General features: G+C 42.1%; 47 protein-coding genes. 5 read left to right on the top strand and 42 right to left on the bottom strand.

All coding sequences use genetic code 11. The features are described 5' to 3' along the window. Positions 1-474 precede the first annotated feature (474 nt). Positions 475-657, top strand: coding sequence for a hypothetical protein (locus tag KA713_09620; protein ID UXE68805.1), 183 nt, complete (start codon positions 475-477; stop codon positions 655-657). Between the two features lie 352 nt (positions 658-1,009). Here the strand turns inward: KA713_09620 and KA713_09625 are convergent, their stop codons facing one another. The 16 genes from KA713_09625 to KA713_09700 all read right to left on the bottom strand — a co-directional run bounded on the left by KA713_09625 (position 1,010) and on the right by KA713_09700 (position 22,975). Then, the gene (locus KA713_09625) at positions 1,010-2,197 is read right to left on the bottom strand and encodes a hypothetical protein (GenBank protein UXE68806.1); all 1,188 of its coding nucleotides are present in this window, start codon (positions 2,195-2,197) and stop codon (positions 1,010-1,012) included. A gap of 187 nt (positions 2,198-2,384) precedes the next feature. Continuing rightward, the gene (locus tag KA713_09630) at positions 2,385-3,950 is read right to left on the bottom strand and encodes a PQQ-binding-like beta-propeller repeat protein (protein ID UXE68807.1); all 1,566 of its coding nucleotides are present in this window, start codon (positions 3,948-3,950) and stop codon (positions 2,385-2,387) included. Positions 3,951-5,745: 1,795 nt separating this feature from the next. Then, positions 5,746-6,258, bottom strand: a complete 513-nt coding sequence (locus tag KA713_09635; protein UXE68808.1) for a hypothetical protein — start codon at positions 6,256-6,258, stop codon at positions 5,746-5,748. Between the two features lie 1,398 nt (positions 6,259-7,656). Beyond that, positions 7,657-8,328: a hypothetical protein gene (locus tag KA713_09640; protein UXE68809.1), complete on the bottom strand. Its 672-nt coding sequence runs from the start codon at positions 8,326-8,328 to the stop codon at positions 7,657-7,659. Positions 8,329-8,969: 641 nt separating this feature from the next. After that, positions 8,970-9,389, bottom strand: a complete 420-nt coding sequence (locus KA713_09645; protein ID UXE68810.1) for a hypothetical protein — start codon at positions 9,387-9,389, stop codon at positions 8,970-8,972. 1 nt (position 9,390) lies between these two features. Continuing rightward, on the bottom strand, positions 9,391-10,587 hold the full coding sequence (locus KA713_09650) for a hypothetical protein (protein ID UXE68811.1): 1,197 nt from the start codon (positions 10,585-10,587) through the stop codon (positions 9,391-9,393). After that, a complete protein-coding gene (locus KA713_09655; protein ID UXE68812.1) occupies positions 10,550-11,560 on the bottom strand; it encodes a hypothetical protein in 1,011 nt (336 codons plus the stop codon). Before KA713_09655 ends, KA713_09650 begins: the two co-directional genes overlap by 38 nt. 286 nt (positions 11,561-11,846) lie before the next feature. After that, positions 11,847-12,839, bottom strand: a complete 993-nt coding sequence (locus KA713_09660) for a restriction endonuclease subunit S (GenBank protein UXE68813.1) — start codon at positions 12,837-12,839, stop codon at positions 11,847-11,849. Beyond that, complete coding sequence (locus KA713_09665; protein ID UXE68814.1) at positions 12,836-13,855, bottom strand: DNA cytosine methyltransferase; 1,020 nt, start codon at positions 13,853-13,855, stop codon at positions 12,836-12,838. The genes KA713_09660 and KA713_09665 overlap by 4 nt, the downstream gene beginning before the upstream one ends. Positions 13,856-14,777: 922 nt before the next feature. Next, a complete protein-coding gene (locus KA713_09670; protein UXE69091.1) occupies positions 14,778-15,674 on the bottom strand; it encodes a DUF4349 domain-containing protein in 897 nt (298 codons plus the stop codon). 558 nt (positions 15,675-16,232) lie between these two features. Then, a complete protein-coding gene (locus tag KA713_09675) occupies positions 16,233-16,925 on the bottom strand; it encodes a hypothetical protein (GenBank protein ID UXE68815.1) in 693 nt (230 codons plus the stop codon). Between the two features lie 235 nt (positions 16,926-17,160). Further along, positions 17,161-17,775: a hypothetical protein gene (locus KA713_09680; protein UXE68816.1), complete on the bottom strand. Its 615-nt coding sequence runs from the start codon at positions 17,773-17,775 to the stop codon at positions 17,161-17,163. A gap of 1,318 nt (positions 17,776-19,093) precedes the next feature. Beyond that, positions 19,094-19,654 (bottom strand): hypothetical protein, encoded by a 561-nt coding sequence (locus tag KA713_09685; GenBank protein UXE68817.1) that lies wholly within the window; start codon positions 19,652-19,654, stop codon positions 19,094-19,096. Between the two features lie 1,355 nt (positions 19,655-21,009). Next, positions 21,010-21,216 carry a hypothetical protein gene (locus KA713_09690; protein ID UXE68818.1) on the bottom strand — a complete coding sequence of 69 codons (207 nt, stop codon included), beginning with the start codon at positions 21,214-21,216 and terminating at the stop codon, positions 21,010-21,012. A 669-nt stretch (positions 21,217-21,885) separates the two neighbouring features. Beyond that, positions 21,886-22,392, bottom strand: a complete 507-nt coding sequence (locus KA713_09695; protein UXE68819.1) for a lipocalin-like domain-containing protein — start codon at positions 22,390-22,392, stop codon at positions 21,886-21,888. Positions 22,393-22,603: 211 nt separating this feature from the next. Next, complete coding sequence (locus KA713_09700) at positions 22,604-22,975, bottom strand: hypothetical protein (protein ID UXE68820.1); 372 nt, start codon at positions 22,973-22,975, stop codon at positions 22,604-22,606. A gap of 205 nt (positions 22,976-23,180) precedes the next feature. Between KA713_09700 and KA713_09705 the strand changes: the two genes are divergently transcribed. Continuing rightward, positions 23,181-23,459 carry a helix-turn-helix transcriptional regulator gene (locus tag KA713_09705; GenBank protein ID UXE68821.1) on the top strand — a complete coding sequence of 93 codons (279 nt, stop codon included), beginning with the start codon at positions 23,181-23,183 and terminating at the stop codon, positions 23,457-23,459. After that, positions 23,456-24,211, top strand: a complete 756-nt coding sequence (locus KA713_09710) for a hypothetical protein (protein ID UXE68822.1) — start codon at positions 23,456-23,458, stop codon at positions 24,209-24,211. Before KA713_09705 ends, KA713_09710 begins: the two co-directional genes overlap by 4 nt. On the opposite strand, the gene KA713_09715 is transcribed toward KA713_09710, so the two are convergent. The 5 genes from KA713_09715 to KA713_09735 all read right to left on the bottom strand — a co-directional run bounded on the left by KA713_09715 (position 24,195) and on the right by KA713_09735 (position 29,679). Further along, positions 24,195-25,118, bottom strand: coding sequence for a DNA adenine methylase (locus KA713_09715; protein ID UXE68823.1), 924 nt, complete (start codon positions 25,116-25,118; stop codon positions 24,195-24,197). The two genes, KA713_09710 and KA713_09715, sit on opposite strands and share 17 nt — an antisense overlap. 264 nt (positions 25,119-25,382) lie before the next feature. Next, entirely contained in the window at positions 25,383-25,958 is a 576-nt protein-coding gene (locus KA713_09720) for a hypothetical protein (GenBank protein ID UXE68824.1), read from the bottom strand. A 281-nt stretch (positions 25,959-26,239) separates the two neighbouring features. Beyond that, entirely contained in the window at positions 26,240-28,609 is a 2,370-nt protein-coding gene (locus KA713_09725) for an ABC transporter permease (protein ID UXE68825.1), read from the bottom strand. A 365-nt stretch (positions 28,610-28,974) separates the two neighbouring features. Beyond that, complete coding sequence (locus tag KA713_09730) at positions 28,975-29,151, bottom strand: hypothetical protein (protein ID UXE68826.1); 177 nt, start codon at positions 29,149-29,151, stop codon at positions 28,975-28,977. A gap of 3 nt (positions 29,152-29,154) precedes the next feature. Continuing rightward, complete coding sequence (locus KA713_09735; protein ID UXE68827.1) at positions 29,155-29,679, bottom strand: hypothetical protein; 525 nt, start codon at positions 29,677-29,679, stop codon at positions 29,155-29,157. 602 nt (positions 29,680-30,281) lie between these two features. Between KA713_09735 and KA713_09740 the strand changes: the two genes are divergently transcribed. Beyond that, a complete protein-coding gene (locus tag KA713_09740; protein ID UXE68828.1) occupies positions 30,282-32,735 on the top strand; it encodes an ABC transporter permease in 2,454 nt (817 codons plus the stop codon). A gap of 503 nt (positions 32,736-33,238) precedes the next feature. Here KA713_09740 and KA713_09745 read toward each other — a convergent pair. The 3 genes from KA713_09745 to KA713_09755 form a co-directional block, all read right to left on the bottom strand. Continuing rightward, positions 33,239-35,653, bottom strand: coding sequence for an ABC transporter permease (locus tag KA713_09745; GenBank protein UXE68829.1), 2,415 nt, complete (start codon positions 35,651-35,653; stop codon positions 33,239-33,241). Positions 35,654-36,981: 1,328 nt separating this feature from the next. Further along, the gene (locus KA713_09750) at positions 36,982-37,467 is read right to left on the bottom strand and encodes a hypothetical protein (GenBank protein UXE68830.1); all 486 of its coding nucleotides are present in this window, start codon (positions 37,465-37,467) and stop codon (positions 36,982-36,984) included. A gap of 152 nt (positions 37,468-37,619) precedes the next feature. Beyond that, positions 37,620-38,264 carry a hypothetical protein gene (locus KA713_09755; GenBank protein UXE68831.1) on the bottom strand — a complete coding sequence of 215 codons (645 nt, stop codon included), beginning with the start codon at positions 38,262-38,264 and terminating at the stop codon, positions 37,620-37,622. 1,373 nt (positions 38,265-39,637) lie between these two features. Between KA713_09755 and KA713_09760 the strand changes: the two genes are divergently transcribed. Continuing rightward, a complete protein-coding gene (locus tag KA713_09760) occupies positions 39,638-40,444 on the top strand; it encodes a hypothetical protein (protein UXE68832.1) in 807 nt (268 codons plus the stop codon). 253 nt (positions 40,445-40,697) lie between these two features. Here the strand turns inward: KA713_09760 and KA713_09765 are convergent, their stop codons facing one another. From KA713_09765 to KA713_09850, 18 genes are all read right to left on the bottom strand, one after another. Then, the gene (locus tag KA713_09765; GenBank protein UXE68833.1) at positions 40,698-41,126 is read right to left on the bottom strand and encodes a hypothetical protein; all 429 of its coding nucleotides are present in this window, start codon (positions 41,124-41,126) and stop codon (positions 40,698-40,700) included. A 155-nt stretch (positions 41,127-41,281) separates the two neighbouring features. After that, positions 41,282-41,926 (bottom strand): hypothetical protein, encoded by a 645-nt coding sequence (locus KA713_09770; protein UXE68834.1) that lies wholly within the window; start codon positions 41,924-41,926, stop codon positions 41,282-41,284. Positions 41,927-42,415: 489 nt separating this feature from the next. Continuing rightward, entirely contained in the window at positions 42,416-42,943 is a 528-nt protein-coding gene (locus KA713_09775; GenBank protein UXE69092.1) for a serine hydrolase family protein, read from the bottom strand. A gap of 545 nt (positions 42,944-43,488) precedes the next feature. Then, on the bottom strand, positions 43,489-43,770 hold the full coding sequence (locus KA713_09780; GenBank protein ID UXE68835.1) for a hypothetical protein: 282 nt from the start codon (positions 43,768-43,770) through the stop codon (positions 43,489-43,491). After that, a complete protein-coding gene (locus KA713_09785; GenBank protein ID UXE68836.1) occupies positions 43,736-44,632 on the bottom strand; it encodes a serine hydrolase in 897 nt (298 codons plus the stop codon). The genes KA713_09780 and KA713_09785 overlap by 35 nt, the downstream gene beginning before the upstream one ends. Before the next feature lie 862 nt (positions 44,633-45,494). Further along, on the bottom strand, positions 45,495-45,707 hold the full coding sequence (locus KA713_09790) for a hypothetical protein (GenBank protein UXE68837.1): 213 nt from the start codon (positions 45,705-45,707) through the stop codon (positions 45,495-45,497). Between the two features lie 891 nt (positions 45,708-46,598). Beyond that, entirely contained in the window at positions 46,599-47,204 is a 606-nt protein-coding gene (locus KA713_09795; GenBank protein ID UXE68838.1) for a hypothetical protein, read from the bottom strand. Between the two features lie 1,177 nt (positions 47,205-48,381). Next, entirely contained in the window at positions 48,382-48,741 is a 360-nt protein-coding gene (locus tag KA713_09800; protein UXE68839.1) for a hypothetical protein, read from the bottom strand. A gap of 214 nt (positions 48,742-48,955) precedes the next feature. Continuing rightward, complete coding sequence (locus KA713_09805) at positions 48,956-49,612, bottom strand: DUF664 domain-containing protein (GenBank protein UXE68840.1); 657 nt, start codon at positions 49,610-49,612, stop codon at positions 48,956-48,958. 671 nt (positions 49,613-50,283) lie between these two features. Further along, on the bottom strand, positions 50,284-51,141 hold the full coding sequence (locus tag KA713_09810; GenBank protein UXE68841.1) for a hypothetical protein: 858 nt from the start codon (positions 51,139-51,141) through the stop codon (positions 50,284-50,286). A gap of 159 nt (positions 51,142-51,300) precedes the next feature. Then, positions 51,301-51,750: a hypothetical protein gene (locus tag KA713_09815; GenBank protein ID UXE68842.1), complete on the bottom strand. Its 450-nt coding sequence runs from the start codon at positions 51,748-51,750 to the stop codon at positions 51,301-51,303. After that, complete coding sequence (locus KA713_09820) at positions 51,747-51,950, bottom strand: hypothetical protein (protein UXE68843.1); 204 nt, start codon at positions 51,948-51,950, stop codon at positions 51,747-51,749. Before KA713_09820 ends, KA713_09815 begins: the two co-directional genes overlap by 4 nt. Positions 51,951-52,143: 193 nt before the next feature. Beyond that, positions 52,144-52,980, bottom strand: coding sequence for a hypothetical protein (locus KA713_09825; protein ID UXE68844.1), 837 nt, complete (start codon positions 52,978-52,980; stop codon positions 52,144-52,146). A gap of 166 nt (positions 52,981-53,146) precedes the next feature. Beyond that, a complete protein-coding gene (locus tag KA713_09830; GenBank protein ID UXE68845.1) occupies positions 53,147-53,527 on the bottom strand; it encodes a hypothetical protein in 381 nt (126 codons plus the stop codon). Between the two features lie 1,014 nt (positions 53,528-54,541). After that, complete coding sequence (locus KA713_09835) at positions 54,542-54,829, bottom strand: hypothetical protein (GenBank protein ID UXE68846.1); 288 nt, start codon at positions 54,827-54,829, stop codon at positions 54,542-54,544. A 175-nt stretch (positions 54,830-55,004) separates the two neighbouring features. Beyond that, positions 55,005-55,733 carry a hypothetical protein gene (locus tag KA713_09840; GenBank protein ID UXE68847.1) on the bottom strand — a complete coding sequence of 243 codons (729 nt, stop codon included), beginning with the start codon at positions 55,731-55,733 and terminating at the stop codon, positions 55,005-55,007. Between the two features lie 518 nt (positions 55,734-56,251). Further along, the gene (locus KA713_09845) at positions 56,252-56,563 is read right to left on the bottom strand and encodes a helix-turn-helix transcriptional regulator (GenBank protein UXE68848.1); all 312 of its coding nucleotides are present in this window, start codon (positions 56,561-56,563) and stop codon (positions 56,252-56,254) included. Continuing rightward, the gene (locus tag KA713_09850) at positions 56,541-56,891 is read right to left on the bottom strand and encodes a type II toxin-antitoxin system RelE/ParE family toxin (protein UXE68849.1); all 351 of its coding nucleotides are present in this window, start codon (positions 56,889-56,891) and stop codon (positions 56,541-56,543) included. The genes KA713_09845 and KA713_09850 overlap by 23 nt, the downstream gene beginning before the upstream one ends. Positions 56,892-57,671: the final 780 nt, after the last annotated feature.

A 57,671-nucleotide genomic window follows, 5' to 3' on the forward strand; every position in this document is an offset into this window, starting at 1 on the left:
CCCAGAAACTGTTCAGGGGCCGAAAAACCGTCCAACGTGGCGGGTGCGCCTACGTCCCTGTCCCGGAGCGGTGAGGCGTGGCGCGGTGAAGAAATTGTCGACCGCGTCACCGTCCCCACGCAATGGTGAACCAATTTGAAAAGCTGCAAAAGAAATAAGCAAAGGCGCGGGATGAATTTTGTTTTGCGGTCTCAAGATCCTGCGCGTTCGCGGGGCTTGCGCATAACGTGAGTGCTTATGCCGGGCTGGGTTAAACACCTGCGCCCTGTCCCACAGCACGAATATAAGTAGAAAGCACGAAACTTAATAACCCACAAAACCCCCGACTGGCATAAGCACATTGTTGGCAGCAGCGCATTTTCGTTCGTCAAACAGTCGAGCAAATGTCAAAGGCTTTTCCTCTCGGTGGCGGCAAAACTGTCCATGAAAAACGTCCACCGAAAATTGGCCAAACGTCAAGTATAAATTCCAGCATTGTCGCCCGAGAATACTTTATCCACCGTCAAACCGTCTGCGGGCAAAAAAAATGTTGAAGCCGTAAAGCTTTTTGTCGCTATGTCTATGGCAAAAAAACTGTCGGCAGAAAATAGTTTGTTGAATGCAAGCCGTCCGCTGGCAAAGGTGTTGGAAGAACACTCCGTCAAAAAAGTCGGCTGATAAAAAATGTTGTCATTGAAAATTTGTCCCAGTCGAACAATTTCTTGTCGACCGGTCGCTGGTAAAAAACCTGTCAAGGCGATGTGTCAAACGTCTGCTAAAAATTGTCGCGCAACAAAATTTTCGGAGGTAAACATTTTCAAAAACCTAGTCCGTCCACGTGCGCAAATCCGTCCCGCGCGCTGTCGGCCGTGGCGGGTAGTGCGTTGCTGCCAACGTTTGTGTTTGCGCAGTGGTGCGGTTTCGAAGCCACGTCCTGTCCCAGACACCAAAGCGTGGAACGAAGATAACACTTTGAGTAACACGTCACCGCACCATTGAGCAAACATTTTGTTGGCGGTAGTGCCTTACTTCATCTGCTTTTTTTAAGTTTAAATTCCACCTCCTCGTTGTCCCGCTTAACTTTCATATTTAAACTGTCAGCCTGATAAAGCATGTCTCTTATTTTGAAAAAACTATCGCATAAATTCGCGGTGTCAACCGATAATTTGTCCACGCTAACTAAAGTGTCATTCAGCTTTATACCGTTAATGTCACCACTCAATCCTTTATATAGTCTGCTTATGTAGATGTCCTTACCATTCATGTTCATATCTACTCCGAATGAATTGAATTGGTCAATTGGAGTTTCACTAAAAGGTGTTAATATCAATTCCTTTTCTTTGAAATTGAGTGTCACAATAAAATATCTAGCTAACTCTGAACCAATCAAATTATAATTGTTTGACTTAGAATAGAACGCAACTTGATTAGCTACACTTTGTCCCGCAATTTTAACAGTTTTCAAACGTGAAACATACATTGATTCCTTGTTCACCCCGTTTGCACCAATAGTCCCTTCACCATATGTTTCAATAGAATTGGCAAACTGATACTCATTGGCTGTCTTTTCTGTTAGTGAAATGAAACCACCATAACCAAAGTCTAACATAAACTTTTGATTGCGTCCATCAATTTCTACTTGAATAAAAGGATTTAGTACTCTGTCTAGCTCAACTTTGAGTTTAACTGAATTCTTGAGATTTGGCATTTTCTCTAAATTGTCAGCCAGTCGTATAATTTTGTTGTGATAGTCAATCTGCCAGACTGCTTGTTTGATAACTCCTTTTCCAAGAAGTCCACCGTTAGTATAGCACTTAATTACTGGAGCTTCATTAAAATCAAAGTTAAAAACTCCTACATCTGTAAACTGGACGTCACCAACCTTAAGTCTGGGTATTTTACTTAGAACTATTTCGGACTTAATTTGATTCGAACTACCAACGGAAACCTTCATTAGTTCAGGTAGCATATTCTTAGTCATGATGTCGGTTGTTACCGTATTGTATCCTCCAGTGTCAAATATGTAGTCGTATGTCTGTGAACCTATAGTAACAGGAATGATAAAGTAGCCACCTCTGTCAGTAAATGAGATTTCCTGATAAAAATCTGTCAAAACTACATTTGCAGCGTTAGCAATTTTAAGCTGCTCTTTTGGACTTTGTCCGAAGCTATAAACTGTCAGCGAAACAAAAATTGAGGTTAGCAGTCTTTTAGTCATCAAGTTCAATTATATCAATCTATTTTCTTGGTCGTCAGCGGGCATTACCGCCAACGTGAATATTTGCGATCGGGCGGGAATTTGGAACTGCGTCCTGTCCACGACACCAAACGCAATAAAGATACCAAAACTCTCAACTACACGTCAACCCCGCCTGGCGCAAATATATTGTTAGTGGCATGTGGCCTTATTCATCCTTTATTATTTTTCCCAAGTCGATTGCTATAAATCTATTGTCTTGTGTATTGTATAATGTCTTGTCAATTATAAAAGCTTTTGATGTCGCTTCAACTTCAGCAATTTTTTTTCCTTCGTTATTGACAATCAATGTGTTTTTTTCTTTTGCAATAAATTTATAGTCTGATGTCTGCTCGTAATAAAAACTCAAATCTTTGTAGTCAATAGTTTTTGTCACCTGCAAATTAATGTCAAGAGATAATATCTTGTCCTGACTTGTAAAAATGAATACTTTGGTTGTATCAGATTTACGAAGACTTGAAAGTTCACCATTTTCCAATGTTGTAAAAACCTGACTGCCTACAAAATATCTTAGTTCCCCAAAAGTGTCTTTTGGAAATTCACTTTCTAAAATCTCTATCCCCGTTTCCATCGAGTATTTTTTAATTCTGTTTTTAAAGACCAAAAAAATTTCCTTGTTGTGTGTCTCAAAATTTAAGATCGGGTCGTCTTTAACATTCATAACTGTGAAAAATATTTTTTTGCCAGTTTGTCTATCAAAAGCTGCAAAGAATGGCTTGCCAAAATCTAATCGTCTGTCGCCCATATACGCTACTCCTTTATTAACCATAAATATTATGTCGTCTTTTATTAAGATTGAGGATTTGCTAGCTATGTCATTTGCAAAAGGAAACTTCCAAATGATTTCCCCCGATTGCTTATCAATTTTCACAAGTTGTTCATTTGAAGCAAAATAAATATTGGAACTATCAGTTAATGTGTTTGATACTAAATCTCGCACTAAATTATGCCCCGTGGACATTACAAATGCGCCCGTCAATAAACCGACAGCAACTCCGGCTGCGTTTGCGGCAATCGTTCCTTTATAGTCCTTTTTACCTGTAATTGTGTTATAGTCCCAACCCTTTCCCGTTTTTATATTTATGGCGTGCAAACCTGCTGCGACAACTATCATTGTGGAGTCATTAATATAAAATACGTTATTCCAACTGTAGTCTCTATTCAAAGTTCTCTTCCAAATTATGTTACCATTTTTCAAATTTATTCCTTCAAGTTCATTAGTATAACCTGTTGAGTTTTTAAACTTATAGCCTACGCCAATATTGTCAATTGGATCAACGTAATAAATGTTATTTTTGACTTCCCAAAGTTCGTTTCCTGTCTTAATGTCCAGACAATAACTTTTATTCCCGACTGTATAAATCATTGTTTTGTTGAATTGTTGCAAACCGCTTTGCTGGTAAGCAATTTTTTTATTCCACAAAACTTTTTGATTCTTAATGTCATATTGAACAATGTGTCCTGTATTGTTAAGCCATTTTCCGTTTTTGCTTAATCCTCTTAATTGAGCGGTTAAAACTCCTGATGTTGTGTCAAGAAATATTTCGTGAATTCTGTCAGAAAAAACATACTCCACTCCATTGATAACGAAACTGTCAACAAGGCTTTTGCCTAACGTTTTCTCTGTGCTTAAAACTTGAATCTGATTTTTCTGACTAAATGCTGAGGTTGCAATCAAAAGCGAAAGTCCAAAAATTATTTTTTTTATTACCATATTCTTATCCTGTCGGTTTACTTCATGCGTGACTATCGGTTTGGGTGTCGTCCGCCATTGCCACTAACGATGAGGGTTGCCGAAGGTGGGATTAAAAACTTCGCTCTTTCCCCATAAGATAAAATTAATAGAAAGAGGAACGTTTTCCTAACGCACTAAGCCCCACTTTCGGCAACCCTATGTTGGGCGGTGTTGCAATTTCGAGTTCGCCTTTTATGGCCAAGTCATTGCGTATAAAAGAAAATTATGCGCACGTTACTTGGACTGCCGAAGTTCATTTCCCTGTTATTTACCCCCTTTTAACACGGCACACTTCGGCACGTTAGCCGTAATTAAACGTTTGTAATCGTTTGACATCTGGATACTGTCAAACCAAACGATTAACTTCGTCCCCAAGTCTTTGAAAGCGGGGTCACCCGTTTGAAAGTGCGAACTTTCACGGTCTCACCGCAAAGACTTGAAAAGAAATCCTAACGCCTTTCTTCCAACGTGCCTTCAGCGACTTTGTAAATAAATAGGGAAAACAGAACTTTGTAAAATGCGATCTCTGAAATCCGCACTCGCAATATAGCCCAACGGCTAAGTTTGTGACGGCTGCGGTCTTCGGAGCGCGTCCCTGTCGCACGTGGCAGAGCTAAATTAAGAAAAACAAACCGAATAACCGCAACGACCCCGCAGCTGGCATAAACTTTTTGTTATGCGAACAGCCCCAGAAACTGTTCAGGGGACGAAAAACCGTCCAACGTGGCGGGTGCGCCTGCGTCCCTGTCCCGGAGCGGTGAAGCGTGGCGCAGTGAAGAAATTGTCGACCGCGTCACCGTCCCCACGCAATGCTGAACCAATTTGAAAAGCTGCAAAAGAAATAAGCAAAGGCGCGGGATGAATTTTGTTTTGCAGATTCAAAATCCTGCGCGTTCGCGGGGCTTGCGCATAACGGCTAAGTTTGTGACGGCTGCGGTCTTCGGAGCGCGTCCCTGTCGCACGTGGCCGAGCTAAATTAAGAAAAACAAACCGAATAACCGCACCGCACCCGCAGCTGGCATAAACTTTTTGTTATGCGAACAGCCCCAGAAACTGTTCAGAGGCCGAAAAACCGTCCAACGTGGCTGGTGCGCCTGCGTCCCTGTCCCGGAGCGGTGAAGCGTGGCGCGGTGAAGAAATTGTCGACCGCGTCACCGTCCCCACGCAATGCTGAACCAATTTGAAAAGCTGCAAAAGAAATAAGCAAAGGCGCGGGATGAATTTCATTTTGCGGTTTCAAAATCCTGCGCGTTCGCGGGGCTTGCGCATAACGGCTAAGTTTGTGACGGCTGCGGTCTTCGGAGCGTGTCCCTGTCGCACGTGGCCGAGCTAAATTAAGAAAAACAAACCGAATAACCACAACCACCCCGCAGCTGGCATAAACTTTTTGTTATGCGAACAGCCCCAGAAACTTTTCAAGGGCCGAAAAACCGTCCAACGTTGCGGGTGCGCCTGCGTCCCTGTCCCGGAGCGGTGAAGCGTGGCGCGGTGAAGAAATTGTCGACCGCGTCACCGTCCCCACGCAATGGTGAACCAATTTGAAAAGCTGCAAAACAAATAAGCAAAGGCGCGGGATGAATTTCATTTTGCGGTTTCAAAATCCTGCGCGTCCGCGGGGCTTGCGCATAACGTTTGTGTTTGCGCAGTGGTGGGCTTTCGAAGCCGCCACTGTCCGCGTGGGCAAACGTTGAACGAAGATAACACTTATAGCTTGCACGTCACCCCACCATTGCGCAAACATTTTGTTGGCGGTAGTACCATCTCTGACTGTTTACTAATCTGCCAGTTCGTTGAGTCTTGGTTGAATGAACCAAACTCCAAGTGGAACCATCCATATTAGAAATGCCTCTACGGCATATTCGTTAATCTTTGCAAGTCGTCCCAATTCAATTGTTTTAAGTGTCTTAGCTGCGAATAACACAGAATAAACCATTAGTCCCAAATAGATTGGAACTCCGGTGAATACTAAGATTAAAAAGTCGTCACCACTCAAAAAATTTTCATTTTCTGTTAACCAGAAAATAAAAATTAAGAGTGTCAGCGCCAATAGAAATGCAACTCTAAATCTCCAAAGTCGGAAGTTGTGTCCAACGGGCAATAGCTTATAGAGTCCATTTGGAATTGTCCAAATCCAGCTAAACACTGTCGAAACAGTTATCATTCCTACTATTACGTCAGCGTACCCAGTTTGTCCGTGTCCAGAAACACCTAAGATGTCAGCCAAGATTGGTACTCCAATCGTCAACAAAAATAATTGCCAGTGTTTAAGTCGAAGAATAAATTTCATTTGTCCTATGTTTTCTCTGTCGAGGTATTACCGCCAACGGCTAAGTTTGTGACGGCTGCGGTCTTCGGAGCGCGTCCCTGTCGCACGTGGCAGAGCTAAATTAAGAAAAACAAACCGAATAACCGCAACGACCCCGCAGCTGGCATAAACTTTTTGTTATGCGAACAGCCCCAGAAACTGTTCAGGGGACGAAAAACCGTCCAACGTGGCGGGTGCGCCTGCGTCCCTGTCCCGGAGCGGTGAAGCGTGGCGCGGTGAAGAAATTGTCGACCGCGTCACCGTCCCCACGCAATGCTGAACCAATTTGAAAAGCTGCAAAACAAATAAACAAAGGCGAGGGGTGAATTTTGTTTTGCGGTCTCAAAATCCTGCGCGTTCGCGGGGCTTGCGCATAACGGCTAAGTTTGTGACGGCTGCGGTCTTCGGAGCGCGTCCCTGTCGCACGTGGCCGAGCTAAATTAAGAAAAACAAACCGAATAACCGCAACGACCCCGCAGCTGGCATAAACTTTTTGTTATGCGAACAGCCCCAGAAACTTTTCAGGGGCCGAAAAACCGTCCAACGTGCCGGGTGCGCCTACGTCTCTGTCCCGGAGCGGTGAAGCGTGGCGCGGTGAAGAAATTGTCTACCGCGTCACCGTCCCTACGCAATGGTGAACCAATTTGAAAAGCTGCAAAACAAATAAGCAAAGGCGCGGGATGAATTTTGTTTTGCGGTCTCAAAATCCTGCGCGTTCGCGGGGCTTGCGCATAACGATGAGGGTTGCCGAAGGTGGGATTAAAAACTTCGCTCTTTCCCCATAAGATAAAATTAATAGAAAGAGGAACGTTTTCCTAACGCACTTAGCCCCACTTTCGGCAACCCTATGTTGGGCGGTGTTGCAATTTCGAGTTCGCCTTTTATGGCCAAGTCATTGCGTATAAAAGAAAATTATGCGCACGTTACTTGGACTGCCGAAGTTCATTTCCCTGTTATTTACCCCCTTTTAACACGGCACACTTCGGCACGTTAGCCGTAATTAAACGTTTGTAATCGTTTGACATCTGGATACTGTCAAACCAAACGATTAACTTCGTCCCCAAGTCTTTGAAAGCGGGGTCACCCGTTTGAAAGTGCGAACTTTCACGGTCTCACCGCAAAGACTTGAAAAGAAATCCTAACGTCTTTCTTCCAACGTGCCTTCAGCGACTTTGTAAATAAATAGGGAAAACAGAACTTTGTAAAAGGCGATCTCTGAAATTCGCACTCGCAATATAGCCCAACGTAAATATTTGCGATCGGGCGGGAATTTGGAACTGCGTCCTGTCCCCAGCACCGAACGAAATAAAGATAACAAAACTTTGAACTACACGTCAACCCCGCCTGGCGCAAATATATTGTTACAAGCAGTGCTTTCTGTCACACGAATTTTGCGTCTCTCGTTAACTTACTTTTATCTAAGTCAAAGTAGTCACTGAACCATTCAGTTAATACTTCTTCAACCTCTCTTTTGTTAAATGTCTTTGGATTGCGTCTTGATTTCAAGTAATTCTCTCGAGTTATTTTTTTTGCAACTTGTCCAACAGTTTGCAGGTCAAGTTCGTTTCCAATTCGAATTGCGAGCCAATGTCCACTAACCGAAAACGAGAGTCCTAAAAGCCCGATTTGCCAATTAAAAAACAGTCCAACTACGGATGCAAGTAATAAAACAATAAGAGTGCCAGTCAACCAATGTGGCGGCCGCAAAATACTTAGTTTAAAACCTAAATACTTTTCTAACTTCATTGTCTTTTTGCGCCTGCTTTGGCGTGGCAACAGGTTGGCAAGAGCAAAGTCTGGAGTGATTGATTTATTGTCAATTTGAAGTGTCGATGAAATTGCGTCACGAAGTTTATAAAACGCCTGTTGGGTTGTGCAGTCGTCAGAATTGTCGAGATGAATTTTGCTTGCAATGTGGTCGCAAAGCTGTCCAAATGTCTTTATGTGAGCTAACTCGTCTCCAACGAATTTGATGTCAAACGAAGTCTCTACTTTTACAAGTAAATCCCCGATGTCTTCTGAGTCTATTTCATTTAGTTCGTAGTCTCTCATAGCATTGCTTGTAACGGTTAGGCTTGCAGAAGGCGGGCAATTAAAAACCTGCGCCTTCTCCCACGAGATAAAATAAATGAAACGCACTGAACTTTCCTAACGCACAGTCCGCCCGCTTTTCTGCAAGCCTGTGTTATGGCCAGTTTGCAACCGAGCTTAGGGTTTTAGTGTCGACCCTGAAAAAGGAAAAATGTCCACCGATAAGTTTTGCGAGCAAGTCGTCCAGCGCAAGAGTTTTGGTCGTCCGCCAGAAAGTGTCATTAAGAGTTGTCGCGCGAGAATGGGTCGTCCGATTGCAGATAATTCCGAGACGGGTCGTCAACGAGAAAAAGCGTCCGCAAGAAAAGGGTTTAAAAAGGTGTCTTTGATTTTTTAAATTTTCCGTCAGTCGTTTGAAGCAAAGTCCTCGGAAAGTTTATGAATTGTCAGCGAGCAGAAGTCAGTCGGCATTTGTCGTCACCGAAATTGGGGATGCACACTCGTCCCGCAAATTGGCCATAACGTTTTGCAGATTGGCGATGGGCGGGCTTTTTAGTACAAAAGTTAGTTCGGAGAACTGAACTTTCGGCTACCACAAAACTGTCAAGCGGAGACGGAACCCCGCCTATTGCCAATGTGCTGTTAGCACCAGTAAGTTCTTCCTATTTTATGTCGGATAAACTATAAGTAAACGATTCTATCTTTGAATTCACTTTGTCAATAGGTGATGAGTAAAAAACTGTTATGTGGTCGTATGTGAATTTAAAGTCTTTATTTAAAACCGTGTTATGTAATTTCTTTGCGATTGTAAAACTGGAAGTTTTCAAACTATCAATATTATTAAATGGCACTAAAGTTAGACTGTCAAAGGAAATAACATAAAACCCCTTGTCATTTGCGTTAATTCTTTCTGATTCGTTGCGAACATCAAGTTCTCTTGTTACCGAGCAATTACATTCCTTTGATAATAATAAAAAAAATTCAGCTTCTCTTTCTGTTAATGGAGGTTGCTTAGGTTTAGCCATGCAACCAAACAGTAGAAGGAAACCGAAGAGAGGAATAAATTTTATTTTGTTTTTCATTTTAGTATTGCAATGGCCCGATAAAATTATTTGGTGCGCTTGTTCCTTTGTAATCAGTCCCTCCTATGTTTAGAATATTAAATTGAGTTCCATTGCTATTACCTGTTGAATTATATGAGTTGCTTGGTCCTGTAAAAGTTCCAAATGGCGTTGACATTGTGTTACCCGTAATATTCATTTGAATATTTTTTAAATCACCTACCATTCCCCAAATATTGTTTATTTTGGTATCTATATGACTCAATTGCAAGTCATCTGATTTTCCTCTCGCAGTGCTTGCGATTCCATATCTATCAACGCCTGGTATCATATAATTTTCGCCAAAATTTTTATATAATAGCACACCATCATTTTCTAAATTAAATTGCATTGTCGGGGCTGAACTGGCAGTAAAGCCACTCGGGTCTGCTGGCGATAAATGAACAACTTGTTCAACTGCTATTTTTTGCTCTTGTAAGTATTTTATCATTCCTTCTGAGTAGGCTCCTCCCATACTATGAGAAACTATTTTTACTGTTTCACCTTCAACCATTCCTGCTGTGATTGTTGTCAAATTTGCTTTTGCATAGGCATAACCTGCGTCAAACCTTTCTGAACCTGTTGAATTCCATGCTCCTCTTCCATCAACAAAGCCAGTTTTTTTATCCCCAAAAAAAGTTTGAGCACCAGATATTAAGTCAGTTCCCCAATAACCTTGACCACCAACAGAACCTGCAAGTCCTGAAAGGCTACCTGTATTATAATAACCATTTACAAAAACAATTTTACGTCCATCGGGGTCAATTGCATTGATACAATTGTTTGCAACAAAAGCGTAAGGACTTATTGAGGGATATTCATTAGCTAACGGGTCAATGGAAAGCCAACGTAAAAGTTGGTCGGGCTGAATTTTTGTTCTACTTAAAATACTGTCATTTGAACCTAAAAATAAAATATATCCTTCATCAACATTAAACGCAATTGCCTTTGTTTTTGAACTTGGGTCATTGTTCGGAATGATAAAGAAGTCCTTTACTTTAGTTTCATAAACTACATTGGTTTTGTGTCCGAAAATCGCATAAGGATTATCGTTTTGAGCATTAGCAGCGAAGCTGCTAATTAATAATAATGATAAAAGAATTTTTGTTTTCATTTTGCTATGAAATTTAGTGTAAATATAATTATTTTTTAGTTGTTTGATTTTTTTTAGCTTTTTCATTGTCAACCGATTTTACCCACTCTTGATATACCTCTGTTGGCATATCTTTATGCCCTAAACTGTCTATTGTTCCAATTGTCTTTTTGTAAAGTGCAATGTTATTATTTATCAGTTCTTTGTTTGGATTTGCTTTTTTCTGTTCTGCCTCGATTTTGTCCCTAATGCAGTTAGCTTTCATCATTATTAGTGGAATACATTTAGGAAAATATTGTAATGCCGTATTTGCTGTTTGCAAAACAAAATCGTCATTGCCGAATTGAAATTCATAAGCACTTGCTAAATCAAACATTGTCATTGCAATGCTTTCTTTTTGAGAAAGTGGATTCATATAAATACCGCTTTTAATTGCTTCTACTGAAATTGCCATTTGTTTAATTATCCATTGGTCTCTCGGAAAACCACCGTTTGTAAGTTCTACGTTTGACCATTGCCCTTTTTCGTCTATGTGTTTTATGTAAACGTGGTTTGGTGCAAGCGCCAAACTTGCTTTTCCTCCAATTTCTTCGCAAAGTATTTTGTAATAATAAGGTAAAGAGTGGCAGTTGCCGCTTCTTGTTTTTATAAGTTTGGTTACAAACATTTTAGTCCAGTCTTTGTCGCCCATAAAATCGTCAAAGTCATAAGTGCAAGGCTTGAAATTGTTGATTGGTAAGCTGTCTGTCATATAGCTAAAAACCGCCCAGTTACCAGCGGTCTTATAGTTTTGAAGTCCACGTTGTTTGATTAGTTCTTTCAATTGTTGTCCAGTCGCTGTTATTCCGTTACAAAAGGTTAGATAGTTCAATTGTCCTTTGTGATAAGCGTTCTCGGTCAAAAAAACTGCTCGTTTAAAGTCAACTGGTTTCTGTCCTTTAAGCATTTGTAGCTGTTCGGTAAATGCTTGCTTGTAAATGGTCTTGGGGTCTGCCGTTTGTCCAAAGGTCAACAGTGTCCCGAAGCATAAAATTGTCAATGTTGTGATTAGTTTGTTCATTGCTGTGTCGTCTTTACTTATTGGTGCTAACGGTTTGGCGCTTGGCGAAGAAGCGGATTTCGAAGTACTAAACTGTCAACCCAGCACAAAAGTTGATACGAGGTAGAATGTTCAATTAACCACTGAACCCGCTTTTTTGCCAAACGCCTGTTATGCCTTCGTTGTTCTTTTCGGTCGTTAAGCTGTCTGTCTGCGGTGCGGTTGGGCAGGCATACTCTTTTGCAAGCTTTGGTCTGTGCGTTGGCTTGGGTGGCTTGCAAATGTGTATGACTGCGAAGGGTTGGCATTATACTAAATACTTTTTCAATATTTTCTCTTTCTGTTTTGGCGTCAAGTCTATTTGTTTAACGATGTCTGCCATTTTCTTTTCAATATTTTCAATTTGAGAAACAAGTTTTTTCTGCTCCGCAATTGTAGGAACTGGAATCTCAATTGGATTGAGGTTCATTACAGAAAGTCCTGGTTGGGCTGTACCAGTTGCATATTGATTTAAATTCATAAATACTAATTGATAATGCAACCAAATAGTATCTATATTTTCTTTCGGATAAGCAACTAATGCGTGTTCTGTGGCGTGAAATTTTCCTGAAACTAAATGTACATTACCACATAAAGCACCTTGTCTACCTACTAAAGAAAATTGTCCTTCGTTAGTAAAAGTTTCTGTGTAACCTCTTAATCCATTTCCTCCATAACAAGCATATAAATTGGGGTAATACTCGTTGATGATACTCTCTGCCTTTACAAAATTCCCTGCTTTTAATTCACAGACTTCGTCAAACCTTTTTGTTTTCCCTTTTATATTTTTAAAAGTTCTTTCAATTTCATTTTGTAGTTTTTCCAATTCCTCAACCGCTTTTTGGTCTTGCTTTTCTATTGCCTCAATTTCAGAAACTAATTTTTGCTGAATATTTAGCGGAGGAAAAGGAATTTTTAAGTTTCTTAATATTGATAAGGAAACAAATTTTCTGCTACTTCCTTTAATTTCAAAGTCAATTTGATTTTGAATGATTTCAAAATTCAATAGTTCTCTTAAAAATTTATTAAGATAATTAATGATGTCTCGTGTTTTTAAGAAATAGCTGTCTTTAACGCTTTTAACTTTCGACCAGTCTTTGGTAACGCCAGCAACAGCTAAAAATGCTAAAGCCATTTTCTCTAACCCGCGTTGAGATTTTGAGGCAATTGGAATTCCTGCTGCTTCTAAAATTTCAATGGCTTCATTAGTGATTTTTTGTACCTTCTTTGATTTTGTGCTTTTTAGAATGTATTGCTTCATAGTTCAAATAGTGTAAGCTCCTTGTTTAGTGAATTTGAATTAGCAATCTCTAGCGCTGAATGAAGCTCACCAAGTGAGTAACATTCCTTTATTGAATTCGCAATTTGAAATGCTAATAATGGAGGAACTGCATTACCTATTTGATTGAACTGACTTGTTTCATTTCCGTTAAATTCGAACCAATCAGGAAAACTTTGTAATCGAGCTGCTTCGCGTACAATTAATCTCCTTCTTCTTCCGTCTTCAAGTCTTACTCGTTGCATGTCTCCAGTTGCTCCAGCAAGATTTCTACATGTTAAAGTTCTTGCAGGTTTATTTGGGTAAATGTCTCGGGGATTTATACAGTCTGATGCCTTTTCATATTTGGCGACATACCTGTCCATTGATTCTGTTAAGAATTTACTTTCAGGAGGAGTGGTATACATTAAATCACCTATTGCCTCTCCGGCAGTAACTTTCTTATTCCTGTTCTTGGGGAAAGAAAACTTGGCTCTGTGTCCAACAACAAAAAGTCTTTCTCGATTTTGAGGAACTCCGAAGTCAACCGCATTCAAAAGTTTAAAGTCGATTAGATAACCGAGTTTTTTTAGTTCGTTCGTTATTAGTTCAAAATAGTCTTTATTTCTGTATAGCAGTCCTCTAACATTTTCAAACATGAAAATCTTAGGTTCAAGTTTTTTAATTGCGTCAATGAATATTGGGAATCCATCTCTTGCGTCTTCAATTCCTCTTTGATATCCGCCAACACTGAATGGTTGACAAGGAGGGCCACCTATAATTATATCCGCTTTTGGGTAGTCAAAGGAAAGGTCAAGTTTCACAGTGGAGCATTCCCCGTTGAGGTTCTTAGAGTAGGTAGATGCCGCAAATTGGTTCATTTCGAACCCAATTGTCCTATAACCAGCTGCCTCGAACCCCAATGATAATCCACCACACCCAGCAAATAAGTCCAAAACGACCTGATTTTCAGTCACTTTTGGCTTAAGTAGTTGGTTAATGTTCTTTACGTACTCCACTTTGATATCTCAATAACTAATAAATATATCGGACATGAGTTAATTGTCAAATATCGTCAAAACTTTTAAGGGATATGAGTAAACTTTCGGCTTGGTTTTACTCTTGAGCGCGGACGATTTGGCTCTTTTGCAGGCTTGGGAGTCGGGCGGATTTGTGCGGCCTGCAAATGTGCCAAATGTGCGTTGGCTTCATTGGTCACACGCGTCCTCGAGAAAAAATGTCGTCTGTTTAATTCGTTAGCCAAAATTTTGAAAGCGCATTGTTGCTAACGATTTGGCTTGCAGAAGGCGGGCAATTAAAACCTACGCCTTCTCCCACGTGATAAAATAAATGAAACGCACTGAACTTTCCTAACGCACACTCCGCCCGCTTTTCTGCAAGCCTGTGTTATGGCCAGTTTGCAACCGAGCTCAGGTTTTAATGTCGACCGAGCAAAAGAAAAAATGTCAACCGAGAAAGTCTCGCGAGCAAGTCGTCCAGCGCAAGAGTTTTGGTCGTCCGCCAGAAAGTATCGTTAAGAGTTGTCGCGCGAGAATCGGTCATCCCATTGCAAATGTTTCCGAGACGAGTCGTCAACGAGCAAAAGTCTCCCAAGGAAAACGTCTTAAAAAAGCGTGTCCTTGATTTTTTAAATCTTCTGTCAGTCGTTTGAAGGAAAGTCCGCGCAATGTCTATAAATTGTCAGCGAGCAGAAGTCAGTCGGCTACAAATTAGTCGTCAGCGAAATTCTGGAGGAGCACTCGTCCCGCAAATTGGCCATAACGTAAATATTTGCGATCGGGCGGGAATTTGAAACTACGTCCTGTCCCCAGCACCAAACGGAATAAAGATAACAAAACTTTGAATCACACGTCAACTCCGCCTGGCGCAAATATATTGTTAGCAGCAGATTTTATTCTCGTCAATTTTGTGAGTTGTCGACTACTTAAGCCTATGACCATACTTTTTGTAAATGATGTAAACTAAAATAGCAAACAGAAACAAGCCCCATAACCTTGTTAAGAAAACTAAAAACGTTTCAAGAATGTCCCAACCAAATTTTAATGATTCAAGAACTTTACTCCCAAAACTTGGGTCGTAGGCATCAACGTTTTTGTCATTCAAAATAAGTTCTCTCTTAAAAGTCTGTCGTTGATAAATAGAAATATTTATGGTGCTAAATTTAATTTGATCTGTCAACGAAAGATTTGAGATTTTCGTGTTGTCCGATTGTTCTTGTTTGTCTAGTAGTAATTCCTCGGCATTAGTTGTCTCATTTAACTTTTTTCCCTTTTTGTCGATTGCGTTCGCAAGTCTCTCTTGATTTTTAGCAGAACGCTTTTGAATCAAGTTGTTAGATAAAATTTGTAATGCAACGTCTTCTGCTTTTATTATACGATAATCCAAGTAATCAATGTTTCTAGATATTTCCTTTAAGGTCGTGTCGAGCTTTGTGTTTGGAACCCTTATTTTGATTGAATTCGTAACTGTGTAATATGTCGTTTCAAGAGTAGAGTCGGCACTCACAGCTATAGTTGTCACATTATTTATGTCACTGGTCAAGTTGGTATAGGTTACAAAACCTCCTTGCCGATTCGTGATGTCCTCTATGTCATAAGTCGATTTGATAACGCTTTTGACCTTAAATTTAAGTTCAGCCGTTCGGATAAACCGTCTTGTCGAGTCTTTTCCATTTTCTACTGCGGCTGATGAAGAAATAAAAGTATTGGAAATACTGTCAGCAACTGTGCCTTTTTCCGCTTCTTCTCTCCCCTGTCTGCTGCAACTAAAAGTTAAAATTAAAAGTCCAAGGCCTAGAATTATTTTTGGTGTCCGCATATTAATTTTCTTGAGTGTCATTTTGTGGTATAGGTGTCGTCAAAATTTGCTGCTAACGGCCAAGTTTGTGACGGCTGCGGTTTTCGGAGCGCGTCCCTGTCGCACGTGGCAGAGCTAAATTAAGAAAAACAAACCGAATAACCGCACCGACCCGCAGCTGGCATAAACTTTTTGTTATGCGAACAGCCCCAGAAACTTTTTAGGGGCCGAAAAACCGTCCAACGTGCCGGGTGCGCCTGCGTCCCTGTCCCGGAGCGGTGAAGCGTGGCGTGGTGAAGAAATTGTCGACCGCGTCACCGTCCCCACGCAATGATGAACCAATTTGAAAAGCTGCAAAACAAGTAAGCAAAGGCGCGGGATGAATTTTGTTTTGCAGATTCAAAATCCTGCGCGTTCGCGGGGCTTGCGCATAACGTGAGTATTTGCGTTCGAGCGGGGCCTCCGAAGCCACGCCTTGTCCCCGACACCGAACGCAATAAAGATACGAAAACGTTGGATTACGCGTCAACCCCGCTTGACGCAAATACATTGTTGTGTGGCGTTTGCTCCTCCCGCCCTTTATTGGTTACACCTCATAAACGTGTCCAGAACTTTCTCTGATTGTTCATATTCCGGGTCAATTGGTAGTCCTGTCAAAAGTCGGTGACAGTCCTCTTTTTTAGTGGCGTACTTTTCTAATTCACTTAGTCCTTTGTCGATTAGTTCTCGCCATTTTTCAAATGCTCCTTCCTTTTTCTCAACAAAAACTTCATAGGTATAGTCATTGAACATTTTTCCGAATTCAATACAGTAGTAGTCCTTTAAGCTTGAATACAAAATCCACATTGTCCCATATGCTTTTGTTGAGTCCTGAATATGCTCAATATCTCTTCTCATCATTCTCGCGTGTACCTCACCCATGTCAAAATAGAGCCGTTGTTTATCGAGTTCTTTTTCGTCTTTAGTCATTGTCACCGAAGTAGTCTTGATGAAAAAGGGGGCAACGTAAACCTTCTCGAGAAGTCGTCCTCTGTCTCTTTTCTTTTTGGGAACGTCAAGGATTGATTTTAGTCCAACTTGTGCCGAAGCTTGAAGTCCAGCTTCTTTATTAAGTCTTTTTAATTGGTCGGTCGGCTTACCTTTAAAGTCAGCATAAATAACCTTTGTTTCTTTAGTCCAGCCTTTAAGGTTTTGATCTTCGGTCTTAAGTGTTTGTCCCGAAGCCGTTACAGAAATCACGGTCAACAGTGTAATTAGTAGATTCTTTGTCATAGGTTTTTTCTGTAACGATTCATTGTCCCATGTATTTCCATAAATCGAAGCTGAATTCTTTTAGCAAATGCCACACAACGCTAAAGTTAGCGCAGGGCGGGAAGTTAATACCTGCGTCCTGTCCGCAAGATAAATGAACTAAAAAAATGTGAACCTTGCAAGCCACACGTCCGCCCCGCCTTGCGCAAACTTATTGTTGGCTGCAGGGTATTTAGTCGTCCCCTTTAAGTTATACTCATCTAATTTCAATCCAGTCGGTCTTCACGTCTAGTCGTTTAGGTTTTGATGGTTTCCCTACCTCAGGATATTCTCCAATTTCAATTCCTTTGTCCGACATGAAAGTAAAGCTCCATTTATTTATCTTGTCTTCAATAATTTCCCATCCGTTCATTAAGTCTTGAACCACTGTTAATTCAGGATACTTTTTTGTGAGTTCCTCAACCGAAGATTTTGGGTTAAGTTCGTTGGTCGTTTTCAGTTCCTTGTGGGCAGCAATTATACAAAATATAGTGTCGGTACCGTGCTTCGGAATTAATGCAAATACAATGTCGTCACCGGAATAATATAGGTATGCCGAGCCACCCCCATCAAAGCCAAATACACCAGCATCATTTTCTTTTTTAGATAGTCCACTAAATTGATGCTCGGCTTGAGTAATTGTCATTCCGATCTTTATGTTTCCCAGTCGTCCCTTCATTATTTTGAAGTCCGCGTAATTGAATTTAGTAACCGTTGTCAACTCGGGTTGAGCAATCGAGTCTTGATTATTGTTTTGATTGTCCTTGTTACTAGCTTTTGAATTGCAACCTAGAATTAAAAGTCCCAAGAAAAGCATCATTATGTGTCTCATTATTTGTTAGTGTAATTGGTTCGAACGCCTTGCAGCCAACGGTTAGGCTTGCAGAAGGCGGGCAATTAAAAACCTGCACCTTCTCCCACGAGATAAAATAAATGAAACGCCACGAATTTTCCTAACGCACAGTCCGCCCGCTTTTCTGCAAGCCTGTGTTATGGCCAGTTTGCAACCGAGCTTAAGGTGTTAATGTCTATCGTGCAAAAGAAAAAATGTCCACCGAGAAGCATTGCGAGCAAGTCGTAGCGAAAGAGTTTGGTCATCCGCCAGAAAGTTTCGTCAATAGTTGTCGTGCGAGAATGGGTCGTCCGATTGCAAATGATTCCGAGGCGGGTCGTCAACGAGCAAAAGTGTCACCAAGTAAAAAGTTTAAAAAGGCGTCCTTGATTTTCTAAATTTTCCGTCAGTCGTTTGAAGCAAAGTCCGCGGAATGTTTATGAATTGTCAGCGAGCAGAAGTCAGTCAGCTACTAATTTGTCGCCACCGAAATTCTGGAGGAGCACTCGTCCCGCAAATTGGCCATAACGGCCAAGTTTGTGACGGCTGCGGTTCTCGGAGCTCGTCCCTGTCGCACGTGGCAGAGCTAAATTACGTAAAACAAACCGAATAACCGCACCAACCCCGCAGCTGGCATAAACTTTTTGTTATGCGAACAGCCCCAGAAACTGTTCAGGGGCCGAAAAACCGTCCAACGTGGCGGGTGCGCCTACGTCCCTGTCCCGGAGCGGTGAGGCGTGGCGCGGTGAAGAAATTGTCGACCGCGTCACCGTCCCCACGCAATGGTGAACCAATTTGAAAAGCTGCAAAAGAAATAAGCAAAGGCGCGGGATGAATTTTGTTTTGCGGTCTCAAGATCCTGCGCGTTCGCGGGGCTTGCGCATAACGCTAAAGTTTGCGTCAGGGCGGGAGGTAAACACCTGCGTCATCTCCCACGTGCTAAAAGAACTAAATAACTACCGATTTTGCAAGCCACACGTCCAACCCGCCTGGCGCAAACTTAATGTTATGGGCTGCTGTCCTACGTCACGCTCCACGAAGTGCGTCCCGATGTCGTCCTGCGTCAAACTCTCAGCAACGTGCTTCCTTCCCCGGTCAACGGAGTGCACACTTAAACGTCAAACGAAAAATTGCCAACGGGCCAAAGTCCCACGAGAACAAAACAAGTTGCCCATAACGTGAGTATTTGCGTTCGAGCGGGGCTTCCGAAGCCACGTGCTGTCCCCGACACCGAACGCACTAAAGATACGAAAACGTTGGATTACGCGTCAACCCCGCTTGACGCAAATACATTGTTGTGCGCTGTAAAATTTTTAACTCACTTTTTTAGAATTGTCGTCCCACTTATTATGTCAAATCCCAATAGTCCTTTGGTCTTTCTAATTTCAAGCAAGTCTCCTTTTTTTAATGAACTATCTGTTGTTCTTGGTACTCTCGTCCAAATGTCTTCTCCGTCTAAGGTTACAACTGCCTTTGAAATATTTGTTCCATGCTGAGGGTCATTGACTACAGCTGTCTGGAAGTTGTTAGTTTTTCCATAGCTTCTGTTTATAAAGCTTGCTCCCGAAATAGTCAGAAGTGTAATTGGGATTAATATTGCAAAGAAGTCCTTTCTATTAATTTGCTCAATTAAATTCAGTTTCCATATCAAGATTACTGTCCCAAGTGTCAACAGAAGTCCAATGATTGTAAATAGTCCGATGAACCAAATTGGTGTCAGTAAATTAAATATTGGATTCAACTCGATGAAAAGTCCGAATAGACCGAGTATAAATAGGATGTAGAAAAGAATAAAAATTCTTGGCCTTTTTTTTTCAGCGTCCTTTTGTCCAAGGAGCGAAAGACTAGTAAAGATGTCAACAACGTCAAATAAACCCATCTGTCAGTTTGTAACCCCTTTGTCTAAATTTTATTGCGCACAACGGTTAGGCTTGCAGAAGGCGGGCAATTAAAAACCTGCGCCTTCTCCCACGTGATAAAATAAGTGAAACGCACTGAACTTTCCTAACGCACAATCCGCCCGCTTTTCTGCAAGCTAGTGTTATGGCCAGTTTGCAACCGAGCTTAGGGGTTTTAATGTCGACCGCGCAAAAGAAAACATTGTCCACCGAGAAGTCTCGCGAGCAAGTCGTCCAGAGCAAGAGTTTTGGTCGTCCGCCAGAAAGAGTCGCTAAGAGTTGTCGCGCGAGAATGGGTCGTCCGATTGCTGCAAATGTTTCCGAGACGAGTCGTCAACGAGCAAAAGTATCCCAAGGAGAACGTCTTAAAAAAGCGTGTCCTTGATTTTTTAAATTTTCTGCGCAATGTCGATGAATTGTCAGCGAGCAAAAGTTAGTCGTCTACTAATTTTGTCGTCACCGAAATTTCGGATGCACACTCGTCCCGCAAATTGGCCATAACGGCTAAGTTTGTGACGGCTGCGGTTTTCGGAGCGCGTCCCTGTCGCACGTGGCCGAGCTAAATTAAGAAAAACAAACCGAATAACCACAACCACCCCGCAGCTGGCATAAACTTTTTGTTATGCGAACAGCCCCAGAAACTTTTCAAGGGCCGAAAAACCGTCCAACGTGCCGGGTGCGCCTACGTCCCTGTCCCGGAGCGGTGAAGCGTGGCGCGGTGAAGAAATTGTCGACCGCGTCACCGTCCCCACGCAATGCTGAACCAATTTGAAAAGCTGCAAAACAAGTAAGCAAAGGCGCGGGATGAATTTCATTTTGCGGTTTCAAAATCCTGCGCGTTCGCGGGGCTTGCGCATAACGGCTAAGTTTATGACGGCTGCGGTCTTCGGAGCGCGTCCCTGTCGCACGTGGCAGAGCTAAATTAAGAAAAACAAACCGAATAACCGAACCGCACCCGCAGCTGGCATAAACTTTTTGTTATGCGAACAGCCCCAGAAACTGTTCAGGGGCCGAAAAACCGTCCAACGTGACGGGTGCGCCTACGTCCCTGTCCCGGAGCGGTGAAGCGTGGCGCGGTGAAGAAATTGTCGACCGCGTCACCGTCCCCACGCAATGCTGAACCAATTTGAAAAGCTGCAAAACCAATAAGCAAAGGCGCGGGATGAATTTTGTTTTGCGGTTTCAAAATCCTGCGCGTTCGCGGGGCTTGCGCATAACGGCCAAGTTTGTGACGGCTGCGGTCTTCGGAGCGCGTCCCTGTCGCACGTGGCAGAGCTAAATTAAGAAAAACAAACCGAATAACCACAACGACCCCGCAGCTGGCATAAACTTTTTGTTATGCGAACAGCCCCAGAAATTTTTCAGGGGCGAAAAACCGTCCAACGTGGCGGGTGCGCCTGCGTCCCTGTCCCGGAGCGGTGAAGCGTGGCGTGGTGAAGAAATTGCCAACCGCGTCACCGTCCCCACGCAATGGTGAACCAATTTGAAAAGCTGCAAAAGAAATAAGCAAAGGCGCGGGATGAATTTTGTTTTGCGGTTTCAAAATCCTGCGAGTCCGCGGGGCTTGCGCATAACGTTTAGGCTTGCAGAAGGCGGGCAATTAAAAACCTGCGCCTTCTCCCACGAGATAAAATAAATGAAACGCACTGAACTTTCCTAACGCACAGTCCGCCCGCTTTTCTGCAAGCCTGTGTTATGGCCAGTTTGCAACCGAGCTTAGGGTTTTAATGTCGACCGTGCAAAAGAAGAAATGTCAACCGAGAAGTCTCGCGAGCAAGTCGTCCAGCGCAAGAGTTTTGGTCGTCCGCCAGAAAGAGTCGTTAAGAGTTGTCGCGCGCAAACAGGTCGCCCGATTGCAAATGATTCCGAGACGGTTCGTAAACGTGCAAAAATGTCCCCAGGAAGAAATTTAAAAAGGTGTCTTTGATTTTCTAAATTTTCCGTCAGTCGTTTGAAGGAAAGTCCGCGTAGTGTTTTGAATTGTCAGCGAACAGAAGTCAGTCGTCTATTAATTTGTCGCCACCAAAATTCTGGAGGAGCACTCGTCCCGCAAATTGGCCATAAGGCTAAAGTTTGCGTCAGGGCGGGAAGTTAAAACCTGCGTCCTGTCCACAAGATAAATGAACTGAAAAAACGCGAACCTTGCAAGCCACTCGTCCGCCCCGCCTTGCGCAAACTTATTGTTGTGCGTAGTGCAATCTAACTCTAATTTTTATAACTTAATCCATATAAGTCTCAATTGTTGTCCTCTAACTTTTTCATGAGCCGTTAAAATAAGAGTATCGCCTTTAAAGACGAAGTCACGAACTAAAGTCGTTCCCCAATTTCCTGGTTCTGTCGCTGTGAGTCGGCCGTGGTCAATCGTTGTTTCGTGGATTTTGTAGTTGGCAAAATAGACGAAGTTTGATTTGTAGAATCTAGCAAGTTGTTTTAAATCGTCATGCTCTAAGCTGTCGATGTTCTTATTAGTGTCAAAATCTTTATAGCCTCTTGGAATCAAGTGTACTCCCATATGGCCTTCTCCGTCATAAAGTATGTAACCACTTGTTCCGATTCTAGTTGTATCAACAGTCCAATTATTTGTTAAGCTGTCAAACAATTCAAATTTATCAAGTGTCCACATGCCATGGAACTTTCTGTCGTCAATCTGAGTCTTTTTGTTACAACTGTAAATTGTCACAAGTGTGAGAAGTCCAAGAGTCAATTTTAGTCTTTTCATATATTAGTCGGTTAAAATGTCTGTTCGCATTACGCACAACGTTGGGCTTGCGGAAGGCGGGCAATTTAATACCTGCGCTTTGTCCCACACGCCAAGATAAATAAAGAACCGCAAACTTCAATGACGCACAGTCCCGCCCGCTTGCCGCAAGCTATTGTTGGCTGCCGTATAGTTTTGTCAACCCAATTTGCATGCGTCAGAAGTCCGGAAACTAACTTCGTCCTTCTAATTTTAACAAGTCACTATATTCATTTTGAATAAGACCTTGATTTACAAACTTTACCTCAACCAGTTGAAATCTTGTTTTGATTCCTTCTATGGCTTTTTCAACGTTGTCAAATTTCATAGTTAAAAATTCAGCGTCTGAATCAACATAGGAAAAGTCGTATATGTCTAGAAAATTCAAGTTGCCTTCGTCATAATGTTCAATGAGCGTCACTTGTATTTTGTCGTCCGCATTTTTTATTAATTCAAGATAGCTTAGAATCGTTTTATCTGAATTTATTCGTCCAAGAAATACTTCAAGGGTTTTTCCTAAGTTTAGATATGTGTCGATAGTAGGTCGGTCAATATATCGTCCCATAGTCGAATTAGATATTCAATTTAGTCGTCATTATATGGCAGCCAACGTTTGTGTTTGCGCAGTGGTGCGGTTTCGAAGCCGCGTCCTGTCCCCGACACCAAACGTTGAACGAAGATATAAACTTTGGGCTACACGTCAACGCACCATTGCGCAAACATTTTGTTGGCGGTAGTTCCTCTCGTCCTTGCTTTTTCGGCACGTCCAAATGAGGTATTATAGTCTGTGGTATTATAGTAGTCATTGCTTTATTTTTACCACGTTGAAAAAGGATAAACATCTCATAGAGTTAGGCAACCAAATTCGCGAATTGCGAAAGTCAAAAGGCTTGTCACAAGAGCAACTTGCTTCTCAGGCAGAAGTTGACCGCTCCTATGTTGGCGGAATTGAAAGAGGCGAACGAAACGTCAGTTTTTTGACCCTTGTTAAAATTGCCGATTGCCTCGAATGTGATGTTGCTGGATTTACTAAAGAAATTCCTAAATGACGAACGAAGAAAAAGCAGCACTTGCCGAAAAGCTTTTAAAGTATTGTAAAAAATTCAATGTCCCCCTTGAATTTTTATTCGAGATACTCGAAGACCAAAAGGTAACACCGATGATACGGGGCAAGGCAATGGAGTACAATGCTTTTTTGTTATTGGAACAGATTTTACCGAGAACAACTTGGAGTGTCCAGAAGCTAAACCTGAATGCGCAAACTGGGACGTATGATGAAGATATAAGTATAACTCATCGCAGAACTGGAGTAATTCTAAAGGTTGAAAGCAAAAGCACTGTTCGTGGTTCAATTAGCGATGGAAAGAGAAGCAGGAATTTAAAAGTCCCGCATTTCTTAGTTAAAAGCCATAGGTCAAGGAGCAATATAAAATTGGCGGGTTCTTCAAATGACCGCTATTCGGTCGATAGTTTTGACGTTTTGATAACAAACACCTCGAATGCAATTTTTGAGGGTAATACTGTCGGGGAACACCTAGAAGTCGTGCATGACCAAGAGTTGAAGTCATTACTCTACAACTTTTATTCTGCGTCAAATGATGCAGAACTTATAACAGCATGTGAAAGTGATTGGAGATACTGTATCCCTGTAGATATAGCTATTGAAGGATTTATTCCAAGAACTCCTTATGTTAAACTTGAAAGTGATCTCAACTGGAAACCGTTGGCTTCAATAGAACAGAGATTATTACAAGTTGTCGAGGAAAAAAGAAGATCCAACCAAACTACGAGGCGTAAATAGCTTCTGGCTCTTTTAGAGTTGCTAATTCGCTGTCATAGTTTATAAGAAAAAGCTCTTTTCCCTTATATCTCTCACCTTTTTTTGCAGTTCCATTCTTTTGATCATCTGTTCTTTGAATACAATAGTTCCACTCTCTGTCGTGCGTTTCAAGCATCCAACTATATAGTTCCTTAATCTCAGGTATATTGTCGTAAGTTACGAATAGACTAAGGCGGTCATTGTTTCTTCGTAAACAGTCAGCCAGCCTAAAATGGTCTTGTTTAGAAAAGTAGTGTTGATAGAACTTGTCTTGGTCTGCGTTAAAATATGGTGGGTCAAGAAATAATAAAGCTCCATCAGGTGCATTGTCAATTACTTCTTCAAAGTCAAGATTTGTTATTTCAACGCCTTGTAATTTTTGACTTGTTCTTATAATGTTTTGAGCCCAATTTTTTGGCTGCATTGAAAATTTGTCTCCATAACCCCAATACATATTTTGGCTATTCATTATGCCGCTATAAGATGTTCGATTGAGGTAAAACCATCTGCCCGCTCTTTCGATGTTGTTCTGTGGTTTAAACTCATTTTTAAAAAAACCGTGTAATTCTTTGGTCGCTGGAAGCGGATCTCCAAAGAGTACAGTTTTTGTATATTTTTCAGGAACTCTACTTTCTTTTACCAATCTTCTTCTCAAGAAGTAAATCAATTCCTCAGGATTGTCGCGGATGGTCAAATAGACATTGATGAGTTCTCCGTCAATGTCATTGAGTTGGTTGAAATTAACTTTAGGTTTTGCGAAAAAAATACTACCTCCTCCAGCAAAAGGTTCAATGTAGGCAGTGTGACTTGAAACATGGGCGAGAATAAGCTTCCGTGCATAGAACTTTCCTCCAGCATAACGAAATGGACTGTTGATTGAACCGTTCATTTTGTAAATATACAATGAGGTATTAAAGTCCGCAAATTATTTTTATACTATTTTCAGCAAAACTTATGAAAAAGGGTGGAATTCTGTCCACAAGGTGCAAATTTTTGGGGTCGCACGGGAATTACCGCCAACGATTAGCTTGTGGCAGGCGGGCAAATTAAAACCTTCGTCCTGTCCACCGTGATAAAGATAAATAAAGAACTGCACACTTCAATGACGCACAGTCCCGCCCGCTTGCCACAAGCTTTTGTTGGCTGCCGTTACTTACACCAATCGTCCCGAAGAGTGAATTTTATAAAAATATAATCCGCTACAGTCGGATTTCTTTATGTCCTTTCTAACCATGTCGTGAACACAAAGTGAAGTCCCAAGGGAATTTGAGTTATATATCAACCTGTCCCCGATTCTTTCAATATCATACCTTTTTTTTATTGGATTGTCGGTTCCAGTTACAAAAGTTGATTTGGCGTAGTCCAAGAAGTCAACCTTGTCGAAAAGATAAAGAATTGAATAAGCGTGTTCCTTATTCTCCAAGTCGGTTACTATTGCGTCAAACCATTTTGGATTGTCGATGTCGGTCAAATATTTTTCAATTATTGTCCGAAGTTTGTTAGAGAATAAGAGAAAGCCACAGCTATTGAATTGGTAGTCGCCAATAGTCCCAAAAAATCTACCGTCACTTATTTTAAATCTCAATGGTTCTGACAATTCGAAACTTGAATCCTTATTTTCAAAAAAGTCCCAGCTTAATTTGTCGTCAACTGGGTCAGCATTACCAACTGTCGATTTCTCGTCTCCTGTCAGGTAATAATATTTCTCAATGGTCTGTTCGATTTTCATGTAATGGCAGCCAACGTTTGTACATATGACGTGCAGGGTTTTTGAAACACGTCACTGTCCCACGTTGATTATACTAAATTAGTTGATTACAGGTAAATGGCAACACTAAACCCCTGCATGGCATATGTATTTTGTTATGCACAGTGCCGCAGTCACACGTTACCTAACCACACGGATGCCAGTGCTTTGGTTTGTGTGTCGACATGTGCGGCACTGGCATTGGTGTGGTTTTCGAAGTAAGTTTTTTTGTCCGTCAAAATAAATCTGTTCTCCTAGAAATGTCAGCCTTCAACTCTCAGACTTTCTCCAGGATTTTGAATTGCAGCGCGAAAGGAGCGATAAGTCACTGTCAGCAGGGCAATAAGCAAAGAGCCCAACAAAGTCATTATAAAAATTCCAACTCCAGGTTTCACGCGTTCGGGGAATTCCATAAGCATAGCAATTCCAACAAAATGAGCCAATGGAGATGCTACTACAAAAGCGACTATTATTAAAATCGAAGATTCCTTTGTAAACATCATTATTATGTTGGCTACAGTTGCCCCAAACACTTTACGAATACCAATCTCCTTTGTACGTTGAATTGCCATAAAGGAAACTAAACCATATAAACCCAAGCAGCCAATGAAGATTGCCAAAAATGAAGCTGTGCCTAAAAACGAAAAGATAATATTGTAAAATCCATACTCACGACTTAATGAATCATCCATAAACTGATATTTGCAGAGGTAGTTGGGATACACGTCTTTCCATGCTTTCTCAATACCTGCCAATGTTTCCGGTATGTTATCTGTGGAAATATTGATCGCAAGCCCAGTAAACTTTTTCGGGAGATACTGGAAACTAATTGGATCTACTTTAGTGCTCAATGGCTGTGTATAAGAGTCCTTGAGCACTCCTCGAATTGTAACCTGTTGATTATTTAATGTGTAGATACTGCCGATGGCTTGTTCGGGATTTTCGATGCCTAAAGTCTTCATCAGGGATTCGTTAATCAAGACTTCAGAAGATGATTGGATAACTTCAGAAGAAAAGTTCTTCCCTGTCAGCAGTTCGACATTAAAGACATGAACATAGGATGTGTCTATATAACTAACAATCCCTGAATGTCGATTCTCTTCATCGTTATAAAATTCAGATGTTTCATTTCCAACATTTCCAAAGCTATGTGTTATCACTCCCTCTACTTTTGTGAGTTCACGATTCAATTTTTCGTGTTGTTTATTTTCATTACCACGTAAAGCGGGGATAATTACTATAGTTTCAGGGTTGAAACTATATGAACGGTCTTTAAAAAAATTAATTTGATTAATCATGATGATGGTCACAAGAATCAAAATTTGAGCACCAGCAAATTGACAAATGACTAATCCTCTCCGGATTGAAAGTCCTTTTCTTTTTCCGCTATAGGTTTGAGATTTTAATGCCAGAACTGGCTTGTATCCTGATAGAATAAAGGCCGGATAAAATCCTGCCAGAATGCTTATGACAACTGTAATACCAGTGATAAATAATATTGTTGAGGGACTACCTAAGAGATCAAATTGTAAATAATTTCCTCCATAAAGCTCATTCAATTGGATCATTCCTATTCTAGCAATTACTAATCCGGCCATCATGGCGCACAGGGTTATCACGAAAGCTTCGCTCATGTACTGTACAATTAGATGAACACGACTACTACCCATTGTTTTTCTTAGCCCAACCTCTTTCGCTCTTTTCAGGGATTGGGCCGTAGCAAGATTCACAAAATTGACACAGGCAATGAAAGCAATCATTCCAGCGATGATCGATAAAATAACCATCACAGGTACTGGGAAATCATAGTTGAAGCTTGAGTAATCATAATTTCGATCATGATTATCATCCAAAGGCATTAAAAAAAACTCGGTATTTTTTGCGACATCTCGATCTAAATGTTTTTGGATGATCTTGTCAAGTTGAGGATATATCTGATCTTGTCGGGTATTTTTATCGAACACGATATATGTTGCTCCAGCACCGATGGTCATCCAGTTGTCTACGGTTTCTGGAATGTAGTTCGCCAACGAAGAATAAGAAATTAAAATACTATAGGGATGATCCGTATTGGTGGGTGGAGCCTGCACAATCCCTGTAACTGTAAGGGTTAACTTGTTTTCCAATGTAAAGGTACTACCCAGAGCATTGGCACCTCCAAGAAATGTTTCAGCAAAGGTGTCCGTGACAACAACTGAATTTGGAAAACTCAATGCTTGCTTCTGATTGCCTGCTATCCACTTTACATCAAAAACATTGAAATAATTTTGGTCGGCAAAGAAAGCGTACTTGTTTTCGAAAAGATTGTCATCTTTTGAAAACTGATAAATTTGTAAACAGTAGACTCCGGTGACTTCCTCCAGTCCTGTAACATCACTCCGAATAGCTTCAGCGAGAGGAGAATAGTTACATCCATCAAGTCTCCTACCTTGAGCCGTTTGCTGATTTAAGTTTACCCGATAAATCCGGTCAGCCTTGCCATGATAGTCATCAAACGAAGTTTCATATTTCACAATTACAAAAATCACCATGCAACAAGAGATCCCCAGTGCCAGCCCCAAAACATTTATTGCAGAGTATAATCTGTTTCTTTTTAAGTTTCTGATTGCTGATATGAAAAAACTTTTCAACATAACGGGTCAAGTTTGATGACGATCTTTGTTCCTAATTTAGGGTTTATTTTTTTATCTATCTCATAGTTAACTCGCTCTCTGGATCAATCTAATTAGATATCCATTTTGAGTTCTCAGTCGAGGGTGGGCAGATTGGCTCTTTTGCTTGCTTTGGTGTCGCGCGGGAATGTGTGGCAAGCAAATGTGCCAATGTTCGAAGCACCCAATCTGTCCCGCGGCATTGTGCATAACGTGAGTATTTGCGTTCGAGCGGGGCTTCCGAAGCCACGCCTTGTCCCCGACACCGAACGCATTAAAGATACGAAAACGTTGGATTACACGTCAACCCCGCTTGACGCAAATACATTGTTGTGTGTAGTGCCGCATTAACTCACTTTTGTTATTGAACGTCTCTTTTGACTTTTTTTAATTCGGTCAATCATTTTTGCTTTCTTTAATTTGTCCGCCTTAATAAAGTCGCTAATCATTTTTCTTTCTTTCTCTGTCAGTGGTCTAGGGTCAACTACAAAGTCCACGTTTAAAGGTTCTTTAATCAGTCCCATATGTCAGTCGTTAAAGTATTTATCAATAAGTCTTAATGAAGTCTCAGGTGTAATAACCATTAGAGAACCTCCAAAATGGACGGCACCTAATGATTTTATATAATGCTCGATTAATTGAGTTTTAGAGTTAAACGAAAGGTATCCACCACCACCTCTTTGGTAGGAGATTCGACAAGCAAAAGCAACTAGATTCCCTGGAACACCTAAGTATGCTTTGTCCTTTCCTTTATTGAATGGTGCACTTTCAATTAAGTGCATGTATACATGGTCGTCTCTGAAGGTTATGCTAATCAGTCCTTGGATATTAGTACTTCCTGAAATGGTCAGTTTATAAACCTCTTTTTCAGGAGCCTTAAGCTCTGATTTCCAGTCAAATAACCACCCATTTTTCTTGGTTATTCCCTTTATTTCGTCTCTTGTCAGTAAGGAAACGTCAGTTTTAAAGCTGTCGCCTGTTTTTACGTTTTCAATCGAATTTGTCAGCTTATCTATAACAAAGTCGAGGTGGTTAATTTTCAATTTTTTCACTCCACAATTTACAAAATTTTCACCTCTTTTTCGAAAGGACTTAACTGTCACGCGGCATTACACACAACGTTTGGGTTTGCGAAGTTGCCGGAATAAGAGGGCTTAACAATGGAGCGAAGCGGAATGTTAAGCCCGACCAGTTGCGACCTGTCCCGCGACACAATGTAAATAAAGAAAATGAAAGTAATGAGGACACCGATCCCGGCAATTGCGCAAACCTTTTGTTGGCAGTAGTAGGGCCCTTCTCCTCACTTCATTCGTAGCCTTGTCTTTCGTCAACCGTTAATGTTACACCTCTCTTTATAATTCAGTCGTGCGGTGGGGCATTTCTCAATGACTACTTTCTCAACTTACACTGCACTGAGCACACTCTTTGCCTGGCTTGGATGTGGGTTGCAAGCGCGGCCTGGCAATGTGTGTGCGACTTCGTAGCTAACACTTTTGGTTTCTTATAGGAAACTTCTGTGTCAATAGTCAATGATAGGTATTTTGTCCTTTGTTTGAAAGTCGACTCAGTAAATTTTTGACTACTTGGCCACCTGTCGGTTTTGTTGGCGAGTCCAGATTAAGTTTTGAATTTACTCTTGATAAACCTTAACTTAGTGACATTAATAATCTTTTTAAATTTCAATGTTATGATTTTTGATTATTTGATTACGCTTTTCAGACATTTAAGAAAACATTGGAATACTGCAGTCATAAACATCTTAAGTTATGGATTGGGGATTGCAACCTGTCTTATTCTCGCGCAACGTATAACGTACGATACGAGCTATGATAAATTTTACAATGGCTATGAAAGCATTTATAGAATTACCCTCGACAATTATTATAGTGGCATTTACCAGAATTCTACAGCTCATACTTTTGTTCCTTTGGGCTTTGAATTGAAAGCTAAATATCCTGAGGTGCAGGAGTTCACTACCATAGACGACCGCGCGAATGACGTTGTTTCCGTTGGAGATGAGATCTATTTAGAAAAGCATATCATCGCTGCGGATGTCAATTACTTTAAAGTTTTCCCGCACGACATGATGGTTGGCAGTACGGAGGTCGTGAGTCCCAACGATGTTTTTATATCCGAGAGAACTGCAGCTAAATTTTTTGATGATGGCAATCCCATTGGAAATACAATGAAGATCTACTCAAGTCTTTATACGATAAAGGGGGTATTCAGAAATTTACCTGCCAATACTCACATGAAATTTGATATCGTTCTGATTCCACCCGTCAGAGAATCTAACGATTGGAATGTCTCTTACATGTACACGTATATTAAATTGAAAGGCGATGCTAAATCATTTAATGAAAAACTGGAAAGTTTTAGTAAAGAATACTCCCAGCTAGCTGACTCACAAACCGAAGGCGACTATACATTCAAAGCGAAAGCTCAACCCTTATCGAGTATTCATCTCGAATCACACTTGTCGGATGAACTGGAAATAAATGGAAAGATGGAGGATGTCTATATTCTGCTGGCCATCGCCATCATGATCCTTGCCATTACTTGCTTTAACTATATTAACATCACGACCACCCTGAACGCATCCAGGGCGAAGGAGGCATTTATACGAAAGATTCATGGCGCGTCTTCCCGCCATTCTATCGTGCAACACATCACTGAATCCCTTGTTCTCAATTTATTTGGATTCGTAGTAGCGATATTGTTTCTGATCGGTTTTATTAATTGGGATGATACCTTTAGTTCGTCATTTGTAGGGATCGAATGGACCAACTCTGTACATTACTCCATGCTGGCGATACTATTTTCCCTGGCACTTATTCTTTCTGGCGTACTGCCCGCTTTATTCTTCGCTTATAACATCCGGTCACGATCTATACATAAGACTTCTTTGACGAATAATATAAACACCAGTTTTGTCAGAAACATGGCTTTTGTGCAATTCATGATTTCGTTCATTCTTATATCCGGAGCGCTTGTCGTATTAAGACAATTAAAGTTTATGAAAGAAGGTGATTTGGGTTTTACTGACAAAGGAGTGATTGCAGTGGAGATAAGTCCCTTAGCCTACCGAAGAAATGAAATTCACTTTCAGAAATTAAAAGACGATTTGGAGAAAGATGCCTCCATTGAAAATGTTTCTTTTTCACGCACAGTACCTGGAGAAGATTTGATTGTTAGTTCCGTTCGAGTGACAGACGAACCCATGGAAAATACCCAAAGCTGCAATATGGAAATTGCCACATCAGATTATTTCAATATTTACGGAATCGACATAATAGCTGGTAGAGCATTCTCGGAGTATCGCGCTGCTGATGAAAATACGATATTGATCAATGAGTCACTGGCGCGAAAATTAGACAAACTCAATTTTAAAAACATTGTCGGGAAAGTGGTTACAGTTGATTATGCGCGCAGGTCTGTCAATTTTACCGTGGCTGGAGTTGTTAAGGATTACTATCATGCTTCCAAGAAACGAGAGGTTCTGCCTATGCTATTTATACCGCTCAAACATTCAGGTGGCGTAGCCAGAATCTCAATAAAGACGAGCAGTATCAGAGAGGGTAATTTGAAGTCTACAGAAGAATTAGTTCGAAAAGTCTTAAAAGAAAATTTAACAGAAGCTAATTCAGGTAGGGGCTTAGATGTAGGGTTTGGAGTTATTGACGTGGAGCTAAATTATAATAAACAGTACAGTGGTGAGGAGCAGTTTTCAAAATTTGTAAATGTATTATCCGTACTGGCAATTTTGATGGCCGGTGTGGGTTTCTTCAGTTTAGCGTCCACAACGATAAGAAAAAGAACGAAGGAAATAGCCATACGAAAAGTCCATGGAGCTAAGGTTGAGGACGTATCTTTTATCTTGTTCGGCTATTTTCTCAAACTTGCAGGTGTGGCTTTTATAGTTTCATTGCCCATCAGCTACTTTTTAGTTCAGGATTGGCTCAATGACTTTCCACTTAGAATTGATATTGATTCATGGTTTGTTCTTTGGCCTTTAATCATAACAACTAGTTTAGTTTTATTATCCGTAAGCTATCACGTATTGAAAGTCGTTATTATTAACCCTGTAGAGCATTTAAGAAATGAGTAATTACAATCATTCGACCGTTATCTGCTGTGCGCTGGGGATTTGGCTCTTGCTATAGCTTTGGTGTCGCGGTGGGTTTGTGTGGCTATGGCATGTGCCAAATGCACGGGGTAATCGATGGGAACTCTTCAAAGAAATGCGAAGGGTCGGCTGTTTTAATTTTTACTGCCCCCGTTATGTTTTTTAAAAGTCCAAGTTGTCCCGAAGTCGTTCAATTGTCCACGTGGGAAATCTTTGTTAGTAGAATGTCGCCCGTTAGATGACCAAATTGTCCGGGCCCTATTACTGCCAACGTTTGTGTTTCTGCAGTGGTGCCTTTCCGAAGCCGCGTCCTGTCCCACGAAACGAAAACGTTGAACGAAGATAGAACTTTAAACCAACTCGTCACGGCACCATTGCAGAAACATTTTGTTGTGTGTAGTACCCGCCATGCTCCGCACTGAGCACTCTTGCACAAGCTTTGGATGCGTGTCAGCACGTGTGGCTTGGGCAAGTGTGCGGTTGGATTATTCATGTCTCAATGAGTCCACGGGATTAGCTCTTGCAGCTTTGATTGACTGATATCCAACCGTAAGCCAAGCGATTGCGATGGCAGATACACCAGCACCGACAAAAATAAATTGATTAATGTTCACACGGTAAGCGAATTCATTCAACCACTGAGACGATGCCCACCAACTTAGCACAGCCGAAGGTATAAACGCAATAACCACGAGCACAATAAATTCTTTCGTCAGCATCATTGAAAGCGAGCCCACCGATGCGCCCAGTATTTTACGTATGCCGATCTCTTTGGTGCGCTGTTCTGCCGTGAATGCGGCAAGCGCGAACAAACCAAGGCAAGCAATGAAAATGGCCAAGCCTGAGAATACGCTCAACACTTGACCCATCCGAAGCTCCGAACGAAAAAGTTTGTCAAAATTTTCATCCATGAAAGAATACTCGAATGGTTCGGAGCCGGCATATTGCTTCCAGAGTTTTGAGGTGTTGTCTATCAATGTTTGGGCATTGCCTTCGTAGCGCACCATCATGTTTGCCGCAGAGAAAGGCCATGGAAAAATAGCTAACGGTCGCACTTTGTCGTGGTAGCTTTCAAAATTAAAATCTTTCATAATGCCGATAACGTGCGCTGGAACGAAGGAACCATTTGGACTATGAAGAATCTCTTGCCCTTCTGCCTTATCAAATCCAAATTCCTTTGCGGCTGCTTCGTTGATAACCACCGCGGTAGAATCAGCCAGAAAGTCCTTTGAAAAATAACGGCCATCCTTCATCTCAAACTTCATCACATCTTGAAAGTCAAAATCGGCTCGATAAACTCCAACAAAATGATCTCCAGATGATCTGGCAGAGCGCATCACACCAGGGCTGTAAACTCCTGGAAATTTGTTGACGGTAAAACTGACTTTTGATACTCCCGATTGCTGAGCAATTGCATTGCGAAAGGCCTCCCCATTTTTGCCAAGTCGATCACCAGCTTCAATCACCAACACATTTTTCTTGTCCATGCCCATTTGTTGTTGTTGCATGAAATTGATTTGAGCATAAACAACCAAAGTGAAGATGATGAGGAAAATAGAAATAGCAAATTGAAACACTACCAACGTGCTACGGATGCCTTTGCTCTTGAGCCCTGAGGTAACTTTCCCCTTCAGCACTTCAACTGGACTAAATGAGGTAAGGTAAAATGCTGGATAGCTTCCTGCAAGCAAACCAACAATCAACAACATAATTCCAGCCCCCAACATAAATTTAATATCCAGTAAATGGATCATCGACAAGTCTTTTCCAGAAAGTATATTGAAAGCAGGCAGCAAAAAGTAGCAAAGCATTATGGCCAAGGCAACAGCCACCAAACTGTAGAGCATCGACTCAGCAAGAAATTGCCAGATCATCTGGCTGCGAAGCGAGCCCAAGGTTTTGCGCAAGCCGACTTCCTTTGCGCGACCGGCAGATTGCGCAGTGGACATGTTCATGAAATTGATGCAGGCGATAGCTACGATAAAAATGCCTATGCCGCCAAAGATGTAAATGTACATCATGTTCCCACTGGGCTCTATATCAAACTGCGAAGTTGACCTCAAATGGATATCAGTGATTTTTGTAGCGTAGAAACTATAGATTCCCCCAGACTTACGAACCTGATCCAAGCTGTTGCCTAAAAATTTCTGCAGTTCAGGGGTTACATATTTAGTCACTATGTTTTCAAATTTTTTCTCGACCTCAGAAACGGGCGTGTTTTTCTGCAACAGAAAGTAAGTGTATACACCACTGTTAAGCCACGCGTTTAATTTGAAGTAATTATCCGGCCCGTCAGCCGAAACCAATACGTCAAAACTAAAATGTGAGTTGCTAGGGCAATCGGCTGCTACACCAGTCACTTTATAGGTCGCCTTGTATTCACCCTCACCGATGATGACTATTTTTTCAAGTGGGTTTTCATCACCGAATAATTTGCGCGCTGTCTTCTCGGTAAGCACAATTGAGTTAGGCTCTTTCAAGGCGGTTCTGGCATTCCCAGAAATGAGTTTAAAGGAGAAGAATTCAAAAAAGTTGCTTTCCGTAAAAAACACTTTATACTCGGTGGTTGACTTTTCCTGATAATGTATGTCTAGTTTCAACCAAGGACTCATCCTCACGGTGGACTCCACTTCAGGTATTTCTGCCATCATCGCATCTGCTAAGGGTGGGCAAACAGATGTCCTCCTCACATCTCGCTCGCCAAACTTCTCGTGCAGCCCAACTTGGTACATCCGATCGGCATTCGCGTGAAAACGATCGTAACTAAATTCATCAATCACATACAAGGCAATGAGTAAACAAGCCGTTATGCCGGCAGTCATACCTAATATATTGATGCCGGCAAAAAACTTTCGCTTACGAATGTTGCGGATGGCAATGGTGATATAGTTCTTAAGCATGTCCTATTTTTTTTTAAGTGTCAGCTCAAAGATTAAAGCCAATAAAGCTACAACTCTTTTGTTTCTAACTTAGTAAATCGCTCGTAAAAAAATGTAAACGAAATGTAAATTCTGTTTTTACTCTTCAAAATTTATGAGTTGTCAGCGGGCTAGAAATTTGTCCACCGTGGTAAATTGTCTGCGGACATGTTTTTGAATTTAGTCTTGAGTTTTCTTTTCTTTCACTGTCAGCCAAACTGAAATTTGTCCGCGAACCGAAATTGATTTCTCTCGCCTTGCTTTTCAGTCCCCGGTTTTGTCGGGAAGTCGCGGGTGGGAGAGGCAGGCTCTTTTGCATTGCTTTGGTTTGAGTGTCGGATGTGTGGCAATGCAAATGTGCCTGACTGTGCGCAATGAAACTCTACTTTGTCGGGCGGGTATTACACACAACGTGAGTATTTGCGGTCGAGCGGGGCTTCCGAAGCCACGCGCTGTCCCCGACACCGAACGCAATAAAGATACGAAAACCTTGGATTACGCGTCAACCCCGCTTGACGCAAATACATTGTTGTGCGTCCGTAGTTTATATTCTCAAATGTTGTTTAAAAAGTCGTTCAAGTTCGTTCAGTTTTACTTCGTCAAAGTCCCCGACCGATTCGTATGGGAAGTCGTCTCCCGAGGTCGTATTCTCTAACGAGATAAAGTAATGGTCCTCTTGTTTGTTTTAAGTCGAAATATAGAAAAGGTACTTTTCCGAGTTGTCAGAAAGTCCTATTGCACATAAGTCTGCGTCCCAATAGTCTCTGATTTTAAAACAGTCGTCACCAAATTTGTCAAAAAGGTATTTTACAATTTCTAAAATTCTGTCGTCCTTTTGTAAATCTTTATAGCTCATGTCTAAGTAGTCCGGAAACTATGGCGCACAACGCTAAAGTTTGCGTCAGGGCGGGAGGTAAACACCTGCGTCATCTCCCACGTGATAAAAGAACTAAATAACCACCAACTTTGCAAGCCACACGTCCGCCCCGCCTGGCGCAAACTTAATGTTATGGGCTGCTGTCCTACGTCACGCTCCACGAAGTGCGTCCCGATGTAGTCATGCGTCAAACGCTCAACAACGTGCTGTCTTCCCCGGTCAACGGAGTGCCCACGTAAACGTCAAACGAAAAATTGTCAACTGGCTAAAGTCCCACGAGAACAAAACAAGTTGCCCATAACGTAAATATTTGCGATCGGGCGGGGATTTGAAACTGCGCCTTGTCCCCAGCACCGAATGAAATAAAGATAACAAAACTTTGAATTACACGTCAACCCCGCCTGGCGCAAATATATTGTTGGGCGTTCGTGCATTAGTCCGCTCTTTTTGTTCTAAATGTCTTGTATCCAGTTGTCGCCAAGATTGTCCCGGTAATTATTATTAAAGACCACAGTGTCCCCTTAGTTACTTTAAAGCCGGATAAAGCGTTAGCCTGAATTCCTTTGTCCATTTCTCTCGAATACAAAACTCTCAACTGACTCTCAAGTCCATTCACCCAGTCCAGATACATAATCTGTCCCAAGAGGATTATTAAAAGTAAAATAGTCAGGATTCCATTTATGATTTTGTTATTCAGTTTGAAATAGATTCCTCTCGTTAAATATGTCGTAGTCAACAGGCCAATAAAAATCACTGTCAGCAAGATGGTTTTAGGAAAAACGTAATAGGTGTCGTGAAGTTGGATGTCAACAGGTGTCGAGTCAAGTATTTGGTCACCGAAAATCCATAGTCCAATAGCTCCTGTCAAAATTACTGTCCCAAGCACCCAATATACTTCACTTATTATTCTTGCTCTCATCTCATTTATGCATGACGCCCAACGTAAATATTTGCGATCGGGCGGGAGTTTGAAACTGCGTCCTGTCCCTAGCACCAAACGAAATAAAGATAACAAAACTTTGAACTACACGTCAACCCCGCCTGGCGCAAACATATTGTTGGCTGAAGTTGCTACTCCGTCCATGGCCTAGTTATCCTAATGCTGTCCTTCCGTTTTGTAACAAATTTGTTGTCTGAATTGATGATTGTATGATAGGTCAACGAGTCAATGGTAATCAAATTGTCTTTAAAATCGATCTCCTTTATTTCATAGGTGTCAATAACTCCTTTATCGAATTTACTTCTTCTAACTTTTTTGCAATACATACCTATTGGATTTTCTCCCCAGCTTGCATCATAGCCACACTCCTCAATATTGAATTCATCTTTCAAATTGCAATTGTCGTCCAAGAGGAGATACCAAAGAGTCATATATTCAAATCCCTCAACTCTTACAATTATTGGTTGTAGGTCGCCAATTTTTTCTTGTTTCGAAACTAAGCCAGCAATCCAATAACTTGGTTTGTAATAGTCCCCGAGAAATGGAAATAGCAATTTGACAATTTGTAAGCTGTCCATTTCCTTGAGTTGTTTAGATTTGTAGTAAAATCTTCGTCCGCTGTTTTCTCTTGATATGTCGTTGAGACTAATTGATTCTCGAAGATTGATCGCAGCAAATAAGCTGTCGGGCAAACAATTTGTTGCGCTACTGTCATTTTGCTTTGTTTGCACACAGGCAAAAAGTAATGCAAAAATAACTAACAGTCCAAGTCTCATATTTCTCTATTGTGGTCGAGCAATTTCAGCCAACGGCTAAGTTTGTGACGGCTGCGGTCTTCGGAGCGCGTCCCTGTCACACGTGGCAGGGCTAAATTAAGAAAAACAAACCGAATAACCGCACCGCACCCGCAGCTGGCATAAACTTTTTGTTATGCGAACAGCCCCAGAAACTGTTCAGGGGCCGAAAAACCGTCCAACGTGGCGGGTGCGCCTGCGTCCCTGTCCCGGAGCGGTGAAGCGTGGCGCGGTGAAGAAATTGCCAACCGCGTCACCGTCCCCACGCAATGGTGAACCAATTTGAAAAGCTGCAAAACAAATAAGCAAAGGCGCGGGATGAATTTTGTTTTGCGGTTTCAAAATCCTGCGAGTCCGCGGGGCTTGCGCATAACGCTAAAGTTTGCGTCAGGGCGGGAAGTTAACACCTGCGTCATCTCCCACGTGATAAAAAAACTAAATAACCACCAACTTTGCAAGCCACACGTCCGCCCCGCCTGGCGCAAACTTATTGTTATGGGCTGCTGTCCTACGTCACGCTCCACGAAGTGCGTCCCGATGTCGTCAGGCGTCAAACGCTCAACAACGTGCTGTTTTCCCCTGTCAACGGAGTGCACACTTAAACGTCAAACGAAAAACTGTCAACGAGCTAAAGTCCCACGAGAACAAAACAAGTTGCCCATAACGGCCAAGTTTGTGACGGCTGCGGTCTTCGGAGCGCGTCCCTGTCGCACGTGGCCGAGCTAAATTAAGAAAAACAAACCGAATAACCGTACCGCACCCGCAGCTGGCATAAACTTTTTGTTATGCGAACAGCCCCAGAAACTTTTCAGGGGCCGAAAAACCGTCCAACGTGCCGGGTGCGCCTACGTCCCTGTCCCGGAGCGGTGAAGCGTGGCGCGGTGAAGAAATTGTCGACCGCGTCACCGTCCCCACGCAATGGTGAACCAATTTGAAAAGCTGCAAAAGAAATAAGCAAAGGCGCGGGATGAATTTTGTTTTGCGGTTTCAAAATCCTGCGCGTTCGCGGGGCTTTCGCATAACGTGCAAATGCTTATGTCAGTAGCGGGATTTTGAAACTACGCCCTGTCCCACAAAACGAAACGAAATTATGAAAACAAAACTAAATAACAACACGTCACCCCGCTATTGCATAAGCATGGTGTTGGCTGCTGGCGCGATGTCACACGAAACTAAGCACTTATGCCCAAGCTTTGGTCGTGCGTGGTGTCGAGCGGATTGGGCATGTGTGCGGAATGGTTACCATTTTGTAAATTTGTCTAATGAATAAGAAAGTCAATATTCCGAAGTCCGACTTTAGCATTACGATTGACTACGTCAAAAACTCACGCAAGCCGTCTAGAGTTTTTGAAACTATGTCCAACCTCATTAAGGCCTTTGAAGTTTTTGATGATTCCCTTGTAAAGCATCTAGACAACAAGATTGAAACAACAATTTTGCTTGAAGATATTGAAATTGGGTCGTTAAGGGCTTGGTTAGCAAATAAGTTGCGAGGAATACCCGAAGAAGCATTAAAAGAATTGGATTGGAAAAAAGCTGTAGGTCATTATCTAAATCAAGGTAGATACATATTGCTAAATGTCCTTGAAAAGAAAGCACAGATAACATCTGGGGATGTTGAAATAATAGATTTACAATTAAAAGAAGCTGCAAAAACAACAAGAGTAAATGAACTACCAACTTATGTCCAGCCTACAAAAAAGTCCATTATTGAAAATATTAAAAATATAAGTGAAGCAACGAAGCCTTTAGTCGAAGGAGATACTGTTTTTTATGAGGATAATGAAAACAAAACAAGTTTCAATTTAGAATTAAAGATTGATGTAGAGTCACTTGAAGACTTGATTACAGAAGAAGAATTACAGTCAGATTCAACAATGATATTGAAAGTAAGAAAGCCTGACTTTTTAGGAAACACAAAATGGAGCTTTAAGCACGGGGAACAAAACATTGAAGCATCTATACTTCATCAAGACTGGCTGAATAAATATCAACAAGGTCAAGAAATTATTATCAATCCTCAAGATGCCTTAGTATGCAGAGTTAGAACAACTGTCAAGCATGATGAAAACAATGATGTGATTTCAAAGACTTATGAAATCTTAGAAGTCAAGGAGATTAGAAGAGCACCAAACAGTACGCAAACAAAAATAAGCTTTTAGAACTATTGTGTCGTGCGGTTGCAAAGGTTGGCTTATTTGCTTGCTTTGGTGTCGCGTGGGTTTGCGGGGCAAGCAAATGTGCCAATGCGCGTCTGGGTCTGTCCCGCGCTTGCAGCCAACGATTTGTGCTTATGCCAGTAGCGGGATTTTGAAACTGCGCCCTGTCCCACAAGCAAAACGAAGTTATGAAAACAAAACGTAAAGTCAATACGTCACCCCGCTATTGCATAAGCACAGTGTTAGCACCAGCCAACTATTTTTTTGTCACTGTAACCAATTTGTCAATAGTCTCAAGCAGCACGGGATAAATAAATTGTCCCGCTGATTTTTGTCTGATGATTTTGTTTATCTCGTCACTGTATTTGTCAGCGGATTGCTTGTCAATGGATATTTCTCCCAACACACCTTTAAATTTAAACTCGTTTAACTTTCGGTCAGGCCATTTTCCCGCAGAAATTAGTTTTTTCGCAACTAAACCTGTCGAGCCGTCATTAAATCTATGTTGTCCTAATTCGACAATGTCACTAGGGTAGAATTCGTGAACATAAAGAAAGTCAACATATTCAGTAAATTCTTTATCGTCAAGAATTTCATACTGATTGTCCGAAAGCTTTGTTGCATTAACAGGAACAAAAGAGGTCGAGCCGTCAAGTAATTGAATATATATTTTCTCTTCGGTCATTGTCGTTCTCATGGTTGGTGCTAACGTTTGTGTTTGCGCAGTGGTGGGCTTTCGAAGCCGCCACTGTCCGCGTGGGCAAACGTTGAACGAAGATAACACTTATAGCTTACACGTCACCCCACCATTGCGCAAACATTTTGTTAGCGGCTGGTTTTCTAAAACTTAATTTCTCGAGCTTCTTCATACTCTACTCCTGTCACTTTGTTTTTATCAAAAGCGTCTTTAATCGTAGATGAAACAATTTTTGGCTTTGAAAATGGTAAAAAAGTAAAAATGTCTAAGTCCTTGTCGAATTTTTCTGTTACGAATATTTCATCCACCTTAACTCCGAACTTTGCTTGTATATCTTTTGATTTCAGTTCTTTGTAGTGTTCATAGGAATTGAGTTCTATTACTTCTTTTCTGAATGTCCATTCTGTTTCACAAAAAATTGATTTGTCATAGTCAAGATACAAGGTGAGTTCTGGCTGACAAAGGTGTAACCAATAGTAATTTAATGTCTCTCTTGTCTTTGGTAATATGATGCTTGCCTCATAAAACTTATGTCTCATCAGTTTAAATTGGCTTAATATTTCTCTAACCTTATTATTTACTAGAAGCCCGCTTGCGCTTATTGATGCTTGGGACAGAACATCCGTCAACTTAGCTGTTTTCACCAACTCAAAATGCAGTTTTGGTGTAAAGCCAGGAAATTCCCATGGCGACATTGAATGGGCATATTCTTGTGTCAGACAATGAAGTTGTGGATATGCTCTTCCTGTTTCTTTGCCTGTCGAGTCTGATATGTTGTAATATTTCATGTTTATCAGTCTGTCCGTTGTCTAACCGATTGTGGTTGAGTGTCCGCTAAACTTGCCGCTAACGCTAAAGTTTGCGTCAGGGCGGGAAGTTGACACCTGCGTCATCTCCCACGTGATAAATAAACCAAATAACCACGAAACTTACAAGCCACACGTCAGCCCCGCCTGGCGCAAACTTAATGTTATGGGCTGCTGTCCTACGTCATGTTCCACGAAGTTCGTCCCGATGTTGTCCTGCGTCAAACGCTCAACAACGTGCTGTCTTCCCCTGTCAACGGAGTGCACACTTAAACGTCAAACGAAAAACTGTCAACGAGCTAAAGTCCCACGAGAACAAAACAAGTTGCCCATAACGTTTGTGTTTCTTCAGTGGTGCGCTTCCGAAGCCGCGCCCTGTCCCCGACACCAAACGTTGAACGAAGATATAAACTTTGGATTACACCTCACCGCACCATTGAAGAAACATTTTGTTGGTAGCAGTGCATTTTGTCAGCCGAGTCTTTTTAATATACTCATTCCTTCGTCCCAATTTGTGTGTCCAGAAGCCACGTTAATATGTCCAGCGTTGCCGATATTGATAAATTCGCTTCCCCAATTGTCTGCAAAAAACTTAGCTCTGTCTAACGAAACCCAAATGTCGTCTGCACTAGCAACAACAACAGTCTTAAAATCTATTTTGTCAATTGGTATTGGAGTAAAGCCAGTCGAAGGAAAAGTGTACTGTGGGGCTTCAAGGTCGCTTGGCGCAACAAGTAATGCACCTTTAATTTTTCGTTTAAATTTTGTCGCCCAATGAGCAATGGAGGAGCAACCTAAACTGTGTCCGATAAGCACAACAGTTGAAAAGTCAAACTCTAGAACTTTCTTGTCAATTGTTTCAATCCATTCTTTACAAGTTGGTGCGTCCCACTCTTGTTGTTCAATTCTAAAAAAGTTGTCACCTGAATTCTGAAAGTATGTCTGCCAATGTTCAGGTCCCGAATTGCCAAGTCCTGGAACAAGTAAATAGTTAGTCATTTGATCTAACATCATTTGCTACATTTAATTTTAGCGGGTTGTCGTGTCGCATTGCTACCAACGGCCAAGTTTGTGACGGCTGCGGTCTTCGGAGCGCTTCCCTGTCGCACGTGGCAGAGCTAAATTAAGTAAAACAAACCGAATAACCGCACCGCACCCGCAGCTGGCATAAACTTTTTGTTATGCGAACAGCCCCAGAAACTGTTCAGAGACCGAAAAACCGTCCAACGTGGCGGGTGCGCCTGCGTCCCTGTCCCGGAGCGGTGAAGCGTGGCGCGGTGAAGAAATTGCCGACCGCGTCACCGTCCCCACGCAATGGTGAACCAATTTGAAAAGCTGCAAAAGAAATAAGCAAAGGCGCGGGATGAATTTCATTTTGCGGTTTCAAAATCCTGCTCGCGGGGCTTGCGCATAACGTTTGTGTTTCTTCAGTGGTGCGCTTCCGAAGCCGCGTCCTGTCCCCGACACAAAACGTTGGATGAAGATATAAACTTTGGGGTACACGTCACCGCACCATTGAAGAAACATTTTGTTGGCGGCTGGTTTTATAATACTCCAATCTCAATTAGAATATCAGCAATTTCATTTGCCTTTCTATAAGCCTCCCCTGAACCTAAGTTTGAAAGTACAATTATTGCAATTCCCTTGTCTGGGAATCGTAATAGTTGAGAGCTAATTCCAAAATCTCCTCCGTCCCACGAAACAGAAGTCCGCCCTTTAAATTTGTCAAAATATAAACCAAAGGCTTGATTGTCTCTGTCATGACTAAATTTTATTGTCTTATGCATGAGATCATAAAATTCTTGTCCTCCAAATTTCTTTGTCACAAAAGTTCTCACTCCATTTAAGTAAGTCGTCAATGGTTGTAACCACTCCGCTGCCTCCATAATGTGGTGATGTTCGTAAATGTTGTATCCAATTTCCTTCGTCTTTAACATTTATGCCCATTGAACGATATGCTTGAACATATTCTTGTGTTCTTTTATTATATGGCGTTATCCTATTTTTAATAACCTCTGTAATGTCATCATTAATAAGAGTATTATTCATTCCTAATGGCTCGAAAAGTCGTTTTCGTGAGAAGTCTCTGAAGGATTGTCCACTTACTTTCTCAACCACTTTCGTTAGCAGCATAAAGTTTACGTTGCAATAGTCCCACTTGACACCTGGTTTGAATGCAAGGGTGTCTCTCGATAATGACACGCTTATACAATAGTCTATGTCGAAGTAGTTGAATGTAATCCATGAATGACCGTCTGGACGAGGTAATCTTGGATAATCTACGATTCCACTCGTGTTATAAATGAGATGTTTTATTCTAATTGTGTCAGCATACTTAGCCAGTTCTGGTACATAGTCCTCTACAGGAGTCTCCAAATTCAATTTGCCGTCCATTATTAGCAAAGCAATACAGGCAGAAGTAAATTGTTTGGAGACAGAAGCTATGTCAAAGGAGGAGTTGGTTGAAATGGGTATCGAGTAGTCGAGATTTGCCGAGCCATATCCTTTTGAGTATAAAGTCTCAGCTCCTTTAGATATTCCTATTGCATAACCCGGAGAATCCTTTTTATCGAAGTCCTTAAATAGATTGTCAATCTTTTTTAAATCCTTCTTTGAGGGTTTTGTTAAATCTTGTCCGTTACAAGTCGAACAAATCAATACTGCTATCAGTCCTAGTAATAATCTCATATCTGTCAAATAAAACTTGCCGCCAACGGCTAAGTTTGTGACGGCTGCGGTTTTCGGAGCGCGTCCCTGTCGCACGTGGCAGAGCTAAATTAAGGAAAACAAACCGAATAACCGCACCGCACCCGCAGCTGGCATAAACTTTTTGTTATGCGAACAGCCCCAGAAACTGTTCAGGGACCGAAAAACCGTCCAACGTGGCGGGTGCGCCTACGTCACTGTCCCGGAGCGGTGAAGCGTGGCGCGGTGAAGAAATTGTCGACCGCGGCACCGTCCCCACGCAATGCTGAACCAATTTGAAAAGCTGCAAAACCAATAAGCAAAGGCGCGGGATGAATTTTGCTTTGCGGTCTCAAAATCCTGCGCGTTCGCGGGGCTTGCGCATAACGGCTAAGTTTATGACGGCTGCGGTCTTCGGAGCGCGTCCCTGTCGCACGTGGCCGAGCTAAATTAAGAAAAACAAACCGAATAACCGCACCGCACCCGCAGCTGGCATAAACTTTTTGTTATGCGAACAGCCCCAGAAACTGTTCAGGGGCCGAAAAACCGTCCAACGTGGCGGGTGCGCCTACGTCCCTGTCCAGCAGCGGTGAAGCGTGGCGTGGTGAAGAAATTGCCGACCGCATCACCGTCCCCACGCAATGGTGAACCAATTTGAAAAGCTGCAAAACAAGTAAGCAAAGGCGCGGGATGAATTTTATCTTGCAGATTCAAAATCCTGCGCGTTCGCGGGGCTTGCGCATAACCGGCCAAGTTTGTGACGGCTGCGGATTTCGGAGCGCGTCCCTGTCGCACATGGCAGAGCTAAATTAAGAAAAACAAACCGAATAACCGCACCGACCCCGCAGCTGGCATAAACTTTTTGTTATGCGAACAGCCCCAGAAACTGTTCAGGGACCGAAAAACCGTCCAACGTGGCGGGTGCGCCTGCGTCCCTGTCCCGGAGCGGTGAGGCGTGGCGTGGCGCGGTGAAGAAATTGTCGACCGCGTCACCGTCCCCACGCAATGCTGAACCAATTTGAAAAGCTGCAAAACCAATAAGCAAAGGCGCGGGATGAATTTCATTTTGCGGTTTCAAAATCCTGCGCGTTCGCGGGGCTTGCGCATAACGGCCAAGTTTATGACGGCTGCGGTCTTCAGAGCGCGTCCCTGTCGCACGTGGCAGAGCTAAATTAAGAAAAACAAACCGAATAACCGCACCGCACCCGCAGCTGGCATAAACTTTTTGTTATGCGAACAGCCCCAGAAACTGTTCAGGGGCCGAAAAACCGTCCAACGTGGCGGGTGCGCCTACGTCCCTGTCCCGGAGCGGTAAAGCGTGGCGTGGTGAAGAAATTGCCGACCGCGTCACCGTCTCCACGCAATGGTGAACCAATTTGAAAAGCTGCAAAAGAAATAAGCAAAGGCGCGGGATGAATTTCATTTTGCGGTTTCAAGATCCTGCGCGTTCGCGGGGCTTGCGCATAACGGCTAAGTTTGTGACGGCTGCGGTCTTCGGAGCGCGTCCCTGTCGCACGTGGCAGAGCTAAATTAAGAAAAACAAACCGAATAACCGCACCGCACCCGCAGCTGGCATAAACTTTTTGTTATGCGAACAGCCCCAGAAACTGTTCAGGGGGCGAAAAGCCGTCCAACGTGGCGGGTGCGCCTCCGTCCCTGTCCCGGAGCGGTGAAGCGTGGCGCGGTGAAGAAATTGTTGACCGCGTCACCGTCCCCACGCAATGGTGAACCAATTTGAAAAGCTGCAAAACAAATAAGCAAAGGCGCGGGATGAATTTTGTTTTGCGGTTTCAAAATCCTGCGCGTTCGCGGGGCTTGCGCATAACGTAAATATTTGCGATCGGGCGGGAATTTGGAACTGCGTCCTGTCCACGACACCAAACGGAATAAAGATAACAAAACTTTGGACTACACGTCAACCCCGCCTGGCGCAAATATATTGTTGGCAGCTGGCGTTCTTGTCCACACCTCATTTGTGGTCTGATATCCAACCGCTGTCGTTTGCTTTAGTTGTGTAATTCCACAACAACTCCTTATCAATTGGTCCCTCATAAAGTAACTGTCCCCTTATGTCTGTCCAATTGTGGTTATAATGTGTTAAAACTTTTTTTACATTTTCAATAAATTCTCTGTCCACTGTGCCTTTTTTCTCAGTCAGTCCATCGTCACCCATGAAAATAGGAAAGTACTCGAACCAATTGTCTGATAGTCCCGCTTGTTTTAACCAAAGAGCCCTAAAAAACTCTGCCTTTTCGATTACATAAGTTTTGTCGTCCGATTGCTTAATTAAGTTTTTAGAAGTCCCATATGAAATTACACTGTCATTTTTGAGATGAACTGTTAGTGTGTATTCTGGTAAATACTTAGTCAGTCCTTTTAATCTTGATTTATTTATGTTGTCAATAAGGTCATCAATTTGAGCATTTGTCAAACGTAACGAGATTGTGTCCCCTTGCTTTCTTATTTCTATGTATTCGACTTTATTTTTGTCAAGTCCCGGTTTGTCGTTACAAGAGTTCAACAAAATTGTCAATGAGAAAAAAATAAGTGCAATATGTTCTTTAATCTGTCTCAAGTCGTCTTGATTTTGTTAGTTGAAACTTTTTTGAACGCTTGCTGCCAACGGCCAAGTTTGTGACGGCTGCGGTCTTCAGAGCGCGTCCCTGTCGCACGTGGCAGAGCTAAATTAAGAAAAACAAACCGAATAACCGCACCGCACCCGCAGCTGGCATAAACTTTTTGTTATGCGAACAGCCCCAGAAACTGTTCAGGGGCCGAAAAACCGTCCAACGTGGCGGGTGCGCCTACGTCCCTGTCCCGGAGCGGTGAAGCGTGGCGCAGTGAAGAAATTGTCGACCGCGTCACCGTCCCCACGCAATGGTGAACCAATTTGAAAAGCTACAAAACCAATAAGCAAAGGCGCGGGATGAATTTTGTTTTGCGGTCTCAAGATCCTGCGCGTTCGCGGGGCTTGCGCATAACGTTCCGTGTTTGCGGGCGGGCGGGGAGTTAACACCTGCGCCTTCTCCCACGTGATAAAATAACTGAAGAGAACGGCACTTTCAAAACGCACTGCCACCCCGCCTGACGCAAACACACTGTTGGCAGCTGTGGTGCTTTCGTTCGTCAATTTGTCCACCGTTATTTTTCTTATTCAGAATTCAATTTATCATCGAGTCGGCTGGTCACTTACATTTAAATCAAGATGTCAATTAGTCCAAATATTCCAGCGCTCAAAATTATTGTCCATGAAACCCAGTCTTTAAATTCGTTTTTCTTATGTTTTAGGAAAAGTAAATGGAGTCCAACGTGAATGATAAAAAATATGTCAAGTCCATATTTTAGTTGTGAATTATCACTTTGTCCCATGAGTCCCCAAAACAGAAAGTAGAATAACGGAACATGAGCTATCATAAATATCTTAAATCCCCAATTGTCGTCAAGCAATGAAAGTCCTGGAAATATTCTCCACTCTTTACATCTAACTGCGTCCATTTCGTGAATTATAATTACTGATAGTCCTAAGTAAAAAAAAATATCACTATTCATTCAAAGTCCGTTACGGTTACTTATTTGTTTTAGTCGTCACTTTCCACGGAGGCGCACCGTTGCTGCCAACGTTAGTATTTGCGTTCGAGCGGGGCTTTCGAAGCCGCGTCCTGTCCCCGACACCGAACGGAATAAAGATACGAAAACGTTGGATTACACGTCAACCCCGCTTGACGCAAATACATTGTTGGCAGCTGGCGCGATTAGAGTCCACCGTTGTTCAAGTCTTTGTTCCAATACTTTATCGTCCAATTGAAGTCTGCCTTAAAATAGTTACGATTTTCTTTGTCAACGAGTATCATATTTTGTCCAGCAAGTCGAAGCTCTTTATTTCTTTTTGTTTTAATAACTATAATATACTTCTCATTTACGTCAACAAGTCCATCGTTCCAGGTTCTTTTGATGTCGTCTAAAAAGTCAAGAATTTTTTCACTCGATAATTTGATTTCACTAACGTGTCGCGCTGCATTTCCCCTGTCGTCCCTAACAATAACCAAAGTAATGGATTTTATATTTTTTTTATTCAGTCCGTCAACATTTTTGATGTCTTGACTTTTTAACATTGTCGATGTCGAAATTGTCAGGAAAGTCAGGAATATTTTTAGTCTAATCATCATACGTGAACTTTAGCTCTTGCTGCCAACGTGAGTATTTGCGTTCGAGCGGGGCTTTCGAAGCCGCGTCCTGTCCCCGACACCGAACGCATTAAAGATACGAAAACGTTGGATTACGCGTCAACCCCGCTTGACGCAAATACAGTGTTGGCGGTTCGTGCCTTTAGTCGTTACCAGGTTTTGCTCCTGGAAGTCTGCTCTTAATCCATTTAATCTGTCCGTTATGATTTGATTCATGTTCACAAACATGAAACCACTTACAGTAGTTGTTTGTCGGCATACTTTGAAAACCTGAAGGGTCGACTTTCGATAACCAATTGTCGTCCCTCTTTTTAAACTCATTTATTGTCGTTGAACGAGTCTCGTTTAAAATGTTGAGATAATAGTCCAAACTATATCCCTTTATATATTTCCGTCCTTTGTCACCAAGACGCATTGCTGCATCCCAATTAATTTTTCCGTCACCTTTAAAGTCTATGTCCCACTCGAAAGTCTTTATTTGATATTGTCTTTCAGTTGCTGCCAAATGGAGTAACATTGCCCCAATTGAATTTGATGTCGAGTCATGTAAGTAGTCCAACTCTTCTTTCTTCATATTCTCTACACCTAGAACAACTACATTTCTCATCCATGTCATCATTGATAAAAGAGTCCCAACTTGAGGTGTGAATCCGTCTTTTGGTCCAATGATATGTATTCCGTCAGCCAAAGTGTTATTCCTTGAAAGTCCCACGTTTGGAAATAAACTTAGTCCGGCAATTCCTGTTGCAACAGAAGCTGTCGTTTTTATAAAATTTCTCCTGTTAACTTTTTTGTCCATTGTTTATTCTTTTGTAGAAACTCAATTGTCAGGTTTAACTCGTCCCAAGGCATGACCGCCAACGGTTTGGCTTGCAGAAGGCGGGCAATTGAAAACCTGCGCCTTCTCCCACGAGATAAAATAAATGAAACGCACTGAACTTTCCTAACGCACAGTCCGCCCGCTTTTCTGCAAGCCTGTGTTATGGCCAGTTTGCAACCGAGCTTAGGGTTTTAGTGTCGACCGTGCAAAAGAAAAAATGTCAACCAAGAAGTCTCGCGAGCAAGTCGTCCAGCGCAAGAGTTTTGGTAGTCCGCCAGAAAGTGTTGTTAAGACTTGTCGTGCGCGAACAGGTCGCCCGATTGCAAATGCTTCCGAGGTGGTTCGTCAACGAGCAAAAGTGTTACCAAGGAAAAAGTTTAAAAAGGCGTCTTTGATCATTTAAATTTTCCGTCAGTCGTTTGAAGCAAAGTTCTCGGAATGTCGTTGAATTGTTAGCGAGCAGAAGTCAGTCGGCTACTAATTTGTCGTCACCGAAATTATGGAGTAGCACTCGTCCCGCAAATTGGCCATAACGTTAATATTTGCGATCGGGCGGGATTTTGAAACTGCGTCCTGTCCCCGACACGAAGCGCAATAAAGATAACAAAACTTTGAACCACACGTCAACCCCGCCTGGCGCAAATATATTGTTATAAGCCGTTTTTAATTAATTGTTTGATGTATAATTTTTTTGTCGGCTTTGATTGAGAAAGCTCATGTTCAATTTGCATGTCCATGTCCTGCGCGAAGTCCCAACCAGTCGTGATTGACGGACGAAAAAGATAACCTCTCCCGTCAGGATTACCGTTGTCATATTCAAATTGAGTATCTAAATTACCTATCAGTTCATTTAAATTTGGGTAGAGTGTGTAATAAAAGTCAGGCATGTGCCAGTAAACTTGCGTCTCCTCAAACCAAAAACGTCCAAATGATTTCACAAGTACCTCCGCATTTCTAAAATCGTCAAGGACTGGTTTTTCTCTTTGATTAAGTCTAGTTGTTGCAATTAGATTGCAACAACTTTGAGCATCTGTTTCCGCTTCAATTACAACAGCACCTCCATAATTTCCGTTTTTCAACTTGAAAGTCAAGCAGTCACCCGCCATAAATATTGCAGTTTTAACTTTTGTCTTTACACGGGTCTTTGGCCTTGGCCTGTCGGACTTTAGTTTTTGTAGGAATTTATCAAGGGCAATTTTTCTTTTTTGTAGGTCTTTCTCAGTTACACCATTTGTCTTCCATAAAATTAAATCAGCACCTGATTCGATAATATTTTCAACAGTCAAAAGCACATTGTTATCAAGTGATTTTGTTTCCCATTGAGCTAAAGCAAGTGCAAACCAAAAATCATTTTTCTCTTCCTCAATGTTTAAAAGCTCAGCATAGTCAGACATTATTTCTTTCGAGATATCATCAGGCTTGCTGCCTTTGTTATACTTGTCAAAAAACTCGTGATAGACGTCTGCAAACGAATCACTGTCTCGAATTGCTGTTCCCCAACTTCCCATGTTCGGTCTGGTCAAAATGGCTTATAACGTGAGTATTTGCGTTCGAGCGGGGCTTCCGAAGCCACGCCTTGTCCCCGACACCGAACGCATTAAAGATACGAAAACCTTGGATTACGCGTCAACCCCGCTTGACGCAAATACATTGTTAGCGGCCGTTTTCTACTCTTTCTTTTTCTTAGTCCAATGCTTAAGAATCTCAGCAGTTGTCAAGACACTTTTGAAGCCTTTACTTTTTAATCCATTTCTTAGTTCTAAGTCACCAGTCCAAAGTTTTGCTTTCAAATGCTTTGTTAATGCTATGAAGTCTGTGTCATCAACGTCAATTCCCTCTGTGATTTTTTCAGAGTCCTCCCATGTTTTTTGAGGAATTATTTCCTCATTAATGAAACTGATTTTTGTTAACAGTGAGTCGAACGACTCTTCAAGTTGCTGGTCTGTAAGTTTTGAAATCTTTTTTATCTTTTCCCAATGATTTCTAATTTCAGTCCTTAGATAATGAGGGCTATAAAACTCAAATATTCCGTCCGAATTGAAGATTATTTGGCCAAATGTCGTATGTGTTTTTAGTAAAGCACTAAAAATTATGTTGGTGTCGATTATTATTTTCACTTAATAAATCGTCTGCGGTTTTTGCTCCACCAACCTTTTTTAATTTCCTTGGCCAATTTGTCAACATCGTCCTGCTTCGCTTGGGATTTATCTGTCGCCTCTTTATAGTTCAAGTAGTTAATAAGGTTTTGAAGCCCCTCGGTGTCGATGTAGGATGGAAGTCTGATAATCACCTCTTTTTTTGTCCGTTCAATTACCATTTTCTTAAAATTTATCCTCTAAAGTCGTTCTTTATTTTGTCAATCGCAAAATGGCCGCTAACGTGAGTATTTGCGTTCGAGCGGGGCTTCCGAAGCCGCGTGGTGTCCCCGACACCGAACGGAATAAAGATACGAAAATGTTGGATTACGCGTCAACCCCGCTTGACGCAAATACATTGTTAGCGGTCGTGCTTCAATCGGTCTTCTTTAATCCTTTGTCCCGTATCCATACCATCCTCGTTGTCCCGTCTGTCGAGTCAAACTGATTGTTCATGTAGGGGTATTTAATTATTTTATGCTTCGGATAAATCAAGGCACATAACCACAAATGTTTTAATGAGTCCGTTTGCTCTCCGATCACTATTGCTTTTGTCCCTTTGGTCAGTAAGCCGAGTCTGTTCCCTTCGATTTCGATAATATAGTCATAAGGTGTGTCCAATTCCAGCGGAGCATCTCTTGCTATCAAGGTGTCCGCGAATGTTTCAATTTCGTAAGATGTCCTTTGGTTTGGAAATTGAATGCCTCCAATTGTCTCATTTTTAAAAATTGTTTTAAAAATAGGCTGCTTGTCTTTATACGATATCTCAACTATAGTCTGCCTATCAACAGGAGGTGCTCCAGATGCAACATTCGACAGGAAGTACAGTTTGGTGACTTTCTTATTCTTGATTTGCAAGTCTACGATATAACCTTCAAAGGAGAAATCGTCACCACCATTTCCGAGAGAAACAATTGTATAATAAGTAACTGGTCCAGGTCCGCTATATATCAAGTCCAATCGTCCGTCATCATTTATATCTATTGCATGAGTGTCGGACAAATATGTATCTCCATGCATGGACGTCAACCAAGGTCTCTCTTCTCCAAATTTTAATTTTTCTTTGTTGTCTATCGGTGCTTCAACCTTTGTCCTGTCAAACGACTCTTTGTTGAAAGGAAAAAAGTTGTCCGCTGTTAATTCCTTTGAATCTTCACTTGTTGTCTTGGAACAGCTAGCAATCAAAATGATGATGTATATCCAATGTCTCATAGTCTTAATCTGTCCTGAAGCATGACCGCTAACGTGAGTATTTGCGTTCGAGCGGGGCTTCCGAAGCCACGTCCTGTCCCCGACACCAAACGCACTAAAGATACGAAAACGTTGAATTACGCGTCAACCCCGCTTGACGCAAATACATTGTTGTGAGTAGTGGCGGCTAACTCGCTTTTTTTATTGTCAACCATGCTACGTGATTAAAGTCGTCAGTTAAATACTTGTCCCTTGCTAAACTAACTCTCGGGATTAATAAATGAACGTCAATCTCTTTTGTCGACCCGATATATTGTCCAACGTGTCGATGTCGAATAACAATTTCGTTAAAGTCGTCATTTTCAAAATTGATTGGTTTGTCAAGTTTAACCACAAAATTGCCGTTAGTCTTTTCAATTCTAATTTTCTCTTTTATTACTCCTGTCCGCGGTAGTTCCTTTGCAATCGAGTCGTTTTGGTCAGCGTATGTAAGAATTACTTTCTGTCCAATGGCTCGTCTGTTTTGAATTGTACCTTTTAGTCGTAGATATATTATCCATACTGTCAAAAGGGTCGATATGATTATTACTGTCGTCATTTAATTTGTCGGACCGCCATTACTCACAACGGCCAAGTTTGTGACGGCTGCGGTTTTCGGAGCGCGTCCCTGTCGCACGTGGCAGAGCTAAATTAAGAAAAACAAACCGAATAACCGCACCGACCCGCAGCTGGCATAAACTTTTTGTTATGCGAACAGCCCCAGAAACTTTTTAGGGGCCGAAAAACCGTCCAACGTGCCGGGTGCGCCTGCGTCCCTGTCCCGGAGCGGTGAAGCGTGGCGTGGTGAAGAAATTGTCGACCGCGTCACCGTCCCCACGCAATGGTGAACCAATTTGAAAAGCTGCAAAACAAGTAAGCAAAGGCGCGGGATGAATTTTGTTTTGCAGATTCAAAATCCTGCGCGTTCGCGGGGCTTGCGCATAACGGCTACGTGTGGGCGCAGGTTGATAAAAACATTCACATCCCTCCCACGAAATAAATTAACTAAAGAAATTCAAACTTTCCAACAGCAAACCCCACAACTTGCGCCCACACAATGTTAGGGGCGGTTTCTCGTCTTCCCACGTGCGGGAGGAGCGCACTAGACCGTGGCTTCGTCAGGATGAACGGAGGACGCCAGAAGTCGTGATCGTTGATGAGTTTTTTTTCCTGCGAGGCCTGCGGGCCGCGCGGTCGGCCGTGCGGTGGGTTGCCACCTGCACATTTTCAAGAACGATCTTAATTCCCAAATCGCCCCTAACGTGAGTATTTGCGTTCGAGCGGGGCTTCCGAAGCCACGTGCTGTCCCCGACAGCGAACGCACTAAAGATACGAAAACGTTGGATTACGCGTCAACCCCGCTTGACGCAAATACATTGTTGTAGGTCGTGCTCGTCCACTGTTACTTTTTGGTTTATCCTGAAGTTCGGAAAAAAGTCCACCGTGATAAAACTGTCTGTGTAGAAGATCTGAGGAGTCTCGATTTGTCACTGTGTACCGAAATGAAATTGTCGACTGCGCCTTGTCTTCATGCACTTTGTGTTCAGTTGCGCTCGTCCTCGTACCCCAATGGAAACCAAACACCTCTCAATGTCGGGTCCTTCATGTTTGGGATGACGTGTCTTTGATCCAAAGTCCTTATGTCTATGTTTTCTTTTTTGTTTTTCAGTTCAGGGATTTCCTGTCCCTTGAAAACACTTTGTCTAAGAATAGAAATTGCGTCATTGTAGTCGTAAGCTGTTACTCCGCATCCTAAAGGTAGTCCCGGTGGAAGGTCTTTGATTTGAGTAGAGTCGAATTCAAACCAGTATCGTGTCACAATTATTTTCATTTTATTCGAAGTCCACTTTGTCCCAAGAGCATGACCTACAACGTGAGTATTTGCGTTCGAGCGGGGCTTCCGAAGCCGCGTCCTGTCCCCGACACCGAACGCACTAAAGATACGAAAACGTTGGATTACGCGTCAACCCCGCTTGACGCAAATACAGTGTTGCCAGCCGTATTTTTTACTCGAATCTGATATTGAAAACGGTCATGTTGTATTCAAACTTTGTCCCCTTAACCATTTGTCTGTCGCCTAATGTTGAGTTGTCACAGTTAACCAAATTAATGATTTCAATTGTTAATAAACAGCTTTCCTTTTTCTTTCTCTTGTCTGCAATTCGTCCGGTAACAAAACAATGCTTTTCGCTGTCCAAGGAGGTGTCTCTTTGACCTAAATACGCTAAACTAAAAGATTTACTTGTTGCCTGCGATTTTGAAAACGAAATTTTCACAGTGTCACCGGTGTTAAGGGACTTAAATTTCTTAATTCTCTCCTTAGTCCAGATTTCGTTTTTCTTTTTGTACTCATTGTATTCGTTTACTTGCCCTTCAAAGTCAATGTCTTTATTGTTAAGACGTCTATAAAATGATGTCAAGATGATAGATGAAATGTCTTCGGGATGTTTGATTCCTCGTGAACTGAATTGTCTGTAAAGTGAGTTTTCTCCTTTCCATAAGTCCCACCCATTTCGAATCCCTTGTCCAGCGGCAAAATGTGCGTCTGCAACTGCATCACTTTCTGTCTTATTTTTAAATTCTTCTTTCTCCTTGTCTGTCCATACGCAGTCCATATAGCTTAATGCGTCATTTAGATTCTTTGGAATGTATTCATTAGGATACTTACCACAGTTATTCTGTGAATATGCAGTCCCAATTGTCAGCAAGAATGTTAGTAAGTAGAGTAGTCTCATTGAAAATATGGCTGGCAACGGCTAAGTTTATGACGGCTGCGGTTTTCGGAGCGCGTCCCTGTCGCACGTGGCAGAGCGAAATTAAGAAAAACAAACCGAATAACCACACCGCACCCGCAGCTGGCATAAACTTTTTGTTATGCGAACAGCCCCAGAAACTGTTCAGTGGGCCGAAAAACCGTCCAACGTGGCGGGTGTGCATACGTCCCTGTCCCGGAGCGGTGAGGCGTGGCGCGGTGACGAAATTGTCGACCGCGTCACCGTCCCCACGCAATGGTGAAATAATTTTGAAAAGCTGCAACAGAAATAAGTAAAGGCGCGGGATGAATTTTGCTTTGCGGTTTCAAAATCCTGCGCGTTCGCGGGGCTTGCGCATAACGATTTGTGCTTATGTCAGTAGCGGGTTTTTGAAACTGCGCCCTGTCCCACAAGCAAAACGAAGTTATGAAAATAAAACTAAGATACAACACGTCACCCCGCTATTGCATAAGCACAGTGTTGGCAGTAGTGGCCTTCTATTAAATGTCGACCGAGAATTTTAGTCGTCCGCCAAGTCCTTCGCGAATAATTCTCATCAAGGTTGTTAGTCTAATGTCGCTGGCGTTGTTCTCAATTCTTGAAATATAGTTTTTCGTTGTCCCAACTTTAATAGCAAGTTCCTCTTGAGTCAAATGTTGTCTCTTACGTGCCTCTTGAATGAGGACTCCAATTTTGAATGTCTCGAAATCCTCTTCGTATTTTTCACGAGTCATTGAGCCTTTTTTTCCATACTTCTTGTCAAGATGGTCGTCCCATGACGTCAGATTTTTATCTTTTAGCTTTGTTGTCATAATATTCTTTTTTAAGTCGTTCTGCTCTAATAATTTCTTGTCTCGGAGTTTTATCTTTCTTTTTTTGAAACCCATTTAGCAAGATGATTAGTTGACCTTGGTCAAAGAAGCAGAAGATTCTATAAATGTCAGAACCTACTTTTACTCTCATCTCATAAATGCCGTCCGTCCCTTCAAGATGCTTAAAAAACCTTTCGGGAACCATTTGTAAAGTTCTCACGAGCCCAATTACATAGTCAATTTTGTCCTGAACCTCTTTTTTCTGGTCGTTATAGAAGTCCCAAAAATGATTTTGGTAAACATACGTGTCACGAAGAAATTTAGTCACGCGGCAAGTTACCTATTCGGGTAACAATCTCCAAATCTGTCTGAGTCGTTTTTCGGAGGGTCGGCCATTACTGCCAACGGCTACGTGTGGGCGCAGGTTGATAAAAACATTCACACCCCTCCCACGAAATAAATTAACTAAATAAATTCAAACTTTCCAACAGCAAACCCCACAACTTGCGCCCACACAATGTTAGGGGCGGTTTCTCGTCTTCCCACGTGCGGGAGGAGCGCACTAGACCGTGGCTTCGTCAGGATGAACGGAGGACGCCAGAAGTCGTGATCGTTGATGAGTTTTTTTTCCTGCGAGGCCTGCGGGCCGCGCGGTCGGCCGTGCGGTGGGTTGCCACCTGCACATTTTCAAGAACGATCTTAATTCCCAAATCGCCCCTAACGTTTGTGTTTCTTCAGTGGTGCGCTTCCGAAGCCGCGCCCTGTCCCCGACACAAAACGTTGAACGAAGATATAAACTTTGGATTACACCTCACCGCGCCATTGAAGAAACATTTTGTTAGCGCCAGGTGCCCAATTCTGTGAATGTCACCCGTTAATTTTTGAGACGTTGTAAATGTGTCGTGAAGCTGTTTTACTCATTGAACCAAATGTGTCGTTGAAACTCGGTCGCGGCAACCTGACCTAATGTTTCGTTTGGCTGTCGGAAAGGTGTCTAGTATTGGTGTGTGGGCTGCGGCACTCTTGGCAAAGCTTGGGTTTGCGCGGGGCATTGTGTGGGATTTGCCATGTGTGCCGCTAGGGTCGGCCTCGTTGTCGGGTTGGTCTG

This window comes from Chryseotalea sp. WA131a, assembly GCA_025370075.1.
Classification (GTDB): domain Bacteria; phylum Bacteroidota; class Bacteroidia; order Cytophagales; family Cyclobacteriaceae; genus ELB16-189.

What these genes read in the sequence shown, in the direction of transcription:
- KA713_09625 (UXE68806.1), bottom strand. Translation starts at nt 2,197, where the DNA reads ATGACTAAAAGACTGCTAACCTCAATTTTTGTTTCGCTGACAGTTTAT.
- KA713_09630 (UXE68807.1), bottom strand. Translation starts at nt 3,950, where the DNA reads ATGGTAATAAAAAAAATAATTTTTGGACTTTCGCTTTTGATTGCAACC.
- KA713_09635 (UXE68808.1), bottom strand. Translation starts at nt 6,258, where the DNA reads ATGAAATTTATTCTTCGACTTAAACACTGGCAATTATTTTTGTTGACG.
- KA713_09640 (UXE68809.1), bottom strand. Translation starts at nt 8,328, where the DNA reads ATGAGAGACTACGAACTAAATGAAATAGACTCAGAAGACATCGGGGAT.
- KA713_09645 (UXE68810.1), bottom strand. Translation starts at nt 9,389, where the DNA reads ATGAAAAACAAAATAAAATTTATTCCTCTCTTCGGTTTCCTTCTACTG.
- KA713_09650 (UXE68811.1), bottom strand. Translation starts at nt 10,587, where the DNA reads ATGAAAAAGCTAAAAAAAATCAAACAACTAAAAAATAATTATATTTAC.
- KA713_09655 (UXE68812.1), bottom strand. Translation starts at nt 11,560, where the DNA reads ATGAACAAACTAATCACAACATTGACAATTTTATGCTTCGGGACACTG.
- KA713_09660 (UXE68813.1), bottom strand. Translation starts at nt 12,839, where the DNA reads ATGAAGCAATACATTCTAAAAAGCACAAAATCAAAGAAGGTACAAAAA.
- KA713_09670 (UXE69091.1), bottom strand. Translation starts at nt 15,674, where the DNA reads ATGCGGACACCAAAAATAATTCTAGGCCTTGGACTTTTAATTTTAACT.
- KA713_09675 (UXE68815.1), bottom strand. Translation starts at nt 16,925, where the DNA reads ATGACAAAGAATCTACTAATTACACTGTTGACCGTGATTTCTGTAACG.
- KA713_09680 (UXE68816.1), bottom strand. Translation starts at nt 17,775, where the DNA reads ATGAGACACATAATGATGCTTTTCTTGGGACTTTTAATTCTAGGTTGC.
- KA713_09685 (UXE68817.1), bottom strand. Translation starts at nt 19,654, where the DNA reads ATGGGTTTATTTGACGTTGTTGACATCTTTACTAGTCTTTCGCTCCTT.
- KA713_09695 (UXE68819.1), bottom strand. Translation starts at nt 22,392, where the DNA reads ATGAAAAGACTAAAATTGACTCTTGGACTTCTCACACTTGTGACAATT.
- KA713_09700 (UXE68820.1), bottom strand. Translation starts at nt 22,975, where the DNA reads ATGGGACGATATATTGACCGACCTACTATCGACACATATCTAAACTTA.
- KA713_09705 (UXE68821.1), top strand. Translation starts at nt 23,181, where the DNA reads ATGAGGTATTATAGTCTGTGGTATTATAGTAGTCATTGCTTTATTTTT.
- KA713_09710 (UXE68822.1), top strand. Translation starts at nt 23,456, where the DNA reads ATGACGAACGAAGAAAAAGCAGCACTTGCCGAAAAGCTTTTAAAGTAT.
- KA713_09715 (UXE68823.1), bottom strand. Translation starts at nt 25,118, where the DNA reads ATGAACGGTTCAATCAACAGTCCATTTCGTTATGCTGGAGGAAAGTTC.
- KA713_09720 (UXE68824.1), bottom strand. Translation starts at nt 25,958, where the DNA reads ATGAAAATCGAACAGACCATTGAGAAATATTATTACCTGACAGGAGAC.
- KA713_09725 (UXE68825.1), bottom strand. Translation starts at nt 28,609, where the DNA reads ATGTTGAAAAGTTTTTTCATATCAGCAATCAGAAACTTAAAAAGAAAC.
- KA713_09730 (UXE68826.1), bottom strand. Translation starts at nt 29,151, where the DNA reads ATGGGACTGATTAAAGAACCTTTAAACGTGGACTTTGTAGTTGACCCT.
- KA713_09745 (UXE68829.1), bottom strand. Translation starts at nt 35,653, where the DNA reads ATGCTTAAGAACTATATCACCATTGCCATCCGCAACATTCGTAAGCGA.
- KA713_09750 (UXE68830.1), bottom strand. Translation starts at nt 37,467, where the DNA reads ATGAGAGCAAGAATAATAAGTGAAGTATATTGGGTGCTTGGGACAGTA.
- KA713_09755 (UXE68831.1), bottom strand. Translation starts at nt 38,264, where the DNA reads ATGAGACTTGGACTGTTAGTTATTTTTGCATTACTTTTTGCCTGTGTG.
- KA713_09760 (UXE68832.1), top strand. Translation starts at nt 39,638, where the DNA reads ATGTCCAACCTCATTAAGGCCTTTGAAGTTTTTGATGATTCCCTTGTA.
- KA713_09765 (UXE68833.1), bottom strand. Translation starts at nt 41,126, where the DNA reads ATGACCGAAGAGAAAATATATATTCAATTACTTGACGGCTCGACCTCT.
- KA713_09770 (UXE68834.1), bottom strand. Translation starts at nt 41,926, where the DNA reads ATGAAATATTACAACATATCAGACTCGACAGGCAAAGAAACAGGAAGA.
- KA713_09775 (UXE69092.1), bottom strand. Translation starts at nt 42,943, where the DNA reads ATGACTAACTATTTACTTGTTCCAGGACTTGGCAATTCGGGACCTGAA.
- KA713_09785 (UXE68836.1), bottom strand. Translation starts at nt 44,632, where the DNA reads ATGAGATTATTACTAGGACTGATAGCAGTATTGATTTGTTCGACTTGT.
- KA713_09800 (UXE68839.1), bottom strand. Translation starts at nt 48,741, where the DNA reads ATGTTAAAAAGTCAAGACATCAAAAATGTTGACGGACTGAATAAAAAA.
- KA713_09805 (UXE68840.1), bottom strand. Translation starts at nt 49,612, where the DNA reads ATGGACAAAAAAGTTAACAGGAGAAATTTTATAAAAACGACAGCTTCT.
- KA713_09810 (UXE68841.1), bottom strand. Translation starts at nt 51,141, where the DNA reads ATGGGAAGTTGGGGAACAGCAATTCGAGACAGTGATTCGTTTGCAGAC.
- KA713_09820 (UXE68843.1), bottom strand. Translation starts at nt 51,950, where the DNA reads ATGGTAATTGAACGGACAAAAAAAGAGGTGATTATCAGACTTCCATCC.
- KA713_09825 (UXE68844.1), bottom strand. Translation starts at nt 52,980, where the DNA reads ATGAGACATTGGATATACATCATCATTTTGATTGCTAGCTGTTCCAAG.
- KA713_09835 (UXE68846.1), bottom strand. Translation starts at nt 54,829, where the DNA reads ATGAAAATAATTGTGACACGATACTGGTTTGAATTCGACTCTACTCAA.
- KA713_09840 (UXE68847.1), bottom strand. Translation starts at nt 55,733, where the DNA reads ATGAGACTACTCTACTTACTAACATTCTTGCTGACAATTGGGACTGCA.
- KA713_09845 (UXE68848.1), bottom strand. Translation starts at nt 56,563, where the DNA reads ATGACAACAAAGCTAAAAGATAAAAATCTGACGTCATGGGACGACCAT.